The following is a 57671-nucleotide window of genomic DNA, read 5'->3' as shown; positions in this document are numbered from 1 at the left end:
ATCGATCTATGAAGGTTTTGGCCTGCCCGTGCTGGAGGCCATGGCCAGTGGTACCCCGGTCATCCTCACCCGACGCTCGGCCATGCCGGAAGTCGCGGGGGCTGCGGGCAACTATATTGAACCCGAGGACGTGCACGGCTTATGCGATGCCATGAGCCGGCTGGCCGACGATCAAGTGCATTGGCAGGTAAGCCGAGAAGCCGGGCTGCAACAGGCGAAGCTTTTTTCCTGGGATCGCTGCGCGACGCTCACCGCGCGCGCCTATCGCCAGGTTTTAGGAGGTTGAATGCGCGTCCTACATTTCTATAAAACCTATTTGTCGGAAACCGTCGGCGGCATCGAGCACGTGATGTTCGAGCTCTGTGAAAGTGGCGCCGCCCATGGCATCGAGAGCCAGGTGCTGACGTTGAGCGCCAACCCCGTACCGGCGGTTATCCCGTTTGGCCAGCACCAGGTGCACCGGGCCAAACTCGATGTGCAGATCGCCTCCACCGGGTTCTCCTACAGCGTGCTCAAACAGTTTCGTGAGCTGGCCGCCGAAGCTGACGTGATCAACTATCACTTCCCCTGGCCGTTCATGGATCTAGTGCATTTTCTCAGCGGCATGAACAAACCAAGCGTGGTGACCTACCACTCGGACATCATCCGGCAAAAGCTCCTGCTCAAGCTCTACCAGCCGTTGATGACGCGGTTTCTGGCCAGCGCCGACCGGATTGTCGCTGCCTCGCCGAACTACCTGCATACCAGTGAAGTGCTGAAAAAATTCCCGGACAAGACCCGGGTCATTCCCTATGGCCTTAACAAAGCCGCCTACCCCAAGTCCGACCCTGAGCGCATGGCCCGTTGGCGGGAACGCCTGGGCGAGCGCTTTTTCCTGTTCGTCGGGGTGATGCGCTACTACAAAGGGCTGCACATCCTGCTCGAGGCCCTCAAGGGTGTCGATTACCCGGTGGTGATCGTCGGTGCTGGGCCGCTGGAGGTTGAACTGCACGCGCAGGCCGCCGCACTGGGCCTGCGCAATGTCCAGTTCCTCGGCCGTCTCGACGATGAGGACAAGGCCGCCTTGCTGGAGCTGAGCTACGCCATCGTCTTTCCTTCACACCTGCGCTCGGAGGCCTTTGGCATTTCGCTGCTGGAAGGGGCGATGTATGGCAAACCGATGATCTCCAGTGAAATCGGTACCGGTACCAGCTACATCAACAGTCACGGCGAAACCGGGCTGGTGGTGCCACCGAGCGATCCACCAGCCTTGCGCCAGGCCATGCGCACCCTGTGGGATAACCCGCAACAGGCCGCCGTCATGGGCGTCAAGGCCGAGGCTCGTTACCGGCAGTTGTTCAGCGCTGAAGAAATGGGTCGCCAGTGGGCGGCGTTGTACGAGGAAGTGCTGGCCGAGAAGTCACTGTCCTACGCCTGAGCGACGCCAGCGTAAAGCCAGCGCCGCCGGCCGCCGGACGACCTGCTCCACCTGCAGCGTCCACAGCCGTTCAGCCCCTTGGAAGGCCGCCACTTGCGGCCCGTCCAGGATGATTTCGCTACGACCACTGAGCTGCAGCACATCACCGGTGGTGAAATCGATGAACAGCAGCCCGGCTCGGGGGTTGAGCAACAGGTTGCCCAAGGTGTTGAAGTGGCGGTTGCCGGCGAAGTCGGGAATGGTCAGGCGATTGCCCTGTACCTGAACGAAGCCGGCCGCGCCGCCGCGATGGGAAACATCCACCGCCCGTGAGTTATCCACATCCACATAACTGGCGACAAAGAAGGTGTCGGCTGTGCGAATCAACGCCCGGGCCGCGTCATCCAGAGCGTCGAGGTGGTGCGCGACGCGCATGGAGGGGTCGGCCGGCGGCACGGCTTCGTACTGGCGCAACTGGATGTACTGCGGGCAATTACCGAAGGCCTGCTCGACCGCAACACTCACCCCCGACTCGTCGACCGTCAGCACCCGGCCATTGAGGCGGTTGCGCCGACGACTGTGCAGTTCGATCCCCAGTAACCCGATCGCCGCGCCGGCCCGTATCTGCGCCGGATCATCGACACTGGGCAGGCTGTCCAGGCACAACCGCGCAGGCTCCGCAGAATGGGCAAAGCCGGGCGGGCCTTCGAGAACGCTGGCCCAGGGATGACCTTGAGCGTCGACTGCACCGAACAGCACGAAGGGTAACTGAGCATAAAACTGGCGATGTTGCTCCGGCATTTCGCTGCGGATCACCTTGCGGCCAAACGCTTCCATGCGTTCGGCAACGCCGACAAGGGTCTGCAACTGTCGCTCGCCTGCGTGCCAGGGTGAAACGTCCATCAAACAACTCCCCTGCGCACTTGGCGCAGTTTCAGGCGGTTTGCAGACCGGCGACTGTGCGGGGCATGGCCACGAAACCCGGCAGCGCTTCGATTCGCGCCAGCCAGGCCCGCACGTTGGCGTACTCGTCCAGGGCCACATTGCCTTCCGGGGCGTGGGCGATGTAGCTGTAGCCGGCGACATCCGCGATGGTCGGCTCGTCACCCACCAGGTAGCGGGAGCTGGCGAGTTCCTGATCCATCACCTTGAGCAGTGCGTGGGCACGGGCGATCACTTCTTGCGCGTTATGGGTGGCGCCAAACACCGTGATCAGGCGCGCGGCAGCCGGGCCATAGGCAATTGGCCCGGCTGCCACCGACAACCAGCGCTGCACCCGGGCAGCGCCCACGGGGTCGGCAGGCAGCCAACGGCCCTGGCCATATTTTTGCGCCAGGTACAGCAAAATGGCGTTGGAATCAGCCAGCACCACGCCTTGATCATCGATCACCGGCACCTGGCCAAACGCATTCAACGCGAGGAAATCGGGCTGCTTGTGCTCACCCTTCGCCAGATCGACAAATATCAGTTCGGTGGGCAGATCCAGCAAAGACAGCATCAGCTCCACCCGATGGGCGTGGCCGGAGCGAGGGAAGTTGTAGAGTTTGATGCTGTGCATGATCGACTCCAGGGGGAAATCGCGCCGCTCAGGAGCGAACTGCGCTGGTGAAGTCCATCTTGCATCGGCTGAAAAAACAACAGAATCACCAGAAAAGGCAATCCGCTATTTCACCCACCGCAATAATGCCTCAGCCGCGCAATGCCGGATGTTCGCGCAGAGCCTGCACCGCGTAGTCGACAAAACTGCGCACCCGCGCAGGCGCCTTGCGCCCGCCCTGATACACCACATGGATGGGCAACGGCGGCAGCTCAAAATCCTCGAGGACGATTTCCAGCTCACCGGCTGCCACCTTGTCGGCCACCTGATAGGACAACACCCGGGTCAACCCCAGGCCCAGCGTCGCCGCGGTAATGGCGGCCTGATTGGCTGTCACCACCATGCGTGGTTCCAGGCGCACACTCATCGAGGCACCCGCTGCCATGAAGGGCCAACTGCGCTGCTGACCGATGGCAGAGGTGGCGATAATCCGCGCGCGGTCGAGTTCCTCTGGGTGCAGGGGACGACCATGGCGCCTGAGGTAGTCGGCAGAGCCGCACACCACCCGGCGTACCTCACCGACCGCAATCGCGTACTGACTGCTGTCCGGCAGCTCGCCAATGCGCACCGCAACATCAACGCCCTCCTCGACCAGACTCACCACCCGGTCGACCAGCAAGGCATTGATGCTGACCTGCGGATACTGCTCAAGAAAGCCCACCACTACCGGCGTGACATACAAATCACCAAACAGTACCGGCGCGGTAATGGTTAGTTGCCCCCGAGGGTCGGCATGACTACCCGCCGCGGACTCTTCGGCGTCCTGAAGATCGGCAAGAATCCGTCGACAGTCTTCCAGGTACCGCTGCCCCGCTTCTGTCAGTTGCACAGCGCGAGTGGTGCGTATCAGCAACTGCGCACCGATCCGCACTTCCAGCGCCGCCACCGCCCGGGTCACGCTGGCAGCCGACAGCCCAAGGCGCCGGGCTGCCGCCGCGAAGCCCTGGTCATGGGCCACGGCCATGAACACCTGCATTTCCTGAAAACGGTCCATTGCCTGTCCTCGGGCCGGGTAAAAAATCGCAGCCTGGGCTGCGATTTTTGGGTCTAGACAACAGAGTCTGACACAAGGCTTCTGCCACCTCCCAAAGGGATCGGCTAGGAGGGTGAGAGGATTTTGGGTGCGGTAGGGACGCAAGCCATGTGTCGAACTCAGAAAGCGAGCTGCTGCACGCCGACGGGCCGCGCAGCGGAACACTGCGTGCCGTCTCGCTCCGTCGCCCAGCCAAAGGTTAAACCTGGCGGGGCGACGCTGACAGGTGAGACGAGCAATCCTTGCTCAGGTGACGAAGCAGTCGAGGCATCAGGTAACCGGCGTCAGCGCCCACGCCCCTGAGCGTTGCGGAGGCGAAGTTTCGTTGCCTGGGCAAGCCCACGAAGTACACGCCAGGCACCTGGCTTGCCACTCCGTTGCGCTGCAGCACACGCCCGCCGTGGTCTGTTATCGGGAGAGCAGTCAGAAAATCCAGGTTTGGCTGGAACCCCGTCGCAAAGATCAGTGCATCGATCTGGGTTGTGCTTGCGTCCGACCAAACGACACCCTCTGGCAGCACCTGCTGGAACATGGCCCTGCGCTGGAATCGACCGGTATTGAGAGCATGTCGGTATTTGCCGCTGTCCAGCACGGGTGTGCGCTGGTCACTCAACCATCGCGTGTGCTCCAACCTGGTAAATTTCAGCCAGGTATGAAACTCGAGCCCGAGGATTCGCTGAGGGAAGAACCGAATTTTCTCGCGGGTCGCCAATGACACCTGCGCGACGCCTGCAAGTTCATAGGCAATTTGAACAGCCGAATTTGCGGCCCCTACCACCACGACACGCTGGCCGGCAAAAGGCTCTGGCGTTCGATAAGCCGAGCTATGCAGACAAGTACCTGAAAAACCCTCCAGCCCAGGAATGTTGGGGGTGAACGGCCGGCTGAATCCACCCGATGCCACCACCACCGCATGGGTGGTGAAGGTCGCACCGGTATCACAGCGAATCTCAAATAGCTTTCCCTTCTGCGCTACACCCACCACTCGGGTACCTCCCTGATACGGCAGTCGAAACTCGGCCGCGTACATTTCCAGGTACTTCACTACCTCGTCCCGTAGCGGATAGCTCTTGGGGTCGGCAGGAAACGGCAGCCCTGGCAGCCCTGAGTACTCTGCCGGTGAGAACAGCTGCAAGCTGTCGTAGTAGTTACGCCAGTTTCCGCCTGGGCGTGTCTGTTCATCGAGGATGAGGAAGTCCAAGCCGTGCTGCTGCAAGTGCCAGCCAAGCGCCAAACCTGCTTGCCCACCGCCGATGACAACCACATCCAAAGTACGACTCGATTCATTCATATGTGCGCACTCATGCATATATCAAGAGAAAAAAAGCCTGACTACGGGCAGCACAGCGACACCAGACCCTTGGTTCGCTGAAGGAGTCCTTCCAGACGCTCGACGATCGCCCCGCCGTTCACTTCGTAGAAAACCTGCCTACCGACCTTGGTGGCCTTCACGATCTGGGCGTCATGCAGCACCTGCAGGTGCCTTGAGATAACAGAACGCTCCTGCGGCAGCTCTTTGGCGATCTCACCGACATCCGCCCGGCCCAGCAGCAGCACGCGCTTGAACACCGCGACCCTGGAGGGTTCGCAGAGGGCTTTGAAGAAGGCTTCATCCAACGCCTCAATGGCAGCATCGATGGCGTGGGTGCGGAGATTGTCAGGAGTCGTCATGGGGGCAATATATGTGTACGAAGGCGCACATGTAAAGCCACCCATCATCACAGGCTTGCGATGCATACGAAAAAGCGTATATTCGGAAAATCATATACGAGCGCAGCATCCAGTGATTATCCGAACCCATCGAGATGTTCGCCCTCGTGAAAACCAAGCACTGAGAACCGCTATGACTGACTCACTGACCCCTACCAGGGTTTTCAAATGCCTCGCCGACGAGAATCGCATTCGGATGATGTTGCTGATCGCTCGCGAGGAAGAACTGTGCGTCTGCGAACTGATCTGTGCCCTGGAAGAAAGCCAGCCCAAGGTTTCCCGGCACCTGGCGCAACTTCGCACCTGCGGCCTGCTGGAAGACCGTCGGCAAGGCCAATGGGTCTATTACCGGCTGCATCCTCAGCTGCCCGCCTGGGTACGCGAGATTCTGGTAACGACGCTGGAGGCCAATCGCGAATGGCTAAGCACCAGCGCCAAACGATTGGACACCATGGGTGACCGCCCACAGCGCGTCGCCACCTGCTGCTGAACATTGCCGAGAAAAACCGATGAAAGTCCTGTTCCTCGGCACCGCCAATAGCTGCCGCAGCATTCTTTCTGAAGCCGTTTTCAAGCACCTGGCTCCCGACGGTGGAACGCTCTGACGTTTAGGAAGATTCACCATGAGCAAGAGTCGCCTTTCATTGCTCGACCGCAACCCGACGAGCTGGATTTTTCTGGCCGTGGGGTCAGGCATAGGCCTGGGCAGACTGCCCACGTACCACTGCGCTGGCCTTTACCGCCGCGAGTAACAACTTCGAACTGGCCATTGCCGTGGCTGAAACATCGCTGGTTCGATCAAGCATCTGGTGCCTTGCCCCAGGAGTCAAAATCATGACCGAACACCCTATCCCCAACCTCGACAATGAACTGATCGACCTGCCGTCTTCCGACAAACTGAAGATCGAGCAGCAGTCCACACACAAACCTCGCATCCTGCTGTTGTATGGCTCGACCCGCGAACGTTCTTTCAGCCGCCTGCTGACAGAGGAAGCGGCTCGCCTGCTGGAGCATTTCGGTGCCGAGACGCGGATCTTCAATCCAACCGGCCTGCCAATGCCCGATGACGTGCCCGATGACCACCCCATGGTCAAAGAGCTGCGCGACCTGGTGCTCTGGTCGGAAGGAATGGTCTGGTGTTCGCCAGAACGCCACGGCGCGATGACCGGTGTGTTCAAGTCCCAGATCGACTGGATTCCGCTGAGCATGGGAGCCGTGCGTCCGACGCAGGGCAAGACCCTTGCGGTGATGCAGGTCTGCGGCGGCTCGCAGTCGTTCAACGTGGTCAACCAGTTGCGTGTACTCGGCCGCTGGATGCGCATGTTCACCATCCCCAACCAGTCGTCAGTGCCGAAGGCCTATCTGGAGTTCGACGAAGCGGGCCGCATGAAGCCCTCTGCGTACTACGACCGCGTCGTCGACGTGATGGAGGAACTGGTGAAGTTCACCCTGCTGCTTCGTGACCGTGGCGACTACTTGGTCGATCGCTACTCCGAACGTAAAGAGTCGGCTGAAGAACTGTCGAAGCGTGTTGATCAACGATCCATCTGAGGCTGCCTGAGCATGCAACTGCACCCGCGAGCGATTCAAAACCCTGCACACGTCGGCGACCTCAATCAGTTCACCCCCCCTCTGACCATTCGCTAACCGCAACCCGAGAACAAGAACATGGCAATCAAAATAGGCATCAATGGGTTTGGACGTATCGGCCGTTTGGCGCTGCGCGCGTCCTGGGACTGGCCGGATTTTGAGTTCGTGCAGATCAATGACCCGGCCGGCGGCGCCGAGACTCACGCCCACCTGATCAACTTCGACTCGGTTCACGGACGCTGGCACCGTGAGGCAGGAGCAGAAGGCGACTCGGTAGTGATCGAGGGCAAGCGCATCAAGGTGACCGCCAACAAGACCATCGCCGACACCGACTGGTCGGGCTGCGACCTGGTCTTGGAGGCCAGCGGCAAGATGAAGTCGGTCGCAGTGCTCCAGGCCTACCTGGATCAAGGCGTCAAACGCGTGGTGGTCTGTGCCCCAGTGAAGGAAGAAGGCGCGTTGAATGTGGTGATGGGGGTCAACCAGCACCTGTTCGACCCGGCCCAGCACCGTATCGTCACCGCCGCCTCCTGCACCACCAACTGCCTGGCTCCGGTGGTGAAGGTAATTCACGAGAGTCTGGTCATTCGTCACGGCTCGATCACCACCATCCACGACCTGACCAACACCCAGAGCATCCTTGATACACCGCACAAGGACCTGCGCCGCGCCCGTGCCTCGGGCATGAGCCTGATCCCAACCACTACCGGCTCGGCGACCGCGATCGCCGAGATCTTCCCCGAGCTGCGCGGCAAGCTGAATGGTCACGCAGTGCGAGTACCGCTGGCCAACGCCTCGCTGACCGACTGCGTGTTCGAGGTCGAGCACGCGACTACGGCTGAAGAGGTCAACGCGTTGCTGAAGGCGGCTGCCGAAGGCCCGCTGAAGGACATCCTGGGCTACGAAGAGCGTCCATTGGTATCCATCGACTACCGCACCGATCCGCGGTCTTCGATCATCGATGCCCTGTCGACGCTGGTGGTCAACGGTACCCAGGTGAAGATCTACGCCTGGTACGACAATGAGTGGGGCTACGCCAATCGTGCAGTGGAACTGGCCCGACTGGTCGGCGCGGCGGAGTAAAAGGCGATCATGAAGGCATTGGCAGCCCTGTCTATGGAAGTGCGTCAGTACCTGCTGGTTACCGGCAACTACTGGGCCTTCACCCTCACCGACGGCGCGTTGCGCATGTTGGTGGTTTTGCACTTCCATTCGCTGGGCTACACGCCGCTGCAGATCGCAGCGCTGTTCCTGTTCTACGAAATTTTTGGCGTGATCACTAACCTGGTGGGCGGCTACCTCGGCGCCCGCCTGGGGCTCAATCGCACCATGAACATCGGCCTGGGCATGCAGGTGCTGGCCTTGCTGATGCTCACGGTGCCGGGCGCCTGGCTGACAGTGCCTTGGGTGATGGCAGCTCAAGCGTTGTCCGGCATCGCCAAGGACCTCAACAAGATGAGCGCCAAGAGCGCCATCAAGCTCCTGGTACCGGACAGCCAGCAAGGCACCCTCTACAAATGGGTGGCCATCCTCACGGGCTCGAAAAACGCGCTCAAAGGGGTGGGGTTTTTCCTTGGCGGCGCGCTGCTTGCACTGCTTGGCTTCACCATGGCGGTGCTGGCCATGGCGGCAGTACTGGCAGTGATCTGGATCGCCAGTTTGATGCGCCTGAAAAAGGATCTGGGCAAGGCCAAGGCCAAACCAAAATTTCGCGACATGCTCTCCAAGAGCCGGGCGATCAACATTCTCTCGGCTGCACGGCTGTTTCTGTTCGGCGCCCGCGACGTCTGGTTCGTGGTAGCACTGCCGGTGTACCTGAGCACCGCATTTGGCTGGGACTTCTGGCTGGTCGGTGGCTTTCTTGCCGCCTGGATCATCGGCTACGGCATCGTGCAGTCTTTTGCGCCCTACATCACCGGCAAGAAACGTGGCCATGTGCCGGACGGTCGAGCCGCCTTCACCTGGGCCATTGCGCTGGCCGGACTTCCCGCGCTCATTGCTCTGGGGCTGAACGCAGGCTGGTCGGCTCAGGTCGTACTGCTCGGCGGGCTGATGCTATTCGGTGTGCTGTTCGCAGTGAACTCCTCGCTGCACAGCTACCTGATCGTCAGTTATGCCAAGGAGGATGGGGTATCGCTGGACGTGGGCTTTTACTACATGTCCAACGCATTGGGCCGGCTGGTCGGCACCTTGCTGTCTGGCTGGGTTTACCAGGCCCACGGACTGCAAGCCTGTCTGTGGATATCAAGCGGCTTTGTGCTACTGGCCGCCCTGATTTCCAGTGCGCTGCCCAAGCACACCACATCTGATCTCTGAAAGAGGAATGAACATGGACGCAAAAAAGCTCGATGTGATCATCATCGGCGGCGGACAATCCGCGCTGGCAACGGCTTATTTCCTGCGCCGCACTCAGCTTTCATTCCTGATCCTTGATGCCGGGGAAAAACCCGGCGGAGCCTGGCGTCATGGCTGGGACTCATTGCGGCTATTTTCGCCGGCCGCCTGGAGCTCCATTCCAGGATGGATGATGCCCCCCTCTGAGGACGAGTATCCCTCTCGCGATCACGTCATCAGTTATCTGGCCCAATACGAGGCTCGCTACCAATTCCCGATTGAACGTCCCGTACGGGTCACCTCTGTCGAGCGTATCGAAGGTGGGTTACGAGTTCATGCCGGCGATCGATCCTGGGATGCCCAGACCGTCGTAAGTGCAACAGGGACCTGGAGTGATCCCTGTATCCCTGAATACCCGGGATCAGAGCTTTTCGCCGGCACCCAGATTCACTCGGCGCACTACATGAATTCGCAGCCGTTCGCCGGAAAACGCGTATTGGTGGTTGGTGGGGGAAACTCTGGCGCGCAAATACTGGCTGAGGTCTCCACAGTGGCAGAGGCTACTTGGGTCACGCCGACGGAGCCGCTTTTCCTGCCAGATGAAGTCGATGGTCGAGTGCTGTTTGAGCGGGCGACCGAACGCTGGAAAGCCCAGCAGGAAGGGCGTGTCATAGAGCAGCCCGTCGGCGGACTGGGAGACATCGTCATGGTACCTGCGGTGGTCGAAGCCCGTGAGCGAGGCGTGTTGTGGGCGAAGCGTCCGTTCGAGCGCTTCACCGAAGCGGGCGTCATCTGGGCTGACGGAACCGAAACTCAGGTGGATGCGGTGATCTGGTGCACGGGCTTCAAACCCGCCCTAAACCATTTGGCCAAGCTGGGTGTCCTGAACAAAGACGGCCGGGTGGATGTTCAACGTACGCATTCATTGCTCGAACCAAGGTTATGGCTGGTGGGCTATGGAGAATGGACGGGGTCTGCATCGGCCACGCTTATCGGCATCACGCGCACGGCACGAGCTACGGCTGAGGAAATTGAGTCTGTGCTCATGCAGCAGTGCTAGCGGTGTAAACCCATCACGTTGTTCACGGATGCTATTCGGCTAATCGGTGACAAGTCACTCAGGCTGTTCGGCATTACTCGCGTTATGTCTTAAAATAGCCGGTTGCCGAAAGAACCGTCATGGCCATAGCCATGAAGGGCTTTCATCCTTTACGAATATGTGTGGTGAAGATGAACAAGCCTTTCATTTCGCTGTGCCCTGAAATTACTCGGGCGCACGCGCTGAAGCTGATGGACTGGATGGAGGATGAGCGCGTCACCTGCTATCTGAGCGATTCGCGTCATGTCTCTCGCTCCATCGAGCAAGTCATCGATCGGACTCAATTGCCGATCCTGACCCATCTATTCAACCAGGGCGGCCGATTCTTCATGGCCTATGACCGGCACGACGCCCCGGTGGGTTTTGTCCGTCTAATCAAGACCGGCTCAAATTGCGAGATCGTCCTGGTCATCGGAGACAGCGACAAATGGGGCCGAAACCTTGGCGTCCGTACGATCCGCGAAGGCATGAAACTGGCCTTCCTCGACATGCGGGCCAAGAAGCTCATCGCCAAGATCCACCCGGACAACGCGCGCTCGCTGAAAGCCTTTCTGCGCAGCGGCTTTGTGCTTGAGAGCGAAACGCCGACATTGAAGTCATTTTCCATGACGGCGGGGTGCTATCTCCAGTTCTTGCGCGAAGGAGCCGTTAGCGACTCCACCAGGATCTACATCACGGAGATCGACAAGGCCAGGCTCGAGAGTCTAATCGCGCTCGAACAAGGCCCAGCCGTTGTTGAGCTCGAACATGAGCTTGAGCGAGCCATTGTCGTCAAGCCGCAGCAGGTGGCGCGCAATGTCGTCACGATGAACTCCAGGGCCTTGCTGCAGCTGGACGACGAAGAGATCGAAGTGGCCTTGGTCTACCCTGAAGACGCAGACAGCAACGCCGGGAAGCATTCCGTGTCTTCCGACATCGGCGCCGCCATCCTGGGCTATCAGGAGGGGGACGCCATCGACTGGCGAATTTCTGATCGGACCCGTCGGATCGAGATCAGGAAAGTGCTTTACCAGCCGGAGGCTGCAGGCGATTTCCACCTGTAATTGCGCCTTTTGCTCAGTGTTCGTCCATCAGCGCGAGGATCCCCCAAAGGACGGGGCCTCGCTTTGCGTGCCTGAGCGGCCTGTTGGATGGTCAAGGGCGCGTGGGTGTGGCCAAAGGGATCGCCTGATAAAACAGTTGAATACCCGGCCACCACCCGATCAGGCAATGGCCGGGCCAGACTCAGCGATAGACCGGAAAACGACGGCACAGCGCGACAACTTGTTCGCGCACGTGGTGCCCGACCTTGTCGCTGCTTCCGTTTTCCAGGGCGTCCAGTACGTCGCACAACCAGCCAGCCACTTGCTCGCAGGCCTCCACACCAAACCCACGGGTGGTCACCGCCGGGGTACCGATACGAAGGCCGGATGTCACAAACGGTGAGCGTGGGTCATTCGGCACCGAGTTTTTGTTGGCGGTGATATAGGCACTGCTCAGGGCCGCGTCGGCCTCCTTGCCGGTGTAGGGCTTGTCGGACAGGTCGATCAGCATCATGTGGTTGTCGGTGCCGCCCGAGACGATTTTGTACCCGCGCTTTTGCAACACCCCGGCCATGGCCCGGGCGTTGATGACCACTTGGGTCTGGTAGATGCTGAACTCCGGCGCAAGCGCTTCCTTGAACGCCACGGCCTTGGCCGCGATCTGGTGCATCAGCGGCCCGCCCTGCACGCCGGGAAACACAGCGCAATCGAGCTTTTTGTAGAAAGCTTCATCCTGTCCCTTGGACAAAATCAAACCGCCGCGTGGCCCGCGCAGGGTTTTGTGCGTGGTGCTGGTCACCACATGCGCATGGGGAAGCGGGTCCGGGTATTCGCCCGCGGCGACCAGCCCGGCGACGTGAGCCATATCGACCCAGAAGATAGCCCCTACCTTGTCGGCAATGCTGCGCATGCGTGCCCAGTCCTTGTACCGCGAATACGCGGAAAAACCACCGATCAACATTTTGGGGCGTGTCTGCAGTGCGATTCGCTCCATCTCGTCGTAGTCGAGAAAGCCGGTTTTCGGGTCCAGTCCGTAAGGCACGATGGTGTAGTGACGCCCCGAAAAGTTGGCCGGGTTGCCGTGGGTCAGGTGACCGCCCTGGGCCAGGTTCATGCCCATCACCGTATCACCGGGGTTGATCAGTGCCAGGAAGACCGCCGCGTTGGCCTGGGCGCCCGCATGGGGTTGCACGTTGGCGTAGTCGCAGTCGAACAGGGCCTTGACCCGCTTGATGGCCAGCCGCTCGGCCACATCGACGTATTCACAGCCGCTGTAATAACGCTTGCCGGGGTAGCCTTCGGCGTACTTGTTGGTAAGCACCGTGCTCTGGGTTTTCATCACCAGCGGGCTGGCATAGTTTTCCGAGGCGATCAGCTCGATATGGTCTTGCTGGCGATGCTCTTCGCTGTGAATCGATTCATACAGCTCAGGGTCGAAAGCGTTGAGGGTCAGTGTCGAGTCGTACATGTGCAAAGTGTCCTTGGTCAAGAATTCAAGCGGCGGGTGACAGCAAGCGCGTGATGCGCGCGGCGATGTCGTCGATCTGTGCGTCATCGCAAATCAGCGCCGGCAACAGGCGCACGGTGTTGCCCCGTGTGACGGTGATCAGCAGACGTTGTTCTTCACGGGCCCGGCCGACCAGTTCAGCGATGGCTGCGGACATTGCGGGCCTCCTGTAGTGGGGGATCAACGGCTGGGAGTGGTCGACAACAACGTGTCTTCACCGAGAGGGCGGGCATCGGCGGACGGCCAGTAGTACGCATCCGGCATGGCTCGGGCACCGAAGATCGCCTGCCCGACGCGCACCACGGTCGCGCCCTCTTCAATGGCGACTTCAAAGTCACCCGACATGCCCATCGACAGCTCTTGCAGCGACACCCCGTCAGGCGCGCAATGACGCAAGCGGTCGCGCAATTCACGCAGCCGGACGAAGCAAGGGCGTACCCGCACCGCGTCGGCCGAGAACAGCGCCAGCGTCATCAACCCGCGAACCCGCAGTGTCGGGAACGCAGGCATTGTCTCCAGGAAAGCCGCCACGTCATCGGGCGCTAGCCCGTACTTGCTGGCTTCGCCGCTGGTATTGACCTGGACGAACACGTCCATCTGCCGACCGATAATGCGCAGGCGACGGTCCAGCGCCTCGGCCACCCGCAGGCTGTCCAGGGCCTGGAACTCGCTGGCGAAGCGTGCGACCTGCTTGGCCTTGTTGGTCTGCAAGTGACCGATCACCGACCATTGCAGGTCTTGCAGGTCGGTCATGGCCTCCCACTTGCGCTGCGCTTCCTGCACCTTGTTCTCGCCCAACAGGCGGCAACCGGCGGCATAGGCCAGACGCAGATGAGCTTCATCAAAGGTTTTGCTGACCGGCAGCAAGCGCACACCGGCCGGGTCCCGCCCTACCCGGCGGCACGCCTCGACAATGCGTTGCTGCACGGCGGCCAGGTTGCGGCGAAAGTCTTCGACACTGTCGGCCTGTGGGTAACGACCATGGCGCGCATGCAGGATGTTGAGGTCTTCGGTTTGATCAGGCATCAGTTGGCCGCTCCCTTGGTGGGCACGGCAACCGGTTCGGCCTGTGGGACTGCAGTCTTTTCACGACGCGGCAACTGCCCATTGAGCACGGCGTAGGCCGCCAGGCCGATGACCAGGCCCCAAAACGCACCGCCGATGCCCAGCAGGGTGATATTGGCCGCGCAGGCCAGGAACGTGATCAGCGACGCTTCCCGCGATTTCACATCCGCCATGGCATTGGCCAGGCTCGCGCCGAGTGTGCCCAACAGGGCCAGCCCGGCCAGGGTGGTGATGAAGGTCGCCGGGAAGGCCATGAACACCGCCGCCAGGGTCACGCCGAAGATCCCCACCAGGATGTAGAAGATGCCCGCGGCCACGCCTGCGATCCAGCGCTTGGACGGGTCTTCCGACGCTTCCTTGCCCGTGCAGATGGCGGCGGTGATGGCCGCGATGTTGAAGGCATGGGAACCGAACGGCGCCATCAGCAGAGAACCCAGCCCGGTCACGCTGAGGATCGGGTTGGCACTGGTGTTGAAGCCGTCACTGCGCAGCACCAGCATGCCCGGCATGTACTGCCCCGTGAGGGTGATCAGAAACAGCGGCAACGCCACACTCAACAACGCATTGACCGAGAACTCCGGGCGGGTGAATACCGGTGTCGCAAACTCCAGCGTCAGCCCCGCGAAGTCCACGCGTCCCTGCATCAGCAGAAAGCCAAGCCCCAGCACCAGAATGCCGACCACCGCGTAGCGCGCACTCAAGCGCTTGAACAGGATGTAGGCGCCGATCAACACCCCGACCAGTAACGGGTCGAGGCTCATGCTGGCGAACGCACCGATGCCGAACTGCAGCAGGATGCCGCCCAACAAGCCCGCGGCTACACCCGGCGGGATCAGGCGAACGGCTTTTTCAAAGTAACCGGATACGCCCAGCAACACGAACGCTGCAGCCGAAATCATGTACGCCCCAATGGCCTCGGCGTAGGGTGTGGTCGCCAAGGCGACGATCAAAAACGCCGCCGCCGGGGTCGACCAGGCGGTGATGATCGGCTCGCGGCTCACCCAACTGAGGAACAGCCCGGTCACCCCTACCCCGATCGACACAGACCACACCCACGACGCCGTCAACTCAGGGCTGAGCCCTGCGACCTTGGCGGCCTGAAACACCAGGATGAAGGTGCCGCCGTAATTGACGATCACCGAAATCAACCCGGCAACCACCGGGTGCAGCAAGTCCCGCAGACGCAGGGACGAGAGGGATTGAGTAGATGACATAGGTCTTGGCTCCTTGCTGGACGATGCATCCGGCCACTGGTAAGCGCTCATTTATAGCGGTTGACTGGCAGGTTTTACCCCTACGCTTTAACGCAGCAGACCAGACCACTTTCTGTGGTCGGCTCAGCCATGCTCACGCGCAAAGGCGTTCATGAAATCGCACAGAGCCTCGACCGCCGGCACTGAAACGGCGTTGTAGAGGCTGGCGCGCAGGCCGCCGACGCTGGCGTGACCTTTGAGGCCGTTGAGGCCGGCCTGCTCCGCGCGCCGCAAAAAGGTCTTCTCCAGCGCCACCTCGGCCAGCCGGAAGGGCACGTTATTGATGGAGCGATACGGTGCCTGCACTGAGTTGCGATAAAACCCGTCACTCCCATCGATGGCGCGGTAAAGCATTCGCGCCTTGGCCTGGTTGCGCTGATGCAGGGCCTGCAGGCCGCCACTGTGCTTGATCCACTTGAGCGTCAGGCCTGTGAGGTACCAGGGGAAGGTCGCAGGGGTATTGAGCATCGACTGCGCTTCGCTGATGCGCGCGTAGTTGAGAATGTCCGGGGTAAAGGCATGGGAACGTTCCAGCAACGCCGGGTCCACGATGACCACCGTCAACCCGGCCACGCCCATGTTTTTCTGTGCGGCGGCATACACCAGCCCATGCCTGGCGATGTCGATCGGCTTGGACAGCAGGCTTGAACAGGCATCGCACACCAGCGGCGCGTCACTCGCGGGCGTGTCGATGAACTGCACGCCGTGCACCGTCTCATTCTCGGTGTAATGCAGGTAGGCGGCGTCGGCGTTAAGGCGCCAGTGCGAGGCATGGGGGACATGGTCGAAACCGGACGCGTGGGCGCTGGCAACCACGCGCACATCGCAGTAGCGCCGGGCAGCCTCGATCGCCTTGCCCGACCAGAGGCCGGTGTGCAGGTAATCCGCCGTACCTTTATCGCCTATCAGGTTCATCGGCACTTGAGCGAACTGCAACGAGGCGCCCCCTTGCAGGAACAGCACTTTGTAGGCAGGCGGCACCCCGAGGATATCGCGCAGGTCCCGTTCGGCTTCACTGGCCACCGCCATGAACACCTGCGAACGATGGCTGATTTCCATCACGGACATGCCGCTGCCGGCAAAATCGAAAAACTCCTCGTGCGCCTGAGTGAGGACGTCCAACGGCACCGCGGTGGGGCCTGCGCTGAAGTTGTGTGACCGAGCCATGGTTGAGTAACTCCTGTTCAAGAATGCTCGCCCTGCGCGTCATCACCGAGGTAAAGCCGTAGGGTGGCGAGGGCCAGAGTCTACGGATAAACTGGCCTGCCTTTACCTGCCAATTCATGGAAAGAGAGCAGACCACATGGCAACGGCCTTCGAGCTGGAAACCCTGAAGATGCGCCTCAACGACGCTGAATTTCAGCTGCTGGATCTGCATCAGCGAATCCAGCGTGCATTACGTGCGCTGATTCTCGACGGCGCCCTCGGCCCCGGCTTGAAACTGCCCGCCACGCGGGTGCTGTCCAAGTCACTGGGGTGCGCCCGCGACACCGTTGAGAACGCTTATGTGCAGTTGCATCGGGACGGGTTTATCGTGCGCCGCGAAGGCGCCGGCAGTTACGTCTGCGACGCGGTGGGGGTCGAATTGCGCGGTGCTGGCCGCCGACGCCTCAGGGCTCAGGAAATCAGGAGCAGCGTCGCCGCCCCGGGCGCCGAACTCAGCCAACGCGGGCGGATGATCTTTGACGCCGGCGGCGTGCGCGATCAGCAAGTCATCAAGGCATTCGCCACCGGCCTGCCGGAAACCCGCAGCTTCCCGACGGATGTCTGGGAGCGTTTGCAGCGCCAGGTCATGAAGGACTATCGCGCGAGCGTGCTGCTGCATGGAGATCCACAAGGGGCTGAGCCCCTGCGCAAAGCGATTGCCACCTACCTGAACCTCGAACGCGGCGCCAAATGCTCCCCCGACCAGGTACTGGTATTGAGCAGTACGCGTCAGGCGTTGTATCTGTGCGCGCAATTGCTGGTGGACGCCGGCAAGCCGATTCTGATGGAAAACCCCGGCTACTACGGCGCCCGCAAGGCCTTCCAAATCGCCGAAACCAAGGTGATGCCCATTGATGTCGATGAACATGGCATCCGCACCGACCTGTTGTACGCCGACCGCAGCGGCGCCAATTGCGTGTATGTCACGCCCTCTCACCAATACCCCACCGGCGCGACTTTGCCGCTGGAGCGGCGTCTTGAGTTGATCAATTGGGCGGCGCAAAAAGGCAAGTGGATCATCGAGGATGACTACGACAGCGAGTTCCATTACGACGGGCAGCCCACGGCGTGCGTGCAAGGCCTGGATAAGTATCAGCGCACGCTCTACATCGGCACGTTCAGCAAGACCCTCTACCCCGGACTGCGCATGGGGTACATGGTGCTGCCCTGCGAACTGGTAAAGCCCTTTGCCTATGCGCGCAGCATGATGGACGGCCACACTCCGCAAACGCTGCAACTGACGCTGGCGCGCTTTATGGAAGACGGCCATTACAACGCGCATGTCCGGGCCATGCGCAAGCTGTATGCCGGACGTCGGTCAATCATGCACGACGCCATCGGCAAGTACTTGAGCACGGTGGTCACCGCCGAACTGCCGCCGGGTGGGTTGCAAATCCCCTGCTTGTTGAAAGCCGGATGGTCCGAGGAAAAAACCATCCGCCAGGCCGCCGCTGCCGGCGTGCAACTGTCCGGCCTCAGCGGCTTGTACGCGGGCGAGCCGAAGCAACAGGGCTGGCTGCTGGGCTACTCCTCCCTGACCGCGTATGAAATAGAAGCCGCCATGTTACGTCTGGCCAACGCCCTGAAAATCTAATAGCCCAGCGCATAGTTCATCAGCAGCTGCTGGGCCTGAAAGGCCATCCGCGCACGCGGGGGGACAGCTTGGAGTATTCAACCGTGATGACGGGTTGATGTTGCAGACCACCGCACTCGACACCCTGCCACCCGTCTACGCAGGGGCAGGAATGGTGAAATCGCCGCCATTTAAAGTGGTCTGGTGGCCTCATCGGTAATGGACTATCGCGCAAGACCATCGCCTCATTAAGCTCTGCGCCGAATTTGCCATGCTCACTACACAGGTTTCGCCATGACGATTCGTATCGGGTTGCTGCCTCAGGTCGCCGCCGCACACTTTGTCAGTCATTTGCACATCATGGTGCTGGCGGCGCTATTCCCCCTGCTTCCGGCTTTTTTCAACGTGGAATATGTGGAGCTGGGCCTGGCGTTGAGCCTGTTCAATATCGTCACGGCGTTGGTACAGGCACCCATGGGGTTTGCCGTGGACCGCTACGGTGCCAGGCGCTTGCTGTTGGTCGCGCTGGCACTGGGCAGCAGCAGTTTCCTGCTGATTGCACTCTTGCCCGGCTACACCTGTTTGTTGATCGCCATGGTGCTGGCCGGTGTCGCCAACGCCATTTATCACCCGGCCGACTACGCCCTGTTGTCGCGCCACATTGACCCCGCCCACATCGGTAAGGCGTTCTCCGTGCATACCTTTGCCGGGTTCCTTGGCGCGGCCGTGGCCCCGGGTTTTTTGCTGGGTATCGCGGTGGCGAGCAACCTGCCCATGGCCTTCGGGGCGGCGGCACTGGTGGGCTTTTTCGTGCTGGCGCTGTTGTTGACCCCTGGTTTCGCACTGACCCGAGTCAGTCGCGTGTATCCCGCCGCCGACCCGACACCCATCGGCGCCAGTCGCCTGTCACTGCTCTCGCCTATGGTGCTCAGCCTGACCCTGTTGTTCGTGCTGCTGAACCTGAGCACCAGCGCGATTGAGAAGTTCTCGGTCGCCGCCCTGATGCAAGGCCAGGGCGTGGCCTTGACCTGGGCCAACTCGGCGTTGACCGCCTTCCTCTTTGCCAGCGCTTTCGGCGTGCTGGCCGGGGGAGCCTTGGCCGACCGGACGCGCCGCCATGGCGTAGTCGCAGCTAGCGCGTTTGCCTTGGCCACCGTGCTGATGCTGCTGGTCGCCACGGCACGCTTGAGCGAGCCGGCGCTGCTGGTCGTGCTGGGGGCTGCGGGCTTCCTGACTGGGGTGATCGCACCGTCCCGCGACATGCTGGTACGGGCGGCGGCCCCGAAGGGTGCCGAAGGCAAAACCTTCGGCATCGTCTCTACCGGTTTCAACATCGGTGGCGCCATCGGGCCCGTCGGGTTCGGCTGGCTGCTCGACCAAGGTCAGCCCAACGCAATTTTCTGGGCCAGCGCCGCCTTCATGTGCCTGACCGTTGTACTGACCCTGATACAGGAGAAGTCCATGGCCAGGGCCCGAAAAATGGCGGCACTCCAAGTGGCATTCAAGTGACCTGGATAAACAGCCGCAACGTGTTTTTGCCGCAGCGCTTGAAGGGCGCCGTCCCGCATTGATTGCGCTGCACCTCTCTCTTGTGCGGACTGGAAAACCCGCGCGGTACGCAAGTACCAGGGTAAACCGGTGGTGGGATGTTCAAGCTCGAAGCAATTGCATGGGTTTCAACTGCAGGCAGCAGGGGAAACTGTTCCAGAATCGGTTGCAACCCCGACGTAGGGAAGCAACCGTGACAACCTTTATTTAATGCAGACATGGGTACCAACAACATAGTTTGACACAACCCATCGCGTAAATCGGGGTCTGTAGGATGATTCGCGATAAAGACAACAGCAACATAGATTGACACAGATGGGCTGCGCTTCAAATACAGGGCCGGGCTGCTCCCAACATAGTGTGACACCAACAACTGAAGTAAGCGGTCAGGAGGGGAGCAGCATAATCTGCGGTCTTCAGCACAAGCTCAGTGCGATGTCTAAATCTGTGCGCAACCTACGGCCGGCTCCCATAAGCACATAAACCGTATTTTTCGTCTCAAACAAGCAGTTGTGAGTGAAGGAAACCCCCAACGTTGATCTGACCCAATCACCAGGCGCAAAACGACCTTTTCTATCTTGGATAACCGTCAATGCGTAAACCAAGGCAGGGATAAGCCCTCTATCGGTGATGGCTATTCGTTGACGTGTTGTAACTTCGAGATCCAAGATTACCCAATCAGCAACAAGGCAATATGCACGGGAAGGAAAATGCAGACCTGCGAATGTCACTGCATCTAAATCGGGGAGTGGGCACCCGTTTATGTTTTCGCCTGCGGAAAGCAGCGAGGTAAACGCCGCCAAATTCATTCATCCCTCCAGCCGGTCGGTAAACTGACTCGAACGTGAATCATCCATAAGCATAGCTCTCAGCGAACAGCCTGGTACCGATGGCGACGAATAGTAGCCAGGTCGCCTCACACCTGGTTTCTCAACTCTCCCTTTATCTCACTGAACGGGATGATTTCTATTGGCGGCGTCACAGCACAAATCGGTTTACGCCAATAATCCACGCTATGCCATTGGCCGTGCTTGAACCCAACCTCTGGGTAGGTGCCGATGTGGGTGAACCCGAGTGCTTCATGGATACCTATACTTCCTGCGTTGGGTAAGGCAATGCCGGCATAGGCTGCATGAATCCCCTGTTTCTCTAGAACTGGTAGAAGCTGCTGATAAAGCGCACGACCAACCCCTTTTCGGTGCACAGCCGGATCAACATACACGGTGACATCCGCCGACCATCGATAGGCTTCTCTCGCTCGATGCTCGCTTGCGTAAGCGTATCCAACGACGTTGCCCTCCACCTCGGCTACCAGATAGGGATGCGGCGGTAGTGTTGCGGTTATTCTTGATGCCATCTCATCAACAGTCGGTGGTATCAGCTCGAACGAGATGACTGAGTTCAAACCATTGGAGCATAGATAATCTGGATGGCAGGGGCATCAGATGGTGTAGCAACCCTCACTTTGTAATTCATGTCTTTCCTTACTGCCCCTTTAAAAAATCGCGTTTGAAAGGCTGAACCACCTTAAGGCCTAGCCCTTCAGGATGTCGCGATAGGAACGTGAACTACGCCTTGAGCGGGCTTACCGCATCCACGAACCGTAGAGAGCACCGTTCAGTGAATTGTGAGCTTTTGCTCATGGGGACTAGGCTGCGGGATATCCACGACAACGTCTTTAGCACCGAGAACCTTCGCCAGGAACAGCGCCGTTAACCCACCGAAAAACTGCGCGATGATGAACAGCGCTACGTCTGACATCCGTATCCCCGAGAATGTATTGGTGAACACGCGAGCAATCGTCACCGCCGGATTCGCACTTAAAAACCAGTCGGACCCTACGCATGCGCTTCAAGTTTAAATCATGCCGCCCGTCAGGAGACACATGCGAAGATTCGTTGTAAATAGGAGCCACTCATCGGTGGGTATGTGCCGCAGAAATATTTTTTTGAAAAAAAATACAGACATTACAGAATTGTAATTCTTCAATCATCTCCCTGTTATCTTCAAATTGCAACGATACAAGTCGGCGACGATACGAAAGCGCAACGCGCTTTCCGTAAACAATAATTCCAGCCGAAGAACTTACTAGTTCTGCCAAACCTAAGGAGTGATTAATGGATAACAATACAAAATTCTCAATGGCCGCTTTAGCGTTGGTTGTCAGTTCTGGGCCTTCCATGGCATTCGCAGAGGAAAAGACTGGGGGATTTATCGAAGATAGTAGTCTTTCCGTGCTAAATCGAAATTTCTACTTCAATCGTGACCATCGTAACGGGCAATCAAGCCCCACAGGCAATGGTTATTCAGAGACTTGGTCGCACGCGATCATCAGTAAATTTGAATCCGGTTTTACTCAAGGCACTGTCGGTGTGGGCGTCGATGCTTTCGCGATGATTGGGTTGAAGCTTGATACGGGTGACGGTCGAAATGGTGGTCGTAGTTCGTTCGATGTACTGCCTGTCAATGGCGATGGTGAGGCTCGAGATGAGTACACAAAAGTCGGTGGGGCAGCAAAGGTTCGCGCTTTTGACACAGTAGTGAAAGTTGGTGATGTTTTTCCAGCGAACCCCGTCGTGGCTTCTGGCGACTCAAGACTACTACCCGAAAGTTTCCGCGGTGTAACCGCGACCAATACCAGCATTGAAGGACTGACTGTTCAAGGTGGTCGCCTGCACGCCATGAGCCAACCAGTCTCCAGCAATATGCGCGACAACTTCGCGACATTCTATGCAGGGCCTGTTAATTCACCTTGGGTAGGCTATTTCGGCGGCGACTACAACGTTAACAAAAATATCATCGTTAGTCTCTATTCCAGTCGCCTCAAAGACGCTTGGAATCAATACTATGCGGGCACGGGATTGAATTACTCACTGTCTGATCAGCTTTCTGTATTCGGGGGCGTGAATTACTACAAGGCCGTTGATGAAGGAAAGAAACTGCTGGGAGAATTCGACAACAATATTTGGAGCGCTAAAGTTGGCGTGAAGTATGGTGCGCACTCACTTGCACTTTCTCACCAGCGAAATAATGGTAATGACGACTTCGACTATCTGCGTCAGTCGGACTCTATCTTTCTCGACAACTCGATCCAATACAGCGATTTTAACTCGCCAAAAGAACGTTCGTGGATGGTTCGCTACGACCTCGACATGAGCTCGTACGGCGTACCAGGCCTGTCGTTTATGACACGTTATGGTCGCGGCACCGACGCTGACTATTCCAACGCTAACGCAACATACATGAGGCGCGATGCAGACGGGAACCCGTTGACAGATCAGAAACGTTGGGAGCGCGACATTGAGGTGAAGTACGTCGTTCAGACAGGTTCCTTGAAAGATATGTCTTTCCGCTTGCGGCAAGCGAATACTCGCGCAACCGCTTTTGAATCGGATCTGGATGAGGTCCGTGTGATTGTTGAGTACCCACTCGCCATTCTGTAATACCTAAACGGGAAAATTCTCGGTTCTTCTAAATTGTCCCATTTTTGATTGAAAATTTCAAAATTGTAATTTTTCAATCATCTCCACGTTAACTAGGATTGCTTATAGTGAGTGGGAGTTATTAGGAATCTAGCTAGCGCATCTGGTTAGATCTCTACAGACAAGTAGCAAGCCTGTGAAAATCTGGAAACTCATTGTTGTTCAGTTAAAGCTACAATTTCACCTTTAGAAGCTCCTTCGGAAAAGGGTGAATTTTTAAGACGTCCCTCGGGACGTCTTTTTTATACCTGTTCGAAGCGAATCTAAAAAACGCCCGATTCCTATTTTTCATATCAGTCGAGCGTTATAGATTGTTCAGATAGTAGGATAGCTACTAGCCACCACGTTTGCGACACTCTCCAGCCACAGTGTACCTAATCGTATTTAGCTGCCCATTTGAATCTTCATAAGTCATGGCGGCTGGCACCACCGCGCAGACTTTTGCAGGCCGCACCACACTGATCACTTTCACAACATCCATCTTCATTCCGTACTCGTATTGTTTCGCTACAGGTGCGCTTTTCCCTTGGCTAATAGCATACTGCTCCATAGCTTTAGCATTAGCCGCCATCATTTTCTCAAAGGTTTTGTCTCCTCCCCCTTCAGCAGAGACAAGAGAGGATAACGCCAGAGTTCCAGCGAGAGTAATAATGCTCATGAATTTCATATTGAGTACCTCATATATTAACAGTTACCAGAATATCAACTAGAACATTGCGTAGGTGTGGCGCCAGGATTACCGATGTCCAATCTGCCATCCAAAAAAAACCGCAACCGGAAACCGGAAGCGGTTTTTTTTATTCAGCGTACTGCTACATTTACATTTCATCAGTCTCATCTTTAGCATCACTTGACACTACTGGCTCGATTTTTCCTTCTTTAGCCACGTACTTCTCCATTGCTAGATCATTTGCGACCATCATTTTCTCAAAGGTTCTGTCTCCGCCACCTTCGGCTAAAGCAACTGAAGAAAGGACTAAAGCACTCGCAAGAGCAAAAATTTGAGCAATTTTCATACTGACACCTCATCTAGTTGACACTCTTAGGGTATCAATTCGAACCTATCAACACGGTGGCGCCTAGATTACAGATTCGTTATGTTGCGCACATAAAAAAGCCCCCCATCGAATCTCGATAGGAGGCTTTGAGAAAACTAAATTATATGGATGCTATTTTGTCGTCTTTGGTTTCTTCCTCGTCTCGGCGGTGCACCCATTGATAAAGAGCAGGCAGTATCAGCAGAGTCAACACAGTTGAGGATAGGATTCCCCCGATTACTACGGTAGCTAGGGGTCTTTGAACCTCTGCCCCCGTTCCGGTTGCCAGTGCCATCGGAATAAACCCAAGAGAGGCCACGAGAGCTGTCATCAACACCGGACGTAAACGTGTGAGAGCCCCTTCATTAATTGCGGAACTTAAAGAATGTCCTTCCTCGCGTAGATTACGTATGAAAGCGATCATCACCAGACCGTTTAGCACCGCCACTCCCGACAACGCGATGAAACCAACACCTGCCGAGATCGATAGCGGGATGTCTCTCAGCCATAAAGCCATGACACCCCCTGTCAATGCGAACGGAATACCAGTAAACACCAGTAGGCCATCCTTGAGGTTGTTGAACATCATGAACAAGAGTGCGAACACCAGAAGCAGGGCAACCGGCACTACAATCTGTAGTCGCTTGGCAGCGGATTGGAGCTGCTCGAACTGCCCTCCCCAAGTGGTCCAGTAACCGGATGGGATTTGCACTTCCTTATCAATGGCGCTACTGGCCTCCTGTACAAAAGAGCCGATATCACGCCCACGCACGTTGGCGCTGACGATCACCAGACGCTTGCCGTTTTCTCGGCTGACCTGGTTAGGTCCCAACACTAGATCGAGGGTCGCCACCTCTGAAAGAGCTATGAATCCGATCTGGTCAGCATTGGTGTTGAGCAACGCCGGTACCGGGATTAGCAATGTGGACAATCCCTCGAGATCCTTACGCATCGCGTCGGATAAACGCACCACCATGTCAAATCGGCGGTCTCCCTCATACATCGTACCGGCTTGTCGACCGCCAACTGCCACCGCAATGGTGTCTTGCACGTCGCCTACGTTGAGTCCGTAACGGGCGGCTTTGTCGCGGTCGATGTTGATGGTCAGTACCGGCAGTCCCGACGTTTGCTCAACTTTGACCTCGGAGGCACCATTGATCTTCAGCATTGATGCGGCGATTTTTGCAGCGGTGCCGTTGAGCACCGCCATGTCATCACCGAATACCTTGACCGCCACATCACTACGTACGCCTGAAATCAACTCGTTGAAACGCAGTTGAATAGGCTGAGAAAGCTCATAGTTGCTTCCGGGCATCGCAGCTGCAGCTTTTTGAATATCGTCTATCAATGCCTCCCTTGATTTATTCGGATCAGGCCATTGACTCTTCGGCTTGAGCATCACATAGCTGTCAGAAATGTTTGGAGGCATTGGATCGGAGGCAATTTCGGCAGTACCTGTACGACCAAACATCCGTTTGACCTCCGGTACTTTTGCCAATACCAGGGTTTCAAGGCGTTGCTGCATCTCTACCGATTGCGTCAGGCTGGTACCTGGGACACGCAATGCTTGCAACGCGAAATCGCCTTCGCTGAGACTCGGCACAAACTCACTACCCATCCGACTTGCGACCACACCGCATATTGTGATCACGCCTAATGCCATGGCGAATGCCAACGATCGATGGCCCATGACCCAGTCCAAAGCTGGAGCATACATCCGGCGGGCGCCACGCATGATGACGTTTTCTTCTTCCTTGACCTTGCCGGTCACGAACATCGCAATCGCAGCAGGGACAAAAGTTACTGACAACAACATCGCCCCCAGTAAGGCGATCACTACGGTGAAGGCCATCGGGTGGAACATTTTTCCTTCGACGCCAGTAAGCGCAAAAATCGGTAGGTACACGACCATAATGATCAACTGACCGAAAATTAATGGTCGGCGTGCTTCCTTGGCAGCAGCGAATACTTCGTGAAAACGTTCAGAGCGAGTGAGGATGCGCCCGTGGTGTTGCTGCGCATGGGCCAAACGCCTGATGGCGTTTTCAACAATTACCACCGCACCGTCGACGATGATGCCAAAGTCCAAAGCCCCAAGGCTCATCAGGTTGGCGCTAACTTTATTGGTAAACATGCCGGTGAATGTGAACAACATAGCGAGCGGGATAACCATGGCAGTGATCAGCGCTGCACGTATATTTCCCAAGAACAGGAATAGAATCGCAATCACTAGGATTGCACCTTCGATCAGGTTCTTTTTTACCGTGGCAATCGCCTTGTCCACAAGATTGGTACGGTCATAGACAGTGACTGCTACAACCCCTTTTGGCAGTGAACGGTTGATTTGCTCAAGCTTGTTGGCAACGGCCTGCGCCACGGTGCGGCTGTTCTCGCCGATTAGCATGAACACTGTGCCGAGCACCACTTCACGACCGTTTTCGGTCGCTGCTCCCGTGCGCAATTCACGGCCGATATCCACGGTTGCAACATTCTTCACACGTATTGGCGTACCGTCGACATTGGCCATGACGATATTGGCGATATCGTCGGTGGTTGCTACTTGACCAGGTGCACGAATCAGTAACTGTTCGCCGCTGTGCTCGATGTAACCGGCACCGACGTTAGCGTTGTTGCGCTCCAGCGCTGTAACAAGGTCAGTCAGCGTGAGCTTGTAAGCGGCCAAGCGTTTTGGATCGGGCGCAATCTGATACTCCTTGGCAAACCCGCCAATGGTATTGATTTCGGCGACCCCAGGAACATTGCGCAGTTGAGGCTTGATGATCCAGTCTTGAATCACCCTCAGGTCGGTCGGCGTATAGGGACTGCCGTCCTCCTTGACAGCCCCCTCTTCAGCCTCGACCGTCCACAGGAAAATCTCACCAAGACCGGTTGAGATCGGTCCCATGACAGCTTCCACACCTTCTGGCAGTTGCTCTTTGGCCACCTGTAATCGTTCGTTGACCAATTGCCGAGCGAAGAAGAGGTCCGTGCCCTCTTTGAAAATAACAGTAACTTGCGACAAACCCGAGCGTGACAGCGAACGAGTTTGTTCTAGAGCCGGTAAACCAGCCATTGCTGTTTCGATGGGGAACGTGATGCGTTGTTCGGTTTCCAGTGGTGAAAAACCTGCTGCCCCCGTGTTGATTTGCACCTGGACGTTGGTGATATCGGGAACCGCGTCGATCGGCAGCTTCTGATAGCTTGCTATACCGAGGCCGGCCATGAGGAAAACCGCGAGCAGTACGATAATGCGCTGCTCGATGGCAAATTGGATCAGGCGTTCGAACATGAGAACCTTCTCGTGGAAATGGCGGATCAGTGGGCGTGTTCAGCCGAGGCTTTACCCAATTCTGATTTCAAAATGAAACTACCGGCGGCGGCGATTTGAGCTCCGGGCTCCAGGCCTTCCTTGATCTCGACCAGACCCGCCGAACGACCACCTGTCTCCACTGGCTGAGCTCTAAACCCGTCCTCCGTTCGAACGAAAACAGTTTGCTTGTCCTCGACCGTCTGAAGAGCCGCCTCTGGTACAGCGACCTTTGTCTGCCGAGTACCGGTGTCAACCTGCACGGTCACAAATAGCCCCGGACGCCATGCACCTTGTGGATTTTCCAATGTCACGCGGACCGTGGCTGTACGGGTTTGCTCGCCCAACAAACTGCCGACATAGGCCACGGTTCCAGTGACTTCAGCATTCAACTCCGGCGCACTGACCTTGACCGATTTGCCTACGAGTACCTTGTTCAAATCCTTTGGTGAGACTCCAAAGGTCACCCACACACGCGACAAGTCGGAGAGCGTAAAGGCATTGGTGGTTTCGCTGACAACTTCACCGAGGGCCAAATGTTTCTCGACTACAACCCCGTCAAACGGCGCACGCAATTCATATCGATTACCCCCGCTGGCGACCGAGCTACCACTCAGTACGCTAATTTTTTGCCGAGCATTGCTGAGAGCAATTTCAGCTTCTTGCAAAGCCTGGCGGGCTTGCAGGAAGTCCTGTTCTGCAGAGATTTTGTCCTGCCATAACTGTCGCTCTCGCTCGTAGGTAGTACGCGCCAACTCAAGACGACGTTGCGCAGCGGCTTGTTCACTGCGCTGATCAGAAATTTGTTGGCTAGCGATTACGGCCAGCAACTGACCTTTTTTCACTGGTTGACCAAGATTGGCATGAACCGACTCAACGACACCAGGTACGCGGGGCACCACGTGCGCAGTGCGGTCTTCATCAAAACGGATTTCTCCAGGAAAGGGCAATGAAAGGCTGATGCTCTGCGCTTTCGCTTCAACCAGTTGGATGCCGGCAGAGCTGATCTGCTCTTCGCTCAGAGTCAAATGACCCTCTTCAGCTTCGCCTTCTGCGTGTTCGCCCTCGGCCGGTTTTCCGTCAGCAGTTTCATCGCCGTGATCGTCATAGCCTTTGCCCTCCTGAGTCTGAGCTTCAGCTGAAGGCACCGATGGGCTTGTCATCCAAAACGAACCGATGCCTATACCTATTGCCAAGGTTAGTGCCGAGACGAGGATTAGTTTTTTATCCATGGAGACTCCCTGCGCAACCCAGTCGGCATTCACGGATTAACGTGGTATTGCGATACTGAGCAGCGGTAAAAAAAGCGTTATATGAAATTCACGGGGTACGAGTGAGAATGGCAACATCACCGAAAATTCGCTCGATACGCACCCAGGCGTCTGTCGCCTCGGCGATGGCTTGGATGTATTGCGTGCGAGCGCTAATCAATGTGCGCTGAGCATCGAGCACGTCGAGAAAGTTAAACTTACCCATTTCGAAACCTCGGGTAGCGGTATCGACGGCACTTTGCGCTGCAGGCAGGATGGTTTGATTGAACGACGCCACTTCAGTGTTAGCAGTCAGCCACTGATCTAAGGTGGTTTGGATCTCTGTGCGCAGTCGTAACTCACTGGCATTCCGAAGGTCGCGAGATTGATCGGCACGGCGGGCTGCGGCCAGTACGTTGCCTTGGTTACGGTTAAACAACGGGATGGGCATAGATAGCCCTACGACATTCACCCGCTCGCGCTCACGCTCGTCGTATTGACTCCCGATACTCACGGTCAGGTCCGGAATTCGACGAGCCTTCTCAAGACCAAGAGAGGCTTCCCGCTGATCTATTTGCAGTTTTGCTAATCGTAGCTCTGCAGTTTCACCAATTCGGCTAAACAGCAGCGACGAATCGGGCACGGTTGGCATCGACCGATTTGGATCACCTACGGACACAAATGCAGGCAAAGGCGCCCCCATGACCTGAGCGAGTCTCTGGTAGGCACTGGCCTCATCCCGCTCAGCCCGCCTCAACTCTAGGCGCACTTCTGATAGCTGAACCTCTGCGCGCGTACCTTCAACGGGTGAGGATTTGCCACTCTTGATGCGACCTTGCGCTGCACGCAAACCGCGCTCGGCGAGCTCAAGTGATTGACGTGACAGCAGCAGTCTTTGCTGAGCCGTTGAGGAACTATAAAAAGCCTGAATGACATCGGCACGCAGAACGTTACGCTTGCGCTCCAACTCAATCCCCGCTGCGTCCTGAGCTCTATTGGCCACTTCAATCCTAGCTCCACGCTTACCGCCAAGCTCTATCGGCTGGCTGATCATTACCGTCGTGGTGCGCGAGTTTCGCCGAGTATCTTCAGCCTCCCAGGAAACCTCAGGGTTTGGAATCAATCCAGCCTGCTGTCGCTCTCCCTGAGCAATACCTGTCTCCCATTGAGCGGCCGCTAGGTCTGGGTTGTTGGAAAATGCAGTTTCAAGCGCTTGATCCATTGTGAGCATTTGAGCGTTTGCGGCTAACAAAGGAGCATTCAAAAGAGCAAGGATCGAAATAAGACCTGCTTGTAGCATGGTTTTATGCGTGATTGGGTGAGCAATAAACTTTCTAAACCGAAGTAATTCCATCATTCCCCAAAACCTTTATACAAAAAGAATTTCCCATGAGGCAAATATAATTCCGTACACCTATCAACAAGGTGACTGAAGAATTACAAATACGTTATCTAACGAATAAGCCTCACTTAATGCATTAGGATTAGGGCAATAAGTGCTCGCACCAAGCGACATCCCTAGACAAAAACGGGAGGCGGCTCTTGTACTACAGGGTGACGAGGGTCGCACGAAACCTTGTTAGTTTTAAACTCTATGATCCCAGAAAATTAAAAATGCAACCAGAATCCAACGTTTAAACAGATGGTTAACTTTAAACAGATTCTACGAAAAGAGCCATTACGAACCACTTTAAGAAGGGTTAATTCCTATGCGTATTCTTGTGATAGAGGACGAGCCAAAGACTGCTGAATACTTACATCAGGGTCTAACTGAAAGTGGCTATATTGTAGATTGCGCATCGACAGGAGCTGATGGACTCCATCTGGCACGGCAGCAAGCTTATGATCTGGTATTACTTGACGTAAATCTTCCTGAAATGCACGGATGGGACGTTCTTGAAAATATTCGGCGGTCTAGCAGTACTAGGGTAATGATGCTTACTGCAAGAGGACGCTTAGAAGATAAAATTAGAGGATTGGATCTGGGGGCTGATGACTATCTTGTCAAGCCATTTGAATTTCCAGAGTTGCTGGCAAGAGTACGCACTCTAATGCGTCGTAGCGAACACATACCAATTCAAGAAGTGTTAAAAGTTGCTGATCTTGAACTTGATCAAGGAAGGCATCGCGCATTTCGCGGAAAACAACGCATAGATTTGACGACGAAAGAATTCGCACTGCTCCATCTATTAATGCGTCAATCTGGAGAGGTGTTATCTCGTACTCAGATCATTTCATTGGTTTGGGACATGAATTTTGATTGCGACACCAATGTTGTCGAAGTTTCGATACGTAGGCTCAGAGCTAAAATAGATGACCCATTTGAAACTAAATTAATCCATACGCTCCGCGGCGTAGGTTATGTACTGGAGGAGAGAAAATGAAGCAAGTCAGCCTGTCAATGCGATTGGGTTTGACAGTAAGTATAATGGGAGCAGTACTAGTAGTTTCTTTAGCGATTCTGGCCTATTTAGCGCTTACCCACGAGCTTGATTTGCGTGCAAAAAACAGCTTAGAAAAGAAAATGAATCAAATTGAGCACAGTTTACTGATGGATATCAGTACTAGCAACATGAGCCTAAAGCCACACGCACTATTAGATCAAGTGCTAGGGCATGACAATCTTAATCTCACTATTTTTGATGATGAAAATCTGAGTGTCCCTGTCCTGAGTTTTGGAGCAGATATAACCGTAGTTTCTAGGAGCAAAATCGGAGCAACCGATAGCACTAAGATTTCTTACTACTCCTCGGCACAGGAAAGCGAAAATCACATCCTCACAGCAGCGAAACTCATGAGGCTAAAAGATGGTGAATTCGTATCAGTCTTGCTGACTATGGACCGCTCGAATGATGAATCACTGTTAAGCTCTTATTTGAGTTCAACCATCGTAGCGGTTCCGCTGTTGTTGATCCTTATTGGTATCAGTGCTTGGGCGATAGTGCAACGCGGATTGTCCCCACTCCGGGAATTCTGTGAAGTTGCGGGAATGGTATCAACCCAAGATCTCAGTCACCGACTCTCCGTTGTCAATATGCCCCAAGAGATCAGTGAGCTAGCTCATGGCATAAATTTCATGCTTCACCGACTTGATAGCGGAGTCCAACAACTCACTCAGTTTTCAGATGATTTGGCGCATGAGTTGCGGTCACCGATTACGAACCTTATGGGGAAAGCACAGGTAACTCTTTCTCGTGATCGCTCAGTAAAGGAGTATAAGTCTGTACTAGAGTCTTGCACCGAAGAGTTGGGGCGAGTCACTAGAATTATATCTGATATGCTTTTTTTAGCCCAAGTAAGTCACCCAGCCGCACTTGTACCATTCGAAAACATTTTGCTGGAAGACGAAGCTTTAAAAGTAATTGATCTTTTTTCTCTTTCGGCTGAAGAAAAGTGCGTCGGCATAACCGTCAGTGGTCAGGGTAAAGTTTCAGGCGATCGACTCATGATTCAGCGCGCCATTTCGAATCTTTTATCAAACGCCATTCGTCACTGCCCGATAGAAGAGTCGGTTGTTATTTCCATTGAAACGCGAACCGAAGAAGTCTCCCTTTCAATAAGCAATCCCGGAGTGGGAATTGAACGCCATCACTTGCTTAATATCTTCGATCGTTTCTATCGAGTGGATAATAGTCGCTCACGAGCTGAAGGTGGCACTGGATTAGGATTGGCTATTGTCCGATCTATCATGAGCCTCCATCATGGAACAGCAGATGTCTTTAGTATACCAGGGCATCCGACAACCTTCAGAATTACATTCCCGAAGAACATTTCAACTAGTAACTTAAACTCTCAAAGACCGGGGGAGGTTTTTAGTTAGGATTTAATTTAATCAAAAGCAATATAAAACAGCTTGGCTGCACGAGTCAGATCACTAGGTAATATATAAGTGGGGATCGATGCTTAAAAACCCAAAGACAACATTACTCTTTTTGCTCAGCCAGAGATGAAACCGATGACTCACCAATGGATAGTGAAGATTTAATAGCCCTGTGCAAAATATAACCTTCGTCAAGATACATTACTAGTGCCCAAGAGCAATCCAACGTGAACATCTATTGGTACCGATCTTTGTGATACCCACCTATTACGCAGGTTGATCATGCCTTCATGGATAATCACTCGAGAGTGTGTGGTCTTGCAGATATAGCGTCGCAACCCCCTACTTCGGAATTAAGCTAAATTCAGCATGTTTATTCTAAACTGCAAATCGTATAGACTTTCGTGCAATCTAGATTTTAACGTTATCTTAAGCGCTTGGTGCAAAATTAAATCCCTACTGCAGAACCATTCCGCTTCCTGAGACAATTTTAGAGATTACATAACTGCCTTTCTATAATCAATATTTTCAGCGCGTTTAATTTAGTGCAATCCAATTATTTCGCACAATATCAAAATAAGAATGGCTAAACGGGGTTAATGGGCACGCGACTCAAGGACATATCCAGCACCTCGCAATGTATGGATAAGCTTGTCGTCAAAAGGATCATCAATTTTAGCTCGAAGCCTCCTCATTGCTACTTGAACAACGTTCGTGTCGCAATCACTACTCAGACCCCAGACAGAAGACTTAATCTGCGTGCGCGATAGCGTCGTGCCTGATTGACACATCAAAAAGTGTAGCAAGGCGAACTCCTTGTTAGTCAGGTCAATTCGCTGGTTAGCGCGAAAGGTCCTGTGCCTACCCAGATCGAGCTCCAAATCGCCAACGCGAAGCACATTTAGCGATGCCGACGACCCAGTTCGACGCATTAAAGTACGGACTCTAGCTAACAACTCAGGAAACTCAATTGGTTTGACCATGTAATCGTCAGCGCCTAGATCAAAACCCAAGACTTTATCCTCAACACTACCTTTCTCGGTAAGCATCATGATCGGGGTAATAATTACCTCGCGAATACTTACAAGTAGATCCCAGTCGTCACTTTGCGGGGGGTTTACGTCTAGTACTACAAGGTCATAAGCCTGTTGGGAGACTAAGTTTATGCCATCGATTCCGTTTTGTATGCAATCAACGATAAAGCCGCTTTCAGTCAGACCCTGGCGCAAATAATGAGCGGTTTTCGGATCGTCTTCTATTATCAAGATACGCATTTATTATAAAGTCTCGATACTAATTGAAAATACCACCACACTCATTTAGGCAACTTTACTCACCGGTTCACTTTAGCATCTCAACTGGATGAGTTAAGCCATTACAGAATATCGCGCATTTTTTCAGTTTCTGTTAAATGAGTGAATTGAGACACACGACCATATGGCAAATAGATTTTAGACTACTTGATGACGATAGATGGTCTTATTACAAATTTGTAATTCTTCAGTCACCCTCGCGATAACTCTTATGCAGTACATTGAGCATGCAATATATCTAAACACTCTAGACGCTGCAGATGTCCCTACTGTTAAACGATGAAAACGGCGCGCCTTGGGGGCGAAAATTTTGTGATGCCATCTCGCATTAGAAAAATGTTGTGGTCGGCTGATTCCCTGCCTCGGGAATCATTGATGACGACCGCGCATGAGCCAGCCAATGTAAGACGAGGAACAGTCACCAACCCGTATTATCAAATGAGCCAAGACTCGCAGACGCCGAGCGGGAAATACAGAATAGCGCAGCCAGGCTTTAACAGAGTTTGAACCCCGATGCCGTACTAAAAACGGCTGCCAAAGCTTTCAACGAATATTTGAAATCAACTGCAAGGCGTCGCCTGACTCCGAGGAGTGTGCGTTATGCGAGTACGGCGATGTTTCGCGCAATGAGGATTATCGGCATTCGAAAGTGGTGAACTTGGTAAGCGCATCAAGACCGCTTTGGTCTCTCATCCGCAACTAGAATTCCTTTTTAGACAACTAGTCGCGCCTATCAGAATAGTGATCTAAACAATTTCATCACCTATGCCTTCGATACTAAGACAGATGCGCAACGTCAGCAAGAAAACCATACCCCCGCGACCCAACCACCATCATTTCGCTCCAAAAAAAATTGTTTTTTAAGTCAAGTCGAGCGGATCTATCAGTACAACACTTACTTGGGGGGCATCTCATGAAAAAAATCCTCATCGGTTTTGGCGTTTTGGCGGTTTGGCTAATCGTGGAGCTTCAACCAACCGAGGAAAGCGTTGAGGGTCACTGGTGCATCCATGAATTACATCGCTCTGTTGCTGATTTTTTCTTCCCTAAAACGTAGCGGCAGTCCAGTGACAGTTTGCGCGCACGATCATGTCGAGATATTCCGAGATACCCATGAATAAAAAAATACCAATTCTGAGTACGAAAATTATACTCAGTAGCAATCAATTAATTATTGCAGTTTCAACTTGGCTTCTGTTGTTCAGTAACTGGCCATTTTGGCGAGTTGTTTGGAAAAGCGTGGGAGGCCTACAAGACGGAAGCATCTTATTTGTGCTTAGCCTGCCTTGGTTCGTGTTGATGTGGCTGTACGTGTTACTCAGCGCGATGGCTTGGGGACGCTTCATAAAGCCTGTGCTAGCCATTGTTCTGTTGGTTGCGGCAGCAGCGAGTTACTTTATGAATAGCTACGGCATTGTAATTGACTACAGCATGCTAACGAATGTTATTCAAACAGACATCTCTGAGACCACGGACCTGCTGAACTGGGAGTTACTGCGATGGATGCTGGGTTTTGGTGTTCTACCGGTGCTGCTTATCACCCGAGTCCGTTTGATACAACGATCGCGCACCCGCGCGCTTGCTCATCGATTGATGGGGCTGGCGGCAGCACTTACCTGTTTGGCAATCATCGTATTTACGCTTTACCAATCTTATGCATCGCTCGTACGTAACCATCGCGAACTCAGATTGATGTTAGTTCCTTCGAATGTGGTTTCGGCAATCCATGGGTATATGCGTCGCCAGCTAGCACAGCCCACAGAACTAAAAATCATTGGTGCTGATGCCCGCCAAGGAGAAACTACTGCGAGTGTAAAAAAATCACGCCTGACGTTGTTAATTGTGGGTGAAACCGCTAGGTCCGCGAACTTCTCGCTTAATGGCTACACACGCGATACCAATCCGGAATTGACTCGGCGTGGTGTCTTAAGTTTTACCAATGTCAGTTCATGTGGAACAGCTACGGCAATCTCCTTACCTTGCATGTTCTTGGATGCGGGTAAACAAGGCTATAAAGACGGTATGGCGTTACGGAGAGAAGGCTTATTAGACGTGTTGCAGCGGGCCGGAGTATCGGTACTTTGGAGAGATAACAATTCGGGTTGTAAAGGTATTTGTGACCGAGTAAAAAATGAGAAATTGAACAATCAGAAAACATCAGGATTATGCAGAGCAGGCGAGTGTTACGACGAAGTCTTATTGCAAGACCTGCAAGCTTACTTGGATCAACAACAGGGTGATTCAGTCGTGGTTCTCCACATGAAAGGTAGTCACGGCCCATCCTACTACAAGCGCTACCCACGCGAATTCGAGCGATTTGGTCCCGTTTGTGATAATAACCAACTAGAGCGATGTACGCGCGAGAGCATAGTCAGTGCCTATGATAACAGTATCGTCTATACAGACTATGTACTTGGACAAACGATTGACTTGCTAAAGCGCAACGCTGAGCGCTTTGATACGGCTATGCTTTACGTCTCTGATCACGGTGAGTCTCTCGGCGAGAACGGGATATACTTGCACGGACTGCCTTATGCTATGGCGCCCAAAGAGCAGACTAGCATTCCCATGGTTCTCTGGATCTCCAAAAACATGCAATCTCGTCAAAAACTAGACGTTCAATGCTTGAGGGAACAGCGAGGCGCATCACTATCCCATGACAACTTATTCCATTCGATATTAGGATTGATGAATATCCAAACTTCGGTATATCGACCTGAGCTTGATCTGTTTAGCGCATGTCAATCCAAAGCCTTGGCCTCATTAAAACTTACTTCAATGACTGGCCAGCAGCAGTAATAGCAGCCAACTAGTGGCAAGAATGAAGTCTAAAGATCATCATTAAAATTAACGCACACTCCACTCAGAGCCATTCATATTAGAATGGTAAGTTTTCAAGCATCTAAAAAAACTGCGACCGACTGTCCGTCTTTTTATTTGACGATTCAGTCGGCCTTTGCAACACTCAATACGAGTATGCCTTCCAGGTGCTTTGCAAATAAAGTAACTCTAAAACTATAATATAAATATATTTAAAATTAACTGCAGTGGGGTTCCTCGGTGAATTTGCGCGAAACATCGACCGCTCCCAAAGCTTCCAATGTTCGGCGTCCTATCAGTACGGGATAGTTCATCTCGCCTCGATCTTTCAGAGAAAATTCCTCTTTATAAATTTTATCTCCTATGCACATCGTCATCATGACGACTGGACGATGTTCAGCGCCGCCGGCACCTCTAACTTTTACATTTCGTTCAATCCGTCGTTCGAAGAGTGCGCTACTCACCTTCTTAGTTTTGGTGTCTTTGACTTTAACGTTAAACCGAATCCATTCTTCTCCATCTTTTTGGAATCTTTTTAAGTCCTTCGCATCCATGGATGACGTAAGAGCCCCAGTATCCAACTTTATTTTCACGGCGATATTTTCTGGTAAAAGTATCCCTTCTTCAATCCACCCGAATACCTTTTCTGGTCTAGCCGGGCTCGACAAAACCGGCTCTACTGTTAGAGACAAAAGCATTATCAGCAGAGCACAATTTAAAATAATTTTTTTCATTTTAACTAGCCCTCTGGGGTGGATCCCCGAAATAACAACTTGTCTTAAAAATGGAACTCAATTAGTGGACCTTGCCTTCATAATCGTCAACTAATTGGCTATGGAAATCTGCTTTTTCCATTTGTACAGTAGTATGACTGATCTGAAACTCTTCACTCATAAGCGACGTGACTTCAGTTAAAATATCTTGTTCACTGCGGGAGGTATAGTCAGCGACCAGGTGAACGCTCATTACACTCTTACCACTGGTTAAAGCCCATATATGCAAATCGTGCACATTTTTTACTCCTACGATTCCGTATATTTTCGCCTCCACCTTTTGAATATCGATGCCCTCTGGAACGCCCTGCAGTAATATATTCATGCTTTCCTTGAGCAGTGACCAAGTCCTAGGCAGCACCCAGAATCCGATACCTGCTGCAACAAGTGAATCAACCCAACTCCAACCGGTGAAGCGGATTACAAGCGCTGCAATGATGACGCCAATAGACCCCACCATATCGCTCCAAACCTCTAAATAAGCGCCCTTCACATTGAGACTTTCCCCACTAGCGGCACTCAACAGACGCATTGAAATGAGGTTAACTATCAGTCCCATCACTGCAATTACTAACATGCCCGTCGACTGAATTTCTGCGGGGGCGTTAAGTCGAAGATACGCTTCATAGACAATGTATATAGCGACTAAAAACAACAAGACAGCATTGAATGTGGCTGCAAGTATTTCGAATCGTGCATACCCGAACGTGCGCTTCCTGTCAGCAGAGCGTTTGGCAATATGAATAGCCAGCAAGGATATTGCCAAAGCCACAACGTCTGTCAGCATATGCGCAGCATCCGACAGTAAGGCTAGGCTGCCCGTGACAAAGGCTCCGATGACCTCAGCAATCATAAAACTTGTCGTCAGGGCGAGTGCGATCCATAACATCTTTTCATGACCCGCACGTACTTGACCGTGACTGTGCCCTGAACTCATGATTTTTCCCCAAATGTAGCCTAATGAAGATCCAACGAGTGGACTGTAGAATATAAAGACCTACTAGCACCCAAACCGTTCCATATCATCAAACCAATCATTCAAAGGTGGATACTGGTTTGATGTAGTATTCAGATCATAAGCGAGAAATCGCCATCTTAATCAAATAGTTCCTGCAAAAACGATTTTTTGCGACTCGGTTGTCCCTGATGCCCACTTTGACTTTGATGGCCACCTTCTTTCCATCCACCGCTGTGGCTCCCTCGATCTCCATGACCATGCTTATTCCCGTACTGGTTGTAACCAGGTTGTTCTGCTGGCGTCGAACTTTGGACAGGTGATGTGAGGTTCTGTGGAAGCAATCTAACGGTCTCTTGTCGCTGACTACGCTCAATAATCTTGTCGAGTTCACCTCGGTCAAGCCAGACACCGCGGCATTGCGGGCAATAGTCAATTTCTATGCTCTGGCGCTCAGTCATTACTAAAGCTATATCTTTGCAGATAGGACATTGCATATTTAATTCCTTATGTGAGTAATCAATTTTGACAATGTAGCTTTCGAATCAATACCGCAATAGTTGTGGTCCATTGAATACCACAAGCGGGCTCGTCCCCATATCGGCGAAAAGAGCCATCCACAAAGTTGCTTGGCCGGGCGAAGACGCTTTTATCTTTCATCCTCACCTCGCGATCTACTTCTTTAGCAATCGAAGTCCATTGAGCACGACAAGTATGCTCACTCCAACGTCTGCAAAAACAGCCATCCACATGGTGGCCAAACCCATGAGGGTGAACACAAGGAAAATGGCCTTAATACCTAAGGCGAACAAAATGTTTTGCTTAAGAATCACAGCTGTCTCGCGTGACAGGCGGACGAAGGCCGGAATCTTGCGCAGATCATCATCCATTAAAGCAACGTCAGCCGTTTCAATAGCGGTTCCCGTGCCAGCCGCGGCCATGGCGAATCCGATCTGAGACTTGGCCAATGCAGGTGCATCGTTTATCCCATCACCGACCATCCCCACCACGTGCTTACGGCCCTTCAATTGATCAATTACTGAAAACTTGTCGCTGGGCAACAAGTTTCCCCGCGCCTCATCTATCCCAACTCGTTTGGCAATCGCATCAGCCGTGTACGAATTGTCGCCTGTAAGCATCATGGTCTTGATACCCAATGCATGCAGCTCCTTGATCGCTGTCTGGCTTGAGTCCTTTACGGTATCGGCTACAGCAAACAACGCAAAAACCTGACTGGCGCTGGTCAAGGCTACGACTGTTTTGCCTTGGCGCTCCAGGCTAGTCAGAGATTCGTCCAACTGCGAAGTACCGAGCCCCAACTCCTGGATCAGTCGGTGATTGCCCAGGTAGAAGAGCTGGCCTTCAATCATCCCCTTTACCCCGCGACCGGGAAGGGCCTCAAAACTCTCCACTTGCAGGAACGTTGATGCGTCCGAGCCTTCGTACTTGGCAATTGCCTGTGATACGGGGTGATCCGAGCGTGCACTGAGGCTGGCGGCAACAATCTGAGGATGTACCTCTGAGTCTTCGGCTACCGGAATGTAGTCTGTCTGAACCGGTTTCCCATGGGTAATGGTGCCGGTTTTATCGAGCGCGACGAAACTCAGCTTGGCGCCTATTTCCAGGTAGATGCCGCCTTTAACCAAAATGCCTTTGCGAGCCGCTGCCGCCAGACCACTGACGATGGACACCGGAGTGGAAATGACCAGCGCACAAGGGCAAGCAACCACCAGAAGCACCAGTGCACGATAGATCCAGTCAGTCCACAATCCGCCCATAAACAGTGGTGGGAATACCGCAATCGCGACGGCGAAAAAGAACACCCCTGGCGTATAAATTTTGGCAAACTTATCAACGAACCGCTGGGTTGGAGCTCGCGAACTTTGGGCTTCTTCAACCGCGTGAATGATTCGAGCAAGGGTCGTATTGTTGGCCTCAGCTGTCACTCGATACTCGAAGGAGCCGGATTCGTTAATGGAGCCGGCATAGACAGGATCATCGACATCTTTTTCGATGGGCAAGCTCTCGCCCGTGATGGGCGCTTGGTTAACAGTAGAGTTACCAGAAGAGACTTTACCATCCAGGCCAATTCGTTCGCCGGGGCGGACACGAACCAAGGCCCCAATCTCGACCGTTTTTACATCGACTTCCAGCCAACTACCGTTGGGTTGGCGCACGGTAGCTCGTTCAGGGGTCAAGTCCATCAGCCCCTTGATCGCATTGCGCGCACGATCCAGCGATTTCGCTTCGACCATTTCCGCAACGGTGAAGAGAAACATGACCATCGCGGCTTCTGGCCACTGTCCGATCAACACCGCTCCGATAACCGCGATGCTCATCAGCGCGTTGATGTTCAGGTTGAGGTGTTTGATCGAGATCAAACCCTTCTTGTAGGTCGTAGGCCCGCAGAGCACGATGGCGAACAAGGCTATGACCGCTATCACCCATTCAGGCGCGGAGTTAGTGAAGTGCAGGACTTCAGCACCCACGGCAGCGACACCGGAAAGCGCTAATGGCCACCATGTGCTCTTAGGTGATTCCGCCTGGGGAAGGACTTCTGGCGTATCTGCGCTGGTTGCATTGCCATTAGCCGTCAAAGGTTCGGCGTGCATGCCCAGCGATAGCACTGCTGCCTCGATACCCAAGGTGTCGGGTAGCTCGTGCCAGACAGCCATCGTGCGGTTCATCATGTTGAACTCGAGCTTTTGAATGCCGCTCATCTTCGCGAGCTTGTCCTCGATCATGGTCTGCTCGGAAGGACAGCACATCTGCCCAATCCTGAAACTGCTGAAACGAGTCGCTTCGTCGGTATTGGTGGGAGACACGTTTTCGATGCCGACTTTGGGACTACCCGCAGCAGATGGTGGGCAGCAAGCATCGATAAAAAGGTCATTATCAACCGTAGCAGCAGGCTGACTCGGCTCGGCAAGGCTGTACAGGGCAGATGGCGGTGCTACGACAGCGCAGTTCGATTTACTGATATCGGAGCCGGGGGAGCAGCAACCCGCGCCCTTTACTGAAGAAGGCGCTGAGCTGACGTCCAAAGTTTTCGCGGAGCAGCAACTACTGTTGGACTGTGCTGTAGTTGTATTACACATAGTCGCGGCAGGTGCACAGCAGCCGGTCGGTGCTGCCGGGTCAAATACCTCAACGGCGGCGTCACTTTTCGGTGTTTGTTCATCACCGCAACAGCTTTTCATAAAGGCACTCTCCACAATTTATTGTGAAGAGTGAACACCCTATAGCCACTATAAGGTCAAGCGGATTGTCGAGCCCGGTGAGCTTTTTTCATTCCGCATTCCGCACGCGCCCTTATTAACGAGCTTGGTTGATTTCGCTCCAAATCAGATCGTAGAGCTGTTGAGCGCCGAAGTTAGTCAGGGGTTTACCGTTAACGAAAAATGTCGGTGTTCCCTTCACACCTACAGTTTTGGCATCAGCGGCATCTCTTTCTATCGTGGCGGTGATCTCCGGCGACATCATGTCCTCACGAGCCTTAGCCACGTCCAAGCCCGCTTGGGCCGCTACGTCCCAAGCTGCTGATGCTTTCGCATCGTCATGCCACTGCGGTTGAGCAGCGAGGACAGCTTCAAGTACCGGCACAAAAACACCCTGCTTACGTGAAGCCTCGAGCAGACGTATGGCTTCTTCAGACCCTACGTGAAGCTTCACATAGCGCAGCACTAAGCGAACATCGCCTGGGTGTTGTGACATCATCTTTTTGACGATGGGGTAGAAGGCACGGCAGCTTTCACAAGATGGATCGAAGAATTCTACGATTGTCACCGGGGCGTCGGCAGGGCCGAAGCTTGGTGAGTTAAACCGCACTAGCGCGCTGGTTTGCGGTACAGGTGCTGTAGCCTGGGGCACAGTGGCAGCACGATTGTAGAAAAATGCTGCGACGGCAAAGCCTACGATGGCTAGCACGCTGATGGAGAGGACGACGGCGCGTCTGCTCATACGGTAAATCTCCGACGGATAAGAACGAGAAAAATGATCAGCAGGCTGAACACGCCCAGCGATAAAAGTGGCAGCGGAACACCACTGAGGATGGTCATGTCGGCACCGGAGCAGGAAGGGCCGGCCCCGCAAGGTTTGATGCTTTCAGGAATCAGTCCGAAATAAAGCAGGTTGTGATACAGAGCGATGAGCCAACCCATGACTGCTAATGGCAGTGCATAGCGCCAAACACCGGTGTCCGATAAACAGCAGGCGACGCCCAATACCAGGACGAGTGGAAACATGAAGGCTCGTTGAAACCAACAGAGCACACAGGGCAGTTGCCCCATGACTTCACCAACGAATAGCACGGCGATTGTTGATACCAGAGCAAGCAACCAGGCACAGAGCAACAGCGCCCAAGCTCCGGATTGATGTTGTTTTAAGGGGGCTTCCATAGGATTCAGTCCACTTTTCTATTGAGCGCACGCAGATTTGCTTATCGCCTAAGGCGCGTAGAATGAAGATTCTAGCAACTATAAGGTCAAGCGAAATGAGTTCGACCAAATACACAGTCGGTGATCTGGCGAAGGCGACTGATACCAAAGCGGTGACCATCCGCTATTACGAGCAGGTCGGCCTCCTGCCTTCTGCAGGGCGTTCAGCATCAGGCTATCGCTTCTACACCGACGAGGAGCGCGACCGTCTATTGTTCATCCGACGTAGCCGCACACTGGGCTTCAGCCTTGACGATGTTCGAGAGTTGCTGGGCTTTGCGGATAACCGCGACGCTTCCTGCGCCAGGGTGGACGCAAAAATCGAGGGGCAGTTAGAGCAGGTTCGAATGCGCATCCGAGACCTGCAAGGCTTGGAGGTGGAGTTGGAGCGTTTGATTGCTTGTTGCGAGGGCGGCGTGATCGAGCAGTGCCGTATTATCGAGTCGATGTCCAATCCCCGTTAAGGATGCTAACCGGCCACCCCACAATTTTGGCGGGAGTCCTGTTGAATGAACTGATCATTTATATCGACTATGTGGTGGTTTCGACTCCGTCTTGGCGGTATCAAGAGTCGCAGGTGCAATGACGTAACGCACGCCGTTGAGGGATGAACCAACGCTTGGGCTTTGATGCCTATACCGGCTAGAGCGTTTGCGTTGATCATAGTGATTGACTCTCAGATTCAGTGATAGTCATAGAAGTGGGCATGCTGCTGCCCGTTATTTCCGTCCACACTGTTAACTGTGGCAGGATTAAAATGACATGCCTTCAGACACCTGAATCAGCATTTCTTCAACTAGATGTGTGCCGTGAGACGTAGTGACCATTGCCAGTGGGCTTTTTCCCAAAAAACGGGCTTTGGGTTTGGAAAGCCATTGTTTGGCCTTCCCTTCGTCCCCGAACATGATCTCGGCCATGGCGGTAATGTGTGCGAACCGGAACAGGCGATCGCTCTCATCCGACGTTAAAAGCTGATCGCTTGCCAATTTTGTTTTGAGCGTTTTGGGGTGAATGATTATGTCGCGTTCTTGCGGATTTACGGTGCCATCAGCACAAAGCGATGAAATCAGGCCGGCCGAAAAGCCAGCTACTATCATGTCGTGAATGTCTTGATCCGAAGCGTTGGAAGGGATATGGAGATACGCAGCCAACCGCTTGCGGTAAGCATGATAGGCATCCTCACGCAGGACTCCAGCAAACATCGGCCGTACTGATATTGCACTGTTCATGGGCGTCAGCACTAATGTGCCATTCGCTATCGTTAGCTCTAAATGATCACCAACACCTAACCCCATTTGGTCAAGCAACTCTGGAGGTAGGTCAATGATGATGTCGCCAGTACCGTCCTCAGTATTCTGGCACTTGACTATCCAATGCTCGCTCATGATTGTCCGGCCCTCATCCGCGACTAGAGAATGACACACATCATTATGCTCGGGCGCAGAGCTGACCAAAGGAACGTGCACTCCTCCAGTAGACATGCACTGCCGCTGCTCGAACGCCGGATAGCGAGTGCAACAGCAAAAAATGGGGCAATGGCTTTGCCGCCTTTCCACCGTCACATGGTTACGAGCTTGAGCGTGATCTGGCAACTACACGAAAAGGATATGACATGAACCCTGATGAGCTTTATGTTTCCGTCGACGTCGAGACTTCTGGACCTATACCAGGCGAATACAGCCTGCTTTCCATTGGAGCTTGCCTTGTAGATCAACCTGCCACGTCCATCTATCTTGAACTACGACCTGACAGTCCAAAACACGACCCAGAAGCACTGGCAGTATCGGGGCTGAGTCTGGAGAAGCTGGAGCGCGAAGGACTCACTCCGCAACAGGCGATGCTGACATTTGGTGAATGGCTGAAATCATCCTGCCAAACGGGGCAGAAGGTCATTTTCGTAGGACTCAATGCACCGTTTGACTGGTCATTCGTCAACTACTACTTCCACAAATACTTGGAAACCAACCCCTTTGGTTTTACCGCTATCGACATGAAGGCCTACTTCATGGGAGCTGTAGGTTGCAGCTGGCAGGAAACAAAATCATCCAAGATGACCGCTGCGCTGAAGCCACTCAGCGAACCGAACCATAACGCATTGGATGATGCTCGCTTTCAGGCAGAGCTCTTCGCGCTAATGCTGGCGGGTAAGGGTAACCGCTGACGCCTCCCATGGCACTGACTTGAAGCTTATCTAAGCCAAGTTGCTTCAACATATCTGCCGCCCCTGAACGACCAAGCCTTGATGCCTTCTGGTTTTTCGGACTTGCCAACGATAACGGCTATTGGGTGCGGTAGATCCTGCGTGTAACGCGCAGCAAATCTGGAGAAACTTCCTATGTCTGCCGGAGAAATCACCGGAACAGATTGGGGATGCGTATGCCAATAGCCCACCAGACGTAACCCTTGTTCGTTGGCAGCTTGGATCTCCTGACGGCACCGCTCCGCATCCAACTCTAGCCAAGACCAGCCTGACCGATCGGCGCGATGAGGCAACGTGGCCAAGGCCAGCAGCAACCCTTTCGGATTAACCGGGTTGACGAATAACTGTCCCCCTCGCTCCACGCCAAAGAGGCCCTGCCGATGACTATCCAAGATGTCCGCGACAGCTTGCGACACCAATAGCTCGGAATCCACCTCCGCCCATCTCCAGCGCCAAGCGATATCCGTCATACCATTTCATCCTTATGTTCCGGCCATCCGCGCTCGAGTAGGAGTTGCTGCGCCCCCTCTGGAAGTTTGGGCCCATGGTATTGGCCTCCTAGGCTCGGCACATCTTCAGGCCTGTAGATACTGCTGACCCAAGATGCAGTGGTGATGTTGCAGGTCAATGCACGTAAAGCCGTGTGCGACACCATAGAGGCGATATTGGTCATCCCCAGCGATCCGCCTGGAATAAAGCTCTCCCCACAAGCGGGCAGTGGAACCACACCTCCTCCCGGCCACTCGGTAAACTTATGAAGAAAATCGCCGATGTCCGTGAATAAATGACGGCCATCAAAGGTACCGGCTGGTGCGAATAGCGCGTGGCCTACCTGGGTATACGGTTCGCTCCAGGCTTGTAAAAGTCCCCAAGAAACGCCGCTGGATTTGGCTCGCCATACAGTGACCTCCGACTGCCAGTCCGCTGTCGTAATCACCACAAGATCTGCGTTATCGAACACTTCTGGTTTGCTGCTCATAACTACTTCGGCGAAAGTCGAATAAGCGGTGCATTCTGTAGTCGGAAGATCTAACAGAATCTTGTCCCTCAACGCTGAGGCTTTCAGCCTCCCTAGGCTATCCGCTCCCAGAACGTGCCTACCCAGATTGGCTGACACCAGAGTGTCAGGGTCGATGAGGGTAAGGTGGCCGACACCGGAGCGTGCCAGTTGTATTGCCACCGCACTGCCTAACGAGCCAACGCCAACACAAACGACCCGAGCATTTTCAAGGTGCTTTGCAGTGCCGCTTATATCGCGGGACAGAATGGACGCACGATCAAGCACGTCTAGGGCAGTTGCGCGGACAAGTGCCGGAGGATGTGCATTTGCGATGGCTGGCCGGCGGCGCGCTGTGCGCAAGCCAAACTTTGCCCCCCGCTCTTGCTGTACGCCAAGCGAGCGCACATTGAGGCAATAAGTTGGAGCATCCGTCCCCCCAGGAAGCTCCAGGACAATCCATCGACTCGCCAACGTTCCATGCAGCTCAAACCATGCCAGCAATTGCTCGGCATCGTCTGGTTGAAGGTGTGGCGTGAGCCACAGCAATAAATCTTCTGGATCCGGGGTGCGGATATCCGGATAAGTCTGAAGCTTAACGTAAAAACCAGGAGTTTCGGCCGCGCGAATGACAGCGGAGCGCCCGACAACCCGTCGGTAATGCCCTTTGAGTGCAGCTATGTTCGATGCTAGCCAAACCGTTTCCTGACCGGATGGCACAGCCCGGCGCGGATCGCTGAGAGCAAACAACTGCGAGGCAGCCTGAGGTCGATCCAAAAGTAAAAGGTTCTGGTACGACTGTCCGTGCTGAAAAGACCAGTAGGTAGTGATCTCATTCTGAAATTCGATATCGCGCGCTGCCTGACTTGATCCCATCTTGGACAACGAAACGATCTGGGCCAAGCGAGCAAGGCTGTCCTCTACCACGACCTCCGGGGAGCCCATAATGGGGCGTTCCTGAAAGCCATGAAGGCAAAGCCCCGACTTAGTGGCATGCGGCCAAACCAGCCATGGAGAAGGTTCGACGTTCAGCCGCAAGAGCCCACGGGGAAAGTTGGAGGGGAAACCAATACGCAGTCGCCGCTCCTGCCCCGTGTAATCGATGGGCAAGGGGAAGTGAAAGCACGCCGCTTCGTCAGCCCGCATGGGTGCGGGCTGGAGCAATGCATCAGCTGCATCCTGACCTAGGGTATCTCGCAGTGCGGCGATTCCGCGCTGCAATGGCGTCTTAAGAGGATCAGCCAAGGCGTCCAACTGGCTTTACGCTCGACTGAGAGGTTCCGCCACCGCTGGCCCCTCCGAAGAGCGAACCCATCGAAGCAGAGTTTCGAGTAGTGCCATCCGGTCGGCCAGGCATCGTCCAATTCGCAGGGATTTCATTGTTTACTGTTGTGATGAACGCCGGCGCAATACCGAAGTTCTTTTTCACTGCCTCGGCAAAAGAATCATTGGATTCAAAACTTTCCAAACCTAATGACACAGAAGCACTGGCGTCCGCATGCCATTTGGAAAATGCTTGACGATAGCCTTGTCCCTCACCCGGTCGATTCCACTTCTCTGCAAAGTTTTCGCCGTTATCGGCAGGGTTGCAGACAAAGCAATCGCTACCTCTATACGCAATGTGCTGCGGTATTCTGCGAACGATTTCCAAAATTGCATCGAGCGGTGCCAATGGCTTTGACTGGGACTCTTTCACGACATCCAGGTATGCGTGAGTGGCCAGGGTCGTAATGACCGCAGAAATTGGGCGAGTATCAGCGCTTTTTGTCTTGATAGCCCATTCATCGCGATGCCGCTTCAGCAGCTTTATGGTCGCGCGCAGGGGATCTTGATCGATGTAATCCTGATAGTGCGGCAAAGGATCTTGTGTCGCGGCATCAAGCATTCTCTGGCTTTTGGCAATCACCAAGCTTTCCAGAAAGATTTCCTGGGCGGAAGCGACCTGCAACCAATTCGAGTAAGGAATAGGGCTGCTTGCTTTCCACCCTGTGACCCGATCCGGAACCTCCAGCTTACCCTCGCCGTTTGCTTCGCCATTTCCGTTGATCGCGCGTGCAGGTGTGACATCAATGTGGAAACCTGGATTTTCGTCGGCATAAACGATCCGAATACCACGACGTAGTTGCTTAACTTCTTCCTGAACGCGGGAGCCTTCCCTGAAACGCTGCTCAATCGCCTCTAGAACTTCCTTTGCACCAGCGCCCTGAGCGTGGGGGAGCCAGATAATCGCATCCGCATCAATGGTGTCCAGATCCGCAGGCGCGCCGGCAATTGGCTTAATGGTCGTCTTCAGCCGCATTGAGCCCTGGACGAAAATATGAGCCTCAGCGAGCAGCGGATTGTCAGAAGCCGAGAGGATTTTTTCCAGCTGGGAGTAGCGATCATTGATTTTTTCGTACTGCGCTTCCGTCAGCGAGATTTCCCGCGCGGCGCGAAGCAGAAAATATTCCCAACTGCTGCGCTTGGTCTGTTCGTTGCTCAAAAGCATTACATAGCCTCCTGGGCCGAGGGACCCAATTGCAGTGTTTGCGTAAACCGATGTTGGTTTTCTTTGTCCCGGTCGAAGATCAGGTACGTATGTTGATGCTGCGTTGTGAGCAACGCGCCAAACTCGATGGCTAGTGCCGCAGGAATGGCGGCGAAGACGTGGATAGGATAAGGAGTCAGAGCCTCAAGCTGGCTCAGTCGTATTTGGAGCGCGTCGCGAAAGGCATGGATCACCCGACGGTTCTGTACCATCGCGTAGCTTGGTTCAGGGATCGACAGCTCTGCAATACGTGCACCGGGTAGAGCGTCGGTCACGTCGCGAACTGGAACTTGCGCAGAAATGGAGAGCACCAACGCCAGTGGACCATCGCCGTTGGGTGGAGGCGTAAACAGAAAACTGGGCGGCTCAGCAGACTGATCGGGCCAGCGCAAAAGATGCTCGCGGTGAAAAGAGAAGATTAAGCGTTTGGAACGATCGCCGATGCTCTGGCCCAACATCATCAAAGCTGGGATATCGGCCAAGCCTACTACTGCTAGTGCGGGCGAGTCGCCGTAGGTGCCGCCGCGACGCTTGAGTTGCTGCTCCAGCTCATACTGGATGCTGTCTTTGACGTTCTGCCAATAGGCAGCGTCCCTGCCGCGCGGTCCAGGCGCAGGGAAGGTAATTTTGATGCCTTGATCGAAGGCGGTTAATCCCTCCGCAGACATCGCAGTCAACAGATCGCGAACGGGAATATCGTTGATCGTCTGGAAATGCTGACTCTGGACAATGAGAGGAATCGCTCTGCCACCATCAGGGGTCGTTGCGGCGATTCGGATGCGCTCTAGGTATGCTTGGTGTAAACCACTCAAATCATTTTCAGGATAACCGTCTGCGTCACGATCAATTTTGTCATGACAGCCTGGGCACAGGAGCATCAGATTAGCGGTATTGTTTGTGTGCGCCTCAGCATCATGATCCGCGCGTCCCCGAGGGCCTTTGGGACTGGCGGGCAGGATATGCGCCACTTCGCCCCATTTCATTGGCTTGCCGGCACGATAATCGAACGTCAGATCCGTGCCGCACAGTTCACAATGACCAGCGGTCTGTGTCCATACGATCCGCTTCGTCTCATCATTCGTGTTAAAGCGCCCGCTCGCGGGCTTAGCGTCTTCTTGTTCTGCCATTCCGACCTACCCCAGAGAAACATCCATGATTGAAAACGATGATGGCAAGATAAGATCATATTAAGGTCATTCGCCTCGATTTCAAGAGTGATCTGAGGGTGACGAATGCTGAGTCGGCTTTGAGCAGGATGCTGTTTGTGGCTCATCGAAACACAGTAGGGCAGCGTTCGTTTTTCTGGCAAGTGCTGGTGGGTAACGGCACTGACCACAGCGTATGTATCGAAATTAGCGAGTTTATGCAAAAGACATAAACTTGCTAATTTCGATACATACCGCGCGTAGGACTGATGAAAACGGGCTGTGCAGTTCAAACGAGGCTGCAAGCGCAGCCCCTTTTGTATGCATTTTTACGCGTCAGTGCTTGCCAGGCTCAACGGACAAGTGTCGACGACGCATGAGGTGATAGGCCGCCGGGATCACAAACAGCGATAGCAAGGGCGCCGTAACCATACCTCCAATCATCGGGGCGGCAATGCGGCTCATCACCTCGCTGCCGGTACCGCTTCCCAAAAGTATTGGCAACAAACCAGCGATAACCACCGCAACGGTCATGGCCTTGGGTCGAACGCGCTGCACAGCGCCTTCACGAATCGCGGCCATTAACCCGTGTTCTGTGTTGTCACCGAGGTCTTGACGCTCGGCCCAGGCATTTTTCAGGTAGAGCAGCATGATCACGCCAAATTCTGCAGAAACACCGGCCAAGGCGATAAAGCCGACCCCGGTGGCGACCGACAGGTTGAATCCCAACAGATAGAGAAACCATGCCCCGCCCGTGAGAGCGAATGGCAGCGTGGCCATAATCAGCAAAGCCTCATCAAGGCGTGCAAATGTCAGGTAGAGCAACACGAAGATGATCAACAGCGTGGCAGGCACCACCAGTTTGAGTCGTGCGTTGGCCCTTTCAAGAAACTCGAACTGACCTGAGTAGCTTAAGCTCATGCCGGGCTGCAACTTTACCTGCTCACTGACGACCCGGCGTAGATCGGCCACCACGGAGGCAATGTCCCGGCCATGCACGTCGATGTACACCCAGCCTGAAGGCCGTGCGTTCTCACTCTTGAGCATTGGCGGCCCGTCGTTGACCTTGATCTTCGCCACGGTGCCAAGGGTGATCTGGCTGCCTAGTGGGGTGTAGATCGGTAACTGCTCCAAAGCACCGAGCGAATCCCGCCACTCCCGAGGGTAGCGGACGTTGATTGGGAAGCGTGCAAGCCCTTCAATGGTCTCGCCGACATTTTCACCGCCGATAGCGCCGGCCACGATCGACTGCACATCGGCGATATTCAGTCCGTAGCGGGCGGCGGCTTTTCGGTCGATATCCACGTCGATGTAACGCCCACCGGTTAATCGCTCGGCCAAAGCCGAACTGACACCGGGTACGCCCTTAGCCACTCGCTCGACCGCCTGAGTCGCGGCATCAATCTCCGTCAGATTGGTGCCGGCAACTTTCACCCCAACAGGACTCTTGATCCCCGTAGCCAGCATGTCGATACGGTTGCGAATCGGCGGTATCCAGATATTGGTCAGCCCAGGAACTCGCACCACTCGATCCAGCTCTTCCACTAGCTTTTCCTGAGTCATGCCTGGACGCCAATGCTCCTGCGGCTTGAACTGGATGGTGGTTTCGAACATCTCCAACGGCGCCGGGTCGGTGGCAGTTTCAGCACGACCGGCTTTACCAAAGACATGTTCGACCTCCGGCACGGTCTTGATCAGGCGGTCGGTCTGTTGCAGCAGTTGCGACGCTTTCTGCGCCGACAATCCCGGCAGAGCCGAAGGCATATAGAGCAGGTCGCCCTCGTCCAACGGTGGAAGAAACTCGCCACCCAAGCGCGACATTGGCCATAATGCGCTGATAAAAACCAGCAACGCGACCAGCAGCGTGATCTTCGGTCGTCGCAAGACTGCATCCAGAGCCGGCTGGTAGATCCGGATGAGCCAGCGGTTCAACGGGTTCTGTTGTTCACTGGGAATTCGTCCCCGAATCCAGTAGCCCATCAACACCGGCACCAAGGTCACTGACAATCCCGCCGCCGCGGCCATGGCGTAGGTCTTGGTGAAAGCCAGCGGGCCGAATAGCCGCCCCTCTTGCGCTTGCAGGGTGAACACCGGAATGAACGACAGCGTGATGATCAACAAACAGAAGAACAGTGCTGGTCCTACCTCCGCCGCCGCTTCAGTCATCACGTGCCAATGACGTTCACCTTTCAGTTCCTCCCCAGGATTGGCCGCGTGCCAGGCCTCAACCTTCTTGTGCGCGTTTTCAATCATCACCACGGCAGCGTCGACCATGGCGCCGACGGCGATGGCAATCCCGCCCAGGGACATGATGTTGGCGTTGATCCCTTGATAGCGCATCACGATGAAGGCAATCAGTACCCCCACCGGCAGGGAGATGATTGCCACCAGAGATGAACGCAGGTGCCAGAGAAAGATCCCGCAGACCAACGCGACGACGATGAACTCTTCGATTAGCTTGTGGCTGAGATTTTCCACGGCGCGGTCGATCAGCTTGCTGCGGTCGTAGGTGGTGACGATTTCCACCCCCGCCGGCAAGCTGCTTTTCAACTCGTCGAGTTTGGTCTTGACCGCCGCAATGGTTTCGCGAGCATTCTTGCCGCTGCGCAGAATTACCACACCGCCAACCGTCTCGCCTTCGCCGTCGAGTTCGGTGATACCACGCCGCATTTCCGGACCCAACTGGATCGTGGCGACATCGCTAAGGGTCACCGGCACACCGCCCGATCCCAGCTTGAGTGGGATCGCCCGAAAATCATTGAGCGTTTTCAAGTAGCCGGAAGCCCGCACAATGAACTCGGTCTCTGCCATCTCTAGGACGGCGCCGCCGGTTTCCTGATTGGCCTTGCCGATCGTTTCGGTCACCTCGGCCTGCGTGATACCGAGGCTGGCCAATTTGAGTGGATCAAGCTGCACCTGGTACTGCTTGACCATCCCACCCACGGTGGCCACCTCGGCAACATTGGGCAGAGTCTTGAGTTCGAACTTGAGGAACCAGTCCTGAAGTGCACGAAGTTGCGCCAGATCGTGTCCGCCACTGCGATCTACCAGCGCGTACTGGAAAATCCAGCCAACGCCTGTCGCATCTGGCCCCAACGCCGGTTTGGCGCTGGCCGGCAAGCGACTTTGTATTTGGCTCAGGTACTCCAACACCCGCGAGCGGGCCCAATACAAGTCAGTACCGTCTTCGAACAGCACATAGACAAAGCTGTCACCAAAGAAGGAGTAGCCGCGCACGGTCTTGGCGCCAGGCACCGAAAGCATGGTGGTGGCCAACGGATAGGTCACCTGGTTCTCGACAATCTGCGGTGCCTGTCCCGGATACGGGGTGCGGATGATCACCTGAACATCGGAGAGATCCGGCAGCGCATCAATGGGCGTGCTCTGCACCGACCAGATGCCCCAAGCCGTGACAAAAAGTGTCGCCAGTAGCACCAGGAATCGGTTGGCCACTGACCAGCGAATCAGGGCGGCGATCATGGCTGGCTCCCCGATTTGTCTAGACGCTCAACACGCAGGCCATCGTCGGTCTGACTCACCGCAACCCGAACCTTATCGCCCGTTTTGAGGCCCAGCATCAGCGCCGGAGTAGCGAGTGGGAACGTCATCGTCATGCCAGGCATGCCCAACGTTTTGAAGGGACCATGGGCGAGTGTGACTTCTTTGTCGTTGATCTCAACGATCTGCCCATCCGCCTCATGAAAACTGGAGACTGCTGCGCTGGGTGGTGACTCTTCCTCCGAGCTTGCAACGATGCCCTTGAGACTGGCCTCCGAGTCGAGCAGGAACTGGCCAGAGGTAACCACCTTCTGGCCCTCTTCCAGACCTTTCAAGATCGCCGTCTTGTCATCGTTTTCCTGCCCGATCAACACTTCAACAGGACGATAGCGGCCAGCGTCTTCAGCAAGCATCACCAGAGCACGTCGACCGGTGCGAATGACGGCCTCGCTCGGCACCCACAACACACTTTGCTCCGTTGAACGATTGAGGCTCACTCGTGCGGTCATACCCGGCCTGAGACGGCCTTCTGGGTTGGGTAACTCGACGCGTACGCGAAGGGTGCGGCTATCCGGATTGGTTTCCGGAAGAATCGCGCTGACGACGCCCTTGAGCACAACCCCAGGGAACGCGGGCAAATGCGCCTCTGCCGTTTGCCCCATGAGGATCGATCCAGATTCAGTCTCCGGAACGGCCAAGGCCAGCCAGACGCTACTCAAACCATTAACGCGTGCCAGTGTCTCGCCGGCGGCCACCGTCATACCCTCGCGCACATTGAGCTCTTGCAGCACACCACTAATAGGGCTGGTGAGGGTCAGGTTTGGTTGGACTTTGCCACTGCGCTCTACTTGAGCAATTGATGCCGCCGGCATCCCGGTGAGCCGCAAGCGCTGGCGAGCCACTGCCAGCAAGCCTGTATCGCCACTGCGCTTGAGTGCGAGAAATTCCTCCTGAGCCGCAGCCCACTCAGGTACAAGGATATCCGCCATGGCGGCATTGGCTTTGATCACGTCGCCAGGAGCATGGGCATACACGCGCTCGACGAAACCCGCCGTACGGGCTTGAATGACGGCGACGTCCCGTTCGTTGAAAGCCAACACTCCGACAACGTCCAGACTCGAAGCAAACACACCTCGACTGACGGTAGCCAGTCGCACACCGAGGTTCTGGGTCAGGCTTGGATCAATGCGAACAGTGTCACTGTCCCCCTTGCTATCCGCGTACTGAGGGACCATTTGCATGTCCATGAAGGGCGACTTACCCGGCTTATCGAATTTCTGTTGTGGGTACATGGGGTCGTACCAATACAGAACTTTGCGATCGACTGATGACTCAGGCTTCTGCTCCGGTGCTGCATCCGGTACCGAGCTCACCCTCGGTTGGGCCAACCAGTAACCACCGGCAACCCCCAAAGCAACTGAGATGCTGACAACAAATACCCCTTTCCGTGTTCTAGAGATCATTGAGCGGACTCCCCATAGGCGAAATACAGGCGAGCGCTGGTGAGAGCACGCTGCTCTTCAACATCAATCTGCTTGAGACGGGCTTCGATAAGCTCGCGCCGAGCAGCCACGACGGAGTTCAAATCGCCTTTGCCGGCGCGGTAGCTGGCCATGCTGAGCTCGACCTTCTCCTTGGCCAGAGGCAGCAGACTGTCCAGGGTTCGGCGAACGGCACGATTCAAGCGTTCATAATCGGCCAGCTCGTCCTCCAGTTGCTGGGTATGCTTGCGTGACAGGGCTTCCCGCTCGGCCTCTAGCTGGTTGAGTTCAGCGTGCTTGGCCGCAATTTTGGGGTTTTGCCGAGAGTCAGGAAACAGTGGTAGATCCCAGGAAAATTGCACGCTGACCATGTCGCCGAACTGTCGGCCGCGATTCTGATAGTCGACTTCCCAGCTCCAATCCGACTGTTTTTCCGCTTCGGCTTCACGGACCTTGGCTTGCGCTTCGCGGGTCATTGGCGCAAAAGCTGCCAATTCTGGGTGATGTTGCAGCTTATGAGAGTAGTCAGAGGCTTCGACAGGCCATTCAGGCAAGCTGCCCACAGGTTTGTCATTGGCGGCTGGTCCAATCCAGCGCTTCAGGGCAGCTCGGGCCTGCGCTCTCTGACGAATCAGATCGTCCTGCTGCTCTTCCAGTTGTGCCGCTTCCTGTTTGGGCGTTACTGCATCAGCAGGTTGAGCGCGGCCACCGGCAATTTGTGCCCGGACGGTATCGGCCAGCAGACGGTTTTCTTTGTAGAGGTCCTGAAACAGAGTGTCTTTACGCTCAACCGAGTAGCTGTTGATCCAGGCCAACGCCGTGGCCTGACGAACCTTTAGACGTTCGACCCGGCGCTCAGCGGCGGCGCGTTCAATGGCCGCATCAGCGACCTCGATTCGGGCTTTGCGCTTAGCGCTGCTGGGCATCTCCTGACTGACTCCGACCATTCGCATAGTCATGAAGTCTTGGTCGATGCTCCAGCGATCCGGCCCCCCAATGGGGTAGTTCTGTACGCCTAGCAGCAACTTGGGATCGGGTAGTTCACCAGCGGGGATGGCCGCACTACTGGCAGCCTGAATTTTCGCGTCTTGTGCAGTCAGCGACGGCGCATTGTTTTCAGCCAGCTGCAAAGCTTCATCGAGTGTCAATGCGGCAGCGAGACTCGGCAATGCCAGTACGCTTGCCGCCAGGCCGGCCACGAGGGACCACCCTGTGCAATAGCACTTGGAGTTCATGTTCACGATTCCTGTGATGATCCACTGCGCGCTTCATCAGACATGCACGCAGATATGCCATCCCGCTAACGCGGAATGAGGCTCAGTGTGGTACAGGAATCAAATGCGGGGCGGTCGCCATACCCCTGAAGGGGTTTGGACAGGATGGGAGTCTATGGAGATGGACGCTTCGAGGGGGCTAGATAGGGGGACCAGAGGCTTGATGATAGAGACTTGCAGCATGCCGCCGGTCTTACACTCCTGGCCCGGCTTGCAGGGTTTACCATGCTCGGTGGGACTTTTCATGTCATGGCAGCAGTCTTGGCCCATGCCGTCCATCATCGCCATGCCCATGGTTTGCATGGGACACGGCTCTGTCGGCGCCTGAACACCCGCCATCCCACTGAGGGGAAGCGCCAAGCTAATCAGGAATATCAGGCAAAACCGTACATAGCGTGTCATGGACTGAAGTGTAGCCAGTAGAAATGGTGCTAACAATCCCGTTCCCGGCTTCTTGGTTAGCTGCCAGAAACCTCTATTGCGCGCTCATTTCCATTTCAGGACTTAGCGTGCCTAACCATGCGACCAGACAGATGATGAGGATTGCCATCAGGAATTCGAATTTCATGCTGCGGCGCAAGGCATTAACCGCTACAGAGTATTGACCATTGCGAACTGAGCGCTCCAACTGCGGGCTTAAGTGAAAGCGGTTCAGTGTGGCTAAAACGATCATCCCGGCAAAGAGCAGGATCTTCAAAAACAGCAGCTGACCATAGGTACTCAGCATGACCTCATCAAGGTTTGGACCGACGATGAAAAGGTAATTCACGACTCCCGTTACGCTTATGATCGCAACAATCACACCGCCGGCCGACTCAAAGCCAGTCAGCACGCGGGCAAGAATTCGTGCTTCCTCCTCGCCCTTCAGCGATTTCAACCGCAGCAGTAGAGCGAAGGCCGCTAGAGCACCCAACCAGCCACCTGCCGCTAATAAATGGAAAATATCGCTCAGAAAATGCCAGTAGCGGCGGCTGCCTTCGTCCATGGCACCGTGCCCTGTCCAGGCTAGCGTGGCCAACGCGATTGCTCCACACACGGTGACGATCCAGAGGCTGGGTGTCGGAAATCGTTTGTTCAACGCGACGCCCATAATTGCCCCAACCAAGGCGGCTATTCGGACCATCCAGGTCAACCCAACGTCGGTGCCCATGATGACCATTTCAAAAATGTGGTGATGTAGCTCCATAAGCTCCGATACACCGCTCATTGCTTTCGCAAGCAACAACATCGAGGCAAGGGACAGAGCTACACCTGCAACAGAAGTACCGTAAAGAAGCGACTCAAAATTCAAGACCGTGCCCGATACCCTTTCTTTTCCCCTGAGACTGTACAAGCCAAATATGGCCAATCCAAATAACAACATCAGGTCAAAATAGAGAGCAAAGCGAACCACAATATTTATTGAGTCGCTCATGGATCATTT

50 protein-coding genes and 3 pseudogenes (1 of these 53 running past the window's edge) are annotated in these 57671 nt (G+C 54.8%); 18 read left to right on the top strand and 35 right to left on the bottom strand.

Annotation, left to right across the window (positions count from 1 at the left end):
• Together H7995_RS19325 and H7995_RS19320 are read left to right on the top strand one after the other, a co-directional pair.
• On the top strand, nucleotides 1-286 hold the end of the coding sequence (locus tag H7995_RS19325; RefSeq protein ID WP_182342911.1) for a glycosyltransferase family 4 protein. 845 nt of this gene lie to the left of the window's left edge; only the last 286 of its 1131 coding nucleotides appear in the window; its start codon lies beyond the left edge, outside the window; the stop codon is at nucleotides 284-286.
• A complete protein-coding gene (locus H7995_RS19320; RefSeq protein ID WP_166588839.1) occupies nucleotides 287-1417 on the top strand; it encodes a glycosyltransferase family 4 protein in 1131 nt (376 codons plus the stop codon).
• Here the strand turns inward: H7995_RS19320 and H7995_RS19315 are convergent.
• The 5 genes and pseudogenes from H7995_RS19315 to H7995_RS19295 form a co-directional block, all read right to left on the bottom strand.
• Nucleotides 1409-2299 (bottom strand): annotated as a pseudogene (locus H7995_RS19315) (pyridoxamine 5'-phosphate oxidase family protein); the annotation flags it as partial. The gene H7995_RS19320 and the pseudogene H7995_RS19315 overlap by 9 nt on opposite strands.
• A 31-nt stretch (nucleotides 2300-2330) precedes the next feature.
• Complete coding sequence (locus H7995_RS19310) at nucleotides 2331-2954, bottom strand: glutathione S-transferase family protein (RefSeq protein WP_182342915.1); 624 nt, start codon at nucleotides 2952-2954, stop codon at nucleotides 2331-2333.
• Between the two features lie 130 nt (nucleotides 2955-3084).
• Complete coding sequence (locus tag H7995_RS19305; protein ID WP_166588842.1) at nucleotides 3085-3987, bottom strand: LysR family transcriptional regulator; 903 nt, start codon at nucleotides 3985-3987, stop codon at nucleotides 3085-3087.
• Nucleotides 3988-4225: 238 nt separating this feature from the next.
• Complete coding sequence (locus H7995_RS19300; protein ID WP_185818739.1) at nucleotides 4226-5317, bottom strand: flavin-containing monooxygenase; 1092 nt, start codon at nucleotides 5315-5317, stop codon at nucleotides 4226-4228.
• Nucleotides 5318-5358: 41 nt separating this feature from the next.
• Nucleotides 5359-5697 carry an ArsR/SmtB family transcription factor gene (locus H7995_RS19295; protein WP_166588844.1) on the bottom strand — a complete coding sequence of 113 codons (339 nt, stop codon included), beginning with the start codon at nucleotides 5695-5697 and terminating at the stop codon, nucleotides 5359-5361.
• A gap of 172 nt (nucleotides 5698-5869) precedes the next feature.
• Between H7995_RS19295 and H7995_RS19290 the strand changes: the two genes are divergently transcribed.
• The 7 genes and pseudogenes from H7995_RS19290 to H7995_RS19260 all read left to right on the top strand — a co-directional run bounded on the left by H7995_RS19290 (nucleotide 5870) and on the right by H7995_RS19260 (nucleotide 11802).
• Nucleotides 5870-6226 (top strand): metalloregulator ArsR/SmtB family transcription factor, encoded by a 357-nt coding sequence (locus tag H7995_RS19290; RefSeq protein WP_166588845.1) that lies wholly within the window; start codon nucleotides 5870-5872, stop codon nucleotides 6224-6226.
• 19 nt (nucleotides 6227-6245) lie between these two features.
• A pseudogene (locus tag H7995_RS28980) lies at nucleotides 6246-6329 on the top strand (arsenate reductase/protein-tyrosine-phosphatase family protein); the annotation flags it as partial.
• Nucleotides 6330-6570: 241 nt separating this feature from the next.
• Complete coding sequence (gene arsH, locus H7995_RS19280) at nucleotides 6571-7287, top strand: arsenical resistance protein ArsH (RefSeq protein WP_166588846.1); 717 nt, start codon at nucleotides 6571-6573, stop codon at nucleotides 7285-7287.
• A 117-nt stretch (nucleotides 7288-7404) separates the two neighbouring features.
• Nucleotides 7405-8409, top strand: a complete 1005-nt coding sequence (locus H7995_RS19275) for an ArsJ-associated glyceraldehyde-3-phosphate dehydrogenase (RefSeq protein WP_185818738.1) — start codon at nucleotides 7405-7407, stop codon at nucleotides 8407-8409.
• Between the two features lie 9 nt (nucleotides 8410-8418).
• The gene (gene arsJ / locus H7995_RS19270) at nucleotides 8419-9642 is read left to right on the top strand and encodes an organoarsenical effux MFS transporter ArsJ (protein WP_166588848.1); all 1224 of its coding nucleotides are present in this window, start codon (nucleotides 8419-8421) and stop codon (nucleotides 9640-9642) included.
• Between the two features lie 13 nt (nucleotides 9643-9655).
• Complete coding sequence (locus H7995_RS19265; RefSeq protein WP_166588849.1) at nucleotides 9656-10720, top strand: ArsO family NAD(P)H-dependent flavin-containing monooxygenase; 1065 nt, start codon at nucleotides 9656-9658, stop codon at nucleotides 10718-10720.
• Between the two features lie 119 nt (nucleotides 10721-10839).
• A complete protein-coding gene (locus H7995_RS19260) occupies nucleotides 10840-11802 on the top strand; it encodes a bifunctional GNAT family N-acetyltransferase/nucleoside diphosphate kinase regulator (RefSeq protein WP_185818737.1) in 963 nt (320 codons plus the stop codon).
• Between the two features lie 181 nt (nucleotides 11803-11983).
• Here H7995_RS19260 and glyA read toward each other — a convergent pair whose 3' ends face one another.
• From glyA to serC, 5 genes are all read right to left on the bottom strand, one after another.
• On the bottom strand, nucleotides 11984-13249 hold the full coding sequence (gene glyA, locus H7995_RS19255; protein ID WP_185818736.1) for a serine hydroxymethyltransferase: 1266 nt from the start codon (nucleotides 13247-13249) through the stop codon (nucleotides 11984-11986).
• 25 nt (nucleotides 13250-13274) lie between these two features.
• Nucleotides 13275-13445: a hypothetical protein gene (locus H7995_RS19250; RefSeq protein ID WP_244647764.1), complete on the bottom strand. Its 171-nt coding sequence runs from the start codon at nucleotides 13443-13445 to the stop codon at nucleotides 13275-13277.
• 23 nt (nucleotides 13446-13468) lie between these two features.
• A complete protein-coding gene (locus H7995_RS19245) occupies nucleotides 13469-14314 on the bottom strand; it encodes a YggS family pyridoxal phosphate-dependent enzyme (RefSeq protein ID WP_166588851.1) in 846 nt (281 codons plus the stop codon).
• Complete coding sequence (locus H7995_RS19240; protein WP_185818735.1) at nucleotides 14314-15567, bottom strand: benzoate/H(+) symporter BenE family transporter; 1254 nt, start codon at nucleotides 15565-15567, stop codon at nucleotides 14314-14316. Before H7995_RS19240 ends, H7995_RS19245 begins: the two co-directional genes overlap by 1 nt.
• Nucleotides 15568-15690: 123 nt before the next feature.
• A complete protein-coding gene (serC, locus tag H7995_RS19235) occupies nucleotides 15691-16773 on the bottom strand; it encodes a 3-phosphoserine/phosphohydroxythreonine transaminase (RefSeq protein ID WP_182342923.1) in 1083 nt (360 codons plus the stop codon).
• Nucleotides 16774-16909: 136 nt separating this feature from the next.
• On the opposite strand from serC, the gene pdxR reads away from it, so the two are divergent.
• Together pdxR and H7995_RS19225 are read left to right on the top strand one after the other, a co-directional pair.
• Nucleotides 16910-18406, top strand: coding sequence for a MocR-like pyridoxine biosynthesis transcription factor PdxR (gene pdxR, locus H7995_RS19230; RefSeq protein WP_166588854.1), 1497 nt, complete (start codon nucleotides 16910-16912; stop codon nucleotides 18404-18406).
• A 273-nt stretch (nucleotides 18407-18679) separates the two neighbouring features.
• Nucleotides 18680-19894, top strand: coding sequence for an MFS transporter (locus H7995_RS19225; RefSeq protein WP_185818734.1), 1215 nt, complete (start codon nucleotides 18680-18682; stop codon nucleotides 19892-19894).
• Nucleotides 19895-20349: 455 nt separating this feature from the next.
• On the opposite strand, the gene H7995_RS19220 is transcribed toward H7995_RS19225, so the two are convergent.
• From H7995_RS19220 to H7995_RS19210, 3 genes and pseudogenes are all read right to left on the bottom strand, one after another.
• Nucleotides 20350-20742: a DUF6957 family protein gene (locus H7995_RS19220; RefSeq protein WP_140396033.1), complete on the bottom strand. Its 393-nt coding sequence runs from the start codon at nucleotides 20740-20742 to the stop codon at nucleotides 20350-20352.
• A gap of 107 nt (nucleotides 20743-20849) precedes the next feature.
• A pseudogene (locus tag H7995_RS19215) lies at nucleotides 20850-21409 on the bottom strand (arsinothricin resistance N-acetyltransferase ArsN1 family B).
• A 141-nt stretch (nucleotides 21410-21550) separates the two neighbouring features.
• Nucleotides 21551-21724: a hypothetical protein gene (locus H7995_RS19210; protein ID WP_230679402.1), complete on the bottom strand. Its 174-nt coding sequence runs from the start codon at nucleotides 21722-21724 to the stop codon at nucleotides 21551-21553.
• A 326-nt stretch (nucleotides 21725-22050) separates the two neighbouring features.
• Between H7995_RS19210 and H7995_RS19205 the strand changes: the two genes are divergently transcribed.
• On the top strand, nucleotides 22051-23376 hold the full coding sequence (locus H7995_RS19205; RefSeq protein WP_042561899.1) for an OprD family porin: 1326 nt from the start codon (nucleotides 22051-22053) through the stop codon (nucleotides 23374-23376).
• Nucleotides 23377-23749: 373 nt separating this feature from the next.
• Here the strand turns inward: H7995_RS19205 and H7995_RS19200 are convergent, their stop codons facing one another.
• From H7995_RS19200 to H7995_RS19180, 5 genes are all read right to left on the bottom strand, one after another.
• Nucleotides 23750-24082 (bottom strand): DUF2790 domain-containing protein, encoded by a 333-nt coding sequence (locus H7995_RS19200; RefSeq protein WP_042561900.1) that lies wholly within the window; start codon nucleotides 24080-24082, stop codon nucleotides 23750-23752.
• Nucleotides 24083-24233: 151 nt separating this feature from the next.
• Nucleotides 24234-24431, bottom strand: a complete 198-nt coding sequence (locus tag H7995_RS19195) for a co-regulatory protein PtrA N-terminal domain-containing protein (RefSeq protein ID WP_042561901.1) — start codon at nucleotides 24429-24431, stop codon at nucleotides 24234-24236.
• 142 nt (nucleotides 24432-24573) lie between these two features.
• A complete protein-coding gene (locus H7995_RS19190) occupies nucleotides 24574-27741 on the bottom strand; it encodes a CusA/CzcA family heavy metal efflux RND transporter (RefSeq protein ID WP_042561902.1) in 3168 nt (1055 codons plus the stop codon).
• A 26-nt stretch (nucleotides 27742-27767) separates the two neighbouring features.
• Nucleotides 27768-28991, bottom strand: coding sequence for an efflux RND transporter periplasmic adaptor subunit (locus tag H7995_RS19185; protein WP_042561903.1), 1224 nt, complete (start codon nucleotides 28989-28991; stop codon nucleotides 27768-27770).
• 88 nt (nucleotides 28992-29079) lie between these two features.
• Complete coding sequence (locus tag H7995_RS19180) at nucleotides 29080-30366, bottom strand: TolC family protein (RefSeq protein ID WP_140396034.1); 1287 nt, start codon at nucleotides 30364-30366, stop codon at nucleotides 29080-29082.
• A gap of 352 nt (nucleotides 30367-30718) precedes the next feature.
• On the opposite strand from H7995_RS19180, the gene H7995_RS19175 reads away from it, so the two are divergent.
• Entirely contained in the window at nucleotides 30719-31393 is a 675-nt protein-coding gene (locus H7995_RS19175; protein WP_080896080.1) for a heavy metal response regulator transcription factor, read from the top strand.
• A complete protein-coding gene (locus tag H7995_RS19170) occupies nucleotides 31390-32829 on the top strand; it encodes a heavy metal sensor histidine kinase (protein WP_042561904.1) in 1440 nt (479 codons plus the stop codon). Before H7995_RS19175 ends, H7995_RS19170 begins: the two co-directional genes overlap by 4 nt.
• 596 nt (nucleotides 32830-33425) lie before the next feature.
• On the opposite strand, the gene H7995_RS19165 is transcribed toward H7995_RS19170, so the two are convergent.
• Nucleotides 33426-34103: a heavy metal response regulator transcription factor gene (locus tag H7995_RS19165; protein ID WP_047297377.1), complete on the bottom strand. Its 678-nt coding sequence runs from the start codon at nucleotides 34101-34103 to the stop codon at nucleotides 33426-33428.
• A gap of 952 nt (nucleotides 34104-35055) precedes the next feature.
• Between H7995_RS19165 and H7995_RS19160 the strand changes: the two genes are divergently transcribed.
• Both H7995_RS19160 and H7995_RS19155 read left to right on the top strand, forming a co-directional pair.
• The gene (locus H7995_RS19160) at nucleotides 35056-35199 is read left to right on the top strand and encodes a hypothetical protein (protein ID WP_155401178.1); all 144 of its coding nucleotides are present in this window, start codon (nucleotides 35056-35058) and stop codon (nucleotides 35197-35199) included.
• A 56-nt stretch (nucleotides 35200-35255) separates the two neighbouring features.
• The gene (locus H7995_RS19155; RefSeq protein ID WP_185818733.1) at nucleotides 35256-36941 is read left to right on the top strand and encodes a phosphoethanolamine transferase; all 1686 of its coding nucleotides are present in this window, start codon (nucleotides 35256-35258) and stop codon (nucleotides 36939-36941) included.
• Nucleotides 36942-37180: 239 nt separating this feature from the next.
• Here H7995_RS19155 and rloA3 read toward each other — a convergent pair whose 3' ends face one another.
• The 6 genes from rloA3 to H7995_RS19125 form a co-directional block, all read right to left on the bottom strand.
• Entirely contained in the window at nucleotides 37181-37696 is a 516-nt protein-coding gene (gene rloA3 / locus H7995_RS19150) for a retropepsin-like aspartic peptidase RloA3 (protein ID WP_155401179.1), read from the bottom strand.
• A gap of 61 nt (nucleotides 37697-37757) precedes the next feature.
• Nucleotides 37758-38672 (bottom strand): cation diffusion facilitator family transporter, encoded by a 915-nt coding sequence (locus H7995_RS19145; RefSeq protein WP_042561907.1) that lies wholly within the window; start codon nucleotides 38670-38672, stop codon nucleotides 37758-37760.
• Between the two features lie 158 nt (nucleotides 38673-38830).
• Nucleotides 38831-39187 carry a TFIIB-type zinc ribbon-containing protein gene (locus H7995_RS28725; protein ID WP_080896081.1) on the bottom strand — a complete coding sequence of 119 codons (357 nt, stop codon included), beginning with the start codon at nucleotides 39185-39187 and terminating at the stop codon, nucleotides 38831-38833.
• A 177-nt stretch (nucleotides 39188-39364) separates the two neighbouring features.
• Complete coding sequence (locus H7995_RS19135) at nucleotides 39365-41458, bottom strand: heavy metal translocating P-type ATPase (RefSeq protein WP_225138955.1); 2094 nt, start codon at nucleotides 41456-41458, stop codon at nucleotides 39365-39367.
• Nucleotides 41459-42005: 547 nt separating this feature from the next.
• Complete coding sequence (locus H7995_RS19130; protein ID WP_042561909.1) at nucleotides 42006-42650, bottom strand: DsbA family protein; 645 nt, start codon at nucleotides 42648-42650, stop codon at nucleotides 42006-42008.
• Nucleotides 42647-43087 (bottom strand): disulfide bond formation protein B, encoded by a 441-nt coding sequence (locus H7995_RS19125; protein ID WP_042561910.1) that lies wholly within the window; start codon nucleotides 43085-43087, stop codon nucleotides 42647-42649. The genes H7995_RS19130 and H7995_RS19125 overlap by 4 nt, the downstream gene beginning before the upstream one ends.
• A gap of 95 nt (nucleotides 43088-43182) precedes the next feature.
• Here H7995_RS19125 and H7995_RS19120 point away from each other — a divergent pair, with 95 nt between their 5' ends.
• The gene (locus H7995_RS19120; RefSeq protein ID WP_042562261.1) at nucleotides 43183-43590 is read left to right on the top strand and encodes a MerR family transcriptional regulator; all 408 of its coding nucleotides are present in this window, start codon (nucleotides 43183-43185) and stop codon (nucleotides 43588-43590) included.
• 288 nt (nucleotides 43591-43878) lie between these two features.
• Here the strand turns inward: H7995_RS19120 and H7995_RS19115 are convergent, their stop codons facing one another.
• Nucleotides 43879-44511 carry an antitoxin Xre/MbcA/ParS toxin-binding domain-containing protein gene (locus H7995_RS19115; protein WP_080963325.1) on the bottom strand — a complete coding sequence of 211 codons (633 nt, stop codon included), beginning with the start codon at nucleotides 44509-44511 and terminating at the stop codon, nucleotides 43879-43881.
• 227 nt (nucleotides 44512-44738) lie between these two features.
• Here H7995_RS19115 and H7995_RS19110 point away from each other — a divergent pair, with 227 nt between their 5' ends.
• Complete coding sequence (locus tag H7995_RS19110; RefSeq protein ID WP_010565120.1) at nucleotides 44739-45287, top strand: 3'-5' exonuclease; 549 nt, start codon at nucleotides 44739-44741, stop codon at nucleotides 45285-45287.
• A gap of 26 nt (nucleotides 45288-45313) precedes the next feature.
• Here the strand turns inward: H7995_RS19110 and H7995_RS19105 are convergent, their stop codons facing one another.
• The 9 genes from H7995_RS19105 to copD form a co-directional block, all read right to left on the bottom strand.
• The gene (locus H7995_RS19105) at nucleotides 45314-45796 is read right to left on the bottom strand and encodes a Mov34/MPN/PAD-1 family protein (RefSeq protein ID WP_042556859.1); all 483 of its coding nucleotides are present in this window, start codon (nucleotides 45794-45796) and stop codon (nucleotides 45314-45316) included.
• On the bottom strand, nucleotides 45793-47577 hold the full coding sequence (locus H7995_RS19100) for a ThiF family adenylyltransferase (RefSeq protein ID WP_086794037.1): 1785 nt from the start codon (nucleotides 47575-47577) through the stop codon (nucleotides 45793-45795). The genes H7995_RS19105 and H7995_RS19100 overlap by 4 nt, the downstream gene beginning before the upstream one ends.
• The gene (locus H7995_RS19095) at nucleotides 47561-48811 is read right to left on the bottom strand and encodes a nucleotidyltransferase domain-containing protein (protein ID WP_086794039.1); all 1251 of its coding nucleotides are present in this window, start codon (nucleotides 48809-48811) and stop codon (nucleotides 47561-47563) included. The genes H7995_RS19100 and H7995_RS19095 overlap by 17 nt, the downstream gene beginning before the upstream one ends.
• The gene (locus tag H7995_RS19090) at nucleotides 48811-49977 is read right to left on the bottom strand and encodes an SAVED domain-containing protein (protein WP_086794041.1); all 1167 of its coding nucleotides are present in this window, start codon (nucleotides 49975-49977) and stop codon (nucleotides 48811-48813) included. Before H7995_RS19090 ends, H7995_RS19095 begins: the two co-directional genes overlap by 1 nt.
• A gap of 354 nt (nucleotides 49978-50331) precedes the next feature.
• Nucleotides 50332-53475, bottom strand: coding sequence for an efflux RND transporter permease subunit (locus tag H7995_RS19085; RefSeq protein ID WP_042556863.1), 3144 nt, complete (start codon nucleotides 53473-53475; stop codon nucleotides 50332-50334).
• Nucleotides 53472-54956: an efflux RND transporter periplasmic adaptor subunit gene (locus tag H7995_RS19080; protein WP_042556864.1), complete on the bottom strand. Its 1485-nt coding sequence runs from the start codon at nucleotides 54954-54956 to the stop codon at nucleotides 53472-53474. Before H7995_RS19080 ends, H7995_RS19085 begins: the two co-directional genes overlap by 4 nt.
• Nucleotides 54953-56209 carry a TolC family protein gene (locus tag H7995_RS19075; protein WP_086794044.1) on the bottom strand — a complete coding sequence of 419 codons (1257 nt, stop codon included), beginning with the start codon at nucleotides 56207-56209 and terminating at the stop codon, nucleotides 54953-54955. Before H7995_RS19075 ends, H7995_RS19080 begins: the two co-directional genes overlap by 4 nt.
• Nucleotides 56210-56308: 99 nt before the next feature.
• A complete protein-coding gene (locus H7995_RS28500) occupies nucleotides 56309-56650 on the bottom strand; it encodes a hypothetical protein (protein ID WP_080896087.1) in 342 nt (113 codons plus the stop codon).
• 73 nt (nucleotides 56651-56723) lie between these two features.
• Nucleotides 56724-57662 (bottom strand): copper homeostasis membrane protein CopD, encoded by a 939-nt coding sequence (copD, locus tag H7995_RS19070; protein WP_042556867.1) that lies wholly within the window; start codon nucleotides 57660-57662, stop codon nucleotides 56724-56726.
• Nucleotides 57663-57671 lie beyond the last annotated feature (9 nt).

This window comes from Pseudomonas kielensis, assembly GCF_014236655.1.
Taxonomy (GTDB): Bacteria; Pseudomonadota; Gammaproteobacteria; order Pseudomonadales; family Pseudomonadaceae; genus Aquipseudomonas; species Aquipseudomonas kielensis.
This window is presented reverse-complemented; position numbering and strand designations above follow the sequence as displayed.

Coding starts and splice junctions, on each gene's coding strand:
- H7995_RS19320 (WP_166588839.1), top strand. CDS start 287: ATGCGCGTCCTACATTTCTATAAAACCTATTTGTCGGAAACCGTCGGC.
- H7995_RS19310 (WP_182342915.1), bottom strand. CDS start 2,954: ATGCACAGCATCAAACTCTACAACTTCCCTCGCTCCGGCCACGCCCAT.
- H7995_RS19305 (WP_166588842.1), bottom strand. CDS start 3,987: ATGGACCGTTTTCAGGAAATGCAGGTGTTCATGGCCGTGGCCCATGAC.
- H7995_RS19300 (WP_185818739.1), bottom strand. CDS start 5,317: ATGAATGAATCGAGTCGTACTTTGGATGTGGTTGTCATCGGCGGTGGG.
- H7995_RS19295 (WP_166588844.1), bottom strand. CDS start 5,697: ATGACGACTCCTGACAATCTCCGCACCCACGCCATCGATGCTGCCATT.
- H7995_RS19290 (WP_166588845.1), top strand. CDS start 5,870: ATGACTGACTCACTGACCCCTACCAGGGTTTTCAAATGCCTCGCCGAC.
- arsH (WP_166588846.1), top strand. CDS start 6,571: ATGACCGAACACCCTATCCCCAACCTCGACAATGAACTGATCGACCTG.
- H7995_RS19275 (WP_185818738.1), top strand. CDS start 7,405: ATGGCAATCAAAATAGGCATCAATGGGTTTGGACGTATCGGCCGTTTG.
- arsJ (WP_166588848.1), top strand. CDS start 8,419: ATGAAGGCATTGGCAGCCCTGTCTATGGAAGTGCGTCAGTACCTGCTG.
- H7995_RS19265 (WP_166588849.1), top strand. CDS start 9,656: ATGGACGCAAAAAAGCTCGATGTGATCATCATCGGCGGCGGACAATCC.
- H7995_RS19260 (WP_185818737.1), top strand. CDS start 10,840: ATGGCCATAGCCATGAAGGGCTTTCATCCTTTACGAATATGTGTGGTG.
- glyA (WP_185818736.1), bottom strand. CDS start 13,249: ATGTACGACTCGACACTGACCCTCAACGCTTTCGACCCTGAGCTGTAT.
- H7995_RS19250 (WP_244647764.1), bottom strand. CDS start 13,445: ATGTCCGCAGCCATCGCTGAACTGGTCGGCCGGGCCCGTGAAGAACAA.
- H7995_RS19245 (WP_166588851.1), bottom strand. CDS start 14,314: ATGCCTGATCAAACCGAAGACCTCAACATCCTGCATGCGCGCCATGGT.
- H7995_RS19240 (WP_185818735.1), bottom strand. CDS start 15,567: ATGTCATCTACTCAATCCCTCTCGTCCCTGCGTCTGCGGGACTTGCTG.
- serC (WP_182342923.1), bottom strand. CDS start 16,773: ATGGCTCGGTCACACAACTTCAGCGCAGGCCCCACCGCGGTGCCGTTG.
- pdxR (WP_166588854.1), top strand. CDS start 16,910: ATGGCAACGGCCTTCGAGCTGGAAACCCTGAAGATGCGCCTCAACGAC.
- H7995_RS19225 (WP_185818734.1), top strand. CDS start 18,680: ATGACGATTCGTATCGGGTTGCTGCCTCAGGTCGCCGCCGCACACTTT.
- H7995_RS19220 (WP_140396033.1), bottom strand. CDS start 20,742: ATGAATTTGGCGGCGTTTACCTCGCTGCTTTCCGCAGGCGAAAACATA.
- H7995_RS19205 (WP_042561899.1), top strand. CDS start 22,051: ATGGATAACAATACAAAATTCTCAATGGCCGCTTTAGCGTTGGTTGTC.
- H7995_RS19200 (WP_042561900.1), bottom strand. CDS start 24,082: ATGAAATTCATGAGCATTATTACTCTCGCTGGAACTCTGGCGTTATCC.
- H7995_RS19195 (WP_042561901.1), bottom strand. CDS start 24,431: ATGAAAATTGCTCAAATTTTTGCTCTTGCGAGTGCTTTAGTCCTTTCT.
- H7995_RS19190 (WP_042561902.1), bottom strand. CDS start 27,741: ATGTTCGAACGCCTGATCCAATTTGCCATCGAGCAGCGCATTATCGTA.
- H7995_RS19185 (WP_042561903.1), bottom strand. CDS start 28,991: ATGGATAAAAAACTAATCCTCGTCTCGGCACTAACCTTGGCAATAGGT.
- H7995_RS19180 (WP_140396034.1), bottom strand. CDS start 30,366: ATGATGGAATTACTTCGGTTTAGAAAGTTTATTGCTCACCCAATCACG.
- H7995_RS19175 (WP_080896080.1), top strand. CDS start 30,719: ATGCGTATTCTTGTGATAGAGGACGAGCCAAAGACTGCTGAATACTTA.
- H7995_RS19170 (WP_042561904.1), top strand. CDS start 31,390: ATGAAGCAAGTCAGCCTGTCAATGCGATTGGGTTTGACAGTAAGTATA.
- H7995_RS19165 (WP_047297377.1), bottom strand. CDS start 34,103: ATGCGTATCTTGATAATAGAAGACGATCCGAAAACCGCTCATTATTTG.
- H7995_RS19160 (WP_155401178.1), top strand. CDS start 35,056: ATGAAAAAAATCCTCATCGGTTTTGGCGTTTTGGCGGTTTGGCTAATC.
- H7995_RS19155 (WP_185818733.1), top strand. CDS start 35,256: ATGAATAAAAAAATACCAATTCTGAGTACGAAAATTATACTCAGTAGC.
- rloA3 (WP_155401179.1), bottom strand. CDS start 37,696: ATGAAAAAAATTATTTTAAATTGTGCTCTGCTGATAATGCTTTTGTCT.
- H7995_RS19145 (WP_042561907.1), bottom strand. CDS start 38,672: ATGAGTTCAGGGCACAGTCACGGTCAAGTACGTGCGGGTCATGAAAAG.
- H7995_RS28725 (WP_080896081.1), bottom strand. CDS start 39,187: ATGCAATGTCCTATCTGCAAAGATATAGCTTTAGTAATGACTGAGCGC.
- H7995_RS19135 (WP_225138955.1), bottom strand. CDS start 41,458: ATGTGCTGTCCTTCCGAGCAGACCATGATCGAGGACAAGCTCGCGAAG.
- H7995_RS19130 (WP_042561909.1), bottom strand. CDS start 42,650: ATGAGCAGACGCGCCGTCGTCCTCTCCATCAGCGTGCTAGCCATCGTA.
- H7995_RS19125 (WP_042561910.1), bottom strand. CDS start 43,087: ATGGAAGCCCCCTTAAAACAACATCAATCCGGAGCTTGGGCGCTGTTG.
- H7995_RS19120 (WP_042562261.1), top strand. CDS start 43,183: ATGAGTTCGACCAAATACACAGTCGGTGATCTGGCGAAGGCGACTGAT.
- H7995_RS19115 (WP_080963325.1), bottom strand. CDS start 44,511: ATGAGCGAGCATTGGATAGTCAAGTGCCAGAATACTGAGGACGGTACT.
- H7995_RS19110 (WP_010565120.1), top strand. CDS start 44,739: ATGAACCCTGATGAGCTTTATGTTTCCGTCGACGTCGAGACTTCTGGA.
- H7995_RS19105 (WP_042556859.1), bottom strand. CDS start 45,796: ATGACGGATATCGCTTGGCGCTGGAGATGGGCGGAGGTGGATTCCGAG.
- H7995_RS19095 (WP_086794039.1), bottom strand. CDS start 48,811: ATGCTTTTGAGCAACGAACAGACCAAGCGCAGCAGTTGGGAATATTTT.
- H7995_RS19090 (WP_086794041.1), bottom strand. CDS start 49,977: ATGGCAGAACAAGAAGACGCTAAGCCCGCGAGCGGGCGCTTTAACACG.
- H7995_RS19085 (WP_042556863.1), bottom strand. CDS start 53,475: ATGATCGCCGCCCTGATTCGCTGGTCAGTGGCCAACCGATTCCTGGTG.
- H7995_RS19080 (WP_042556864.1), bottom strand. CDS start 54,956: ATGATCTCTAGAACACGGAAAGGGGTATTTGTTGTCAGCATCTCAGTT.
- H7995_RS19075 (WP_086794044.1), bottom strand. CDS start 56,209: ATGAACTCCAAGTGCTATTGCACAGGGTGGTCCCTCGTGGCCGGCCTG.
- H7995_RS28500 (WP_080896087.1), bottom strand. CDS start 56,650: ATGACACGCTATGTACGGTTTTGCCTGATATTCCTGATTAGCTTGGCG.
- copD (WP_042556867.1), bottom strand. CDS start 57,662: ATGAGCGACTCAATAAATATTGTGGTTCGCTTTGCTCTCTATTTTGAC.